Raw genomic sequence first — 57,671 nt, 5'->3', positions numbered from 1 at the left:
TATCCTGAGCTTGGCACTTCGTGCCCTATTGTTCAACTTTATTTCCTCCTTGGAAGGGACTACCAAGCCACCAACCTTTTTCATAGGAACTTCTATGTTCCCGTAAAAATCCTTTTCCGGCTCCCCTTCAAACTGGCCGGCCCTAATAAACCTTTTTACCAGTCTATCTTCCAAGGAATGATAACTTATAACACTTAGCCTACCTCCATCATTTAACAATTCCGGCACTTGCAACAAAAACTCTTTTATCACTTGTATTTCTTGGTTCACTTCTATCCTTATCGCCTGGTAGATCTGAGCCAAAATCTTATGCTCTCTGTGTTTTGGAAGAAACTGCCCAAGGACCTCCTTTAACTGATCGGTAGTTTTTATTGGTGCATTTTCCCGCCGCTCTACAATGGTTTTTGCCATGGCATTTGCATTCCGCAGGTCTCCATATTCAAAAAGCACCCTCCTCAACTCATCATAGTCATATACATTTACCACATCAAAGGCTGAAATCTGGTTCTTTTTACTCATTCTCATATCCAGATCAGCATCAAAACGGGTAGAAAACCCTCTTTCGGCTTGATCGAATTGATGGGATGACACTCCAAAATCAGCCAAAATCCCGTCCACTTTCCTTATGCCATAGAACTTCAAAAATTGTCTTATATACCTAAAATTTTCATTGATCAACAGAAATCGATCATCATCAATAGCATTGGGCAAAGCATCCTCATCCTGATCAAAAGCCAACAACTTTCCATTCCCTCCCAGTCTTTTCAATATCTCCTTGGAATGTCCGCCGCCACCAAATGTTACATCTACATAAACTCCATCGGGTTTTATATTCAGCCCCTCAACGGACTCGGTCAACAATACAGGGTTATGATAAATCATCGTCGTCATCTCCCATTACTTCCTCGGCCAAACTTGCAAAGTCTTCGGCCGTTTCCTCCAACACCTTTTCATAGTTGTCCTTATCCCAAATTTCAACAATGTTAATTGCCGAACTCAACACCACCTCTTTCACTATTCCTGCCACATCCACCAAATTTTTTGGAATCAACAACCTACCAGTAGCATCTATTTCCACCACCTTTACTCCTGCAGAAAATCTTCTTATGAAATCGTTGTTCTTTTTCTTGAATCGGTTCTTTTTGTTCATTTTCTGCATCAACAGATTCCACTCCGCCATAGGATACAGTTCCAAACAAGGTTGAAAAACAGAACGTTTAACCACAAAACCATCATTGATTACCGGAGACATTTGATTTTTAAGCGCCACAGGAAGCATTACCCTTCCCTTAGAATCGGCCTTACAATCATATGTTCCAATGAAATTGATCACTTAAAGTAGCTGGTTTTTAATTTAATAACTCAAATATATAGAAATTATTACCACAATTTACCACAAAATACCACTTTGTTAATAAAATGCCTACTTTATCGACAAACGACACCTCAATTATGCCCGAAAAATTTTCTAGAACCAATACCATAAAAATTCTTTCAACAATATTTTGTCATTAAATATCAACGTTCCAAAAACTTATCTATGCCTGCATAATAATGAAATGCCTATATTTGCCAACTAAGATTAGAAGCTGTCCTTAATGGAAAAAAAGATAATTAAAGAGGGAAAATACCGATATATTGAAATGGGTGAAGGAACACCTATTATAATATTACACGGTCTTATGGGGGGATTGAGTAATTTTCATGGGGTTATGAATCATTTTCCACCCAAAGGTTACAAGGTATTGGTACCTGAGCTTCCTATTTACGATATGCCATTGCTCAAGACCAATGTAAAGAGCTTTGCTAAATTTTTGGAAGGGTTTATAGAGCATAAGGGGCTTAAAGACGTAATTCTTCTCGGCAATTCACTGGGCGGACATATTGGCCTGCTCCATACCAAATTATACCCAAAAAAGGTAAAGGCACTTGTAATTACAGGTAGTTCCGGACTATACGAAAGTGCCATGGGAGATGGTTATCCCAAGCGTGGTGACTATGAATTTATAAAGAAAAAAGCTCAGGACGTATTTTATGATCCCGAAGTGGCCACCAAAGAAATTGTAGACGAAGTCTTTGCTACTGTAAACGACCGAATTAAACTGGTAAAAACTCTGGCCATTGCAAAAAGTGCCATTAGACATAATATGTCCAAAGATTTGCCACATATGTTGACCCCTACCTGTATCATATGGGGTAAAAACGATAGTGTAACTCCACCCAATGTGGCAGAAGAATTCCATGCACTGCTTCCAGATTCCGACTTATTCTGGATCGAGAAGTGTGGACATGCCCCAATGATGGAACATCCACAGGAATTCAACACTGTCCTTGACGCCTGGTTGGAAAAAAGAAATTTATAAACGAGGGTCAAGACCTTTAACCTTTAAAAGCGAACAAATGAAAATTAAGTCGGCCGACTTTGTCATGAGTAATTCCAACGTAGCAAATTGCCCAAAGGACCATTTGCCGGAATACGCATTTATTGGTCGATCCAATGTTGGAAAGTCCTCCTTGATCAATATGCTCACCCAAAAAAAAAGTTTGGCCAAAACATCAGGCAGACCAGGAAAGACGCAACTTATTAATCACTTTAAAATAAACGAAAACTGGTTTTTGGTGGATTTACCCGGTTATGGCTATGCCCGCGTATCCAAAAAAGATAAAAAAACCTTTCAAAAATATATCACCGACTATTTTATAGAACGCCAGCAATTGGTATGTGCATTTGTTTTGATCGATATAAGACATGAACCCCAAAAAGTGGACATGGAATTTTTGGAATGGATGGGAGAAAACCAGATTCCGTTTTGCATGATTTTCACCAAAGCGGATAAATTGAAACCAAAAGCCATAGAAAACCACGTCAATGCCTATATCAAAGAGTTATTGGATGGAATTTGGGAAGAGGCTCCCAATTATTTTGTTACCTCTTCTACCAATGGTATGGGCCAGGAAGAATTGCTTGGCTTTATTGAAGATTTAAATACCAATTTCTTCAAAGCATTAACCTAAATTTACTTTCTGCTTACCTTAAATTTGATCTAGGATAACTTTTCCTGAATGGCCAAAATTAGATCTTCTTGGCTTTTCATGGCATTTATCTCCGCTTTCGGAAGAAACTCTTGAAGCTTACCCTCTTTTAAAATAAAGACCAGTGGAAAGGTTTCCTTCCCTTGTCTTTCGTTCGGATACCGTTTTTTAAACTCGTCCCGATGAAGAAATTCCATTTCCAGACCAGAACCCTGTCTAAATTTTTTCCATTTATTATTTTCAGAAAAAAAACCAAAGGTTATAGCACACAAATTACAATTGTAGGTTTTTGGGTCCAAAGTTTTATGGACGCTGTCCAAAAGCGCATTGCCAAAACCGGAATTGGCATTATACACAAACACAAGTCGCTCATCTTTAATACCGCCCAACATTATAAATTAAGAATTGCCATTGGCAACTTAGTCGGTAAACACCGAAAATACTTAAAAGAATAGTGCTACAAACAACGAGATCGTCAAGTAGCTTGGATGGGCCCTATTTTTTTAACTCCAATTTTTCCGCAAAATAATCGCAAAAATCCTTCATTGTGGCCGTCATTTTTTCATCTTGGGTAGCCTTCATAAATGTGTCGGACAAGGAAACAAGTGTTTGATGAAAAAATACTTTCATTTCATCTACCGGCATATCCTTGGTCCAGAGATCAATCTTTAAAGATTCCTGGTTTTTACTATCCCATACGGACAATAGCATTGCCTTGGCCTTTTCATTGTCTATGCCCCCATCCTGTGCAGACCACCATAGTTCTTCAGGGACCCTATTTTCGTCTAATCCAACCCGTAACGTAATTTCTGATGTATGTAGTTTTGCCATTGCTTTGTTTTTGATTTGTACTAATTTTACAGCTTTCTTGGCTTATACCCCGATCTCTTGAAAAGTTCTTCCTCAGGTAGGATCAACATTTCCTGTAAAGTAATATTATTGTTATCCATAAAGGCCTTGACTATTTCCCAACCTATATACCGCCCTATTTTACCCGGTGACTCGTTATCCAATTCCAATTCAAACTTGGAGAAAGGAGCAGGATCCAAAAATCTCGGTCCCAATTTACTATTGGTGCTGTACAACAATTCGCGTTCAATAAAATAGCGCCAAACCTGCTCTTCGTTGACCGTTGCCCAATCTAATTCCTCCGGCGCATAGCCTATAATAACAGCTTCATTTTTTAGAGGCATAAGCTGCTGCATTAAATACAGTTCTTTTCCGTAATAAATAAGTTGCGATAAAAAAGTACGGTCGCGCGGTGGTGCCACAACAGCCTTGGCAAATGCACTGGCCACATCGCGGGTCATGTATTGTTTATCCAAGTCGTTAGCGATATATTTGGAAATACCTTGATAAAATTTATGAGAACTTCCCAAATAGTTATCAAGACCAACAAGAAGCAAGCTATCCGTTAGGATAATTCTATTGTTATAATCTACCTCCGAGGTAACTGTAACAAGCTTTGGTACGGTATAATTAGGAAAGTAATATTTTATATACTTAAACAACCACTCCATGTCTTCCTTTTCACTTTCAAAGTCAGGGAAAGATTTTCCTACTTCCTCCATAACTTCCAATTGTAGGGTGTCCTGCAATTTGGACACCCAAATGCTATCCGGATAATTGGCAGGAAAAAGATAGGGGTACTTTTGTTTTAAAATGGGAATATCCACTGGTTTTGCCTCTACAAATTCCCTATCAAATCTGTAAACCTTTAAATCTACGTTTATTTTAGCGACCTCATCGGCCAATTTATCGCTGTTATCACAACTGCAAAAAATAATAATTGGGAATAATACAAGGAATATTGCCTTTCGCATTCTAAAGTAATTCGGTTAATGTTTTAAATATTAAACTCTAGGCTTTATTTTTACCGTGCAAAGTTAAGTTTTTAAACCTTATAAATTGTTCATATGCAGACCGAAAAAGTTATAGACCACATTGTAACATGGTTACAGGAATATGCCAACAAAGCAAATATAAATGGATTTGTAATCGGAATTTCCGGGGGTATAGATTCCGCGGTAACCTCTACCCTATGCGCTAGAACAGGACTACAACTTTTATGTTTGGAAATGCCCATCCACCAGGCCGAAAGTCAAGTTACCCGTGCATCCGAACATATAAAATGGCTAAAAAAGAACTATACCAATGTTGAAAGACTACAGGTAAACCTCACGCCCACTTTTGATAGTTTGGTGGATGCACTACCCGCTGTTGACAATGAAGAGGATAGGTTTATGTCATTGGCCAATACCAGGGCCAGATTAAGAATGACCACTTTGTATTATTTTGCTGCCTTAAATAAACTGCTTGTAGCCGGTACTGGGAACAAGGTGGAAGATTTCGGTGTAGGCTTCTACACTAAATATGGGGATGGAGGTGTAGACTTAAGTCCGATTGCCGATCTACTCAAAACCGAAGTATACGAAATTGCCAAGGTCCTTGGCATTAACGAGGACATTATTAAGGCCGCACCTACAGATGGACTATGGGGTGATGACAGAACGGATGAAGACCAAATAGGAGCATCCTATCCAGAATTGGAATGGGCCATGCAAATGGAGGAAGAAGGAAAAGTGGAGACGGATTTTTCTGATAGACAAAAAGAGGTTTTTCAGATATACAAAAAATTTAACCGCTCAAACAAACATAAGATGGTTCCTATTCCTGTTTGTGAAATACCAAATTCGTTAAAATGAACCTCTCACCTAAGAACCAAGTGATTAAATCGAAAAAACACGTGAAAATTTTCGGTTTTGGATAAAAAAATGAAGCTTTGCTTATCGAATTAGATATTTTAACCCTACATTGCATGTCAGTATTTTTAGACATGATTATTGATGTTGAAATCTAGAAAAATAACCTAAAATGATCAAAATTTTAATTGCTGATAATCATCCTATAGTACGGATGGGCGTAAAACAAGTCTTGGAATCGGTTTCTGATATTCAAGTTATCGCCGATGCATCTACCACCACGGAATTATTCAATAAGCTGGAACTTTTTACCCCGGACGTAATTCTTCTGGAAATGGACATCCCCGAAATTAATGGCATTGCAACCCTTAGAAAAATAAAAAAGGAATACCCAAACATACGGGTTTTGATCTATAGCGGTCAATCTGAAGATGTTTATGCTCTAAGTACCATCCGTGCAGGAGCTTTTGGTTACTTATCCAAAACATCGGAAATAGATTACATTATAAGTGCAATACGAAAAGTTAGCGAAGGTAATATGTTTATTACCAACGAATTGGCGCAACGACTAGCTTTTGATGAAGGCACACAAAAACCAAGAAGGTTCTTTAGAAAACTTTCCACAAGGGAAGTAGAAGTCCTTAAACTCTTGGCCAGTGGCAAGCGAAATAAGGAAGTAGCACAAGGCTTGGATCTCAACGAAAAAACGGTCAGCACCTATAAAGCGCGCTTAATGCGTAAATTAAATGTTGATAACTTAGTGGATTTATTGCAGCAGGCCAAAGCTTTGGAATTGTACTAGATATAATAACCAATCAAAAATAAAAAAGACTGATTTCCTGACAAATAGGACTTCAGTTTTTTTTATTTACCCTATTCAGCTGTCCTAAGAAAGAACCCTGTTGAGCTTTTTGTTCAACAACACATTGAGCTGTATATAGTTCATAATCTCTTCCATGGTTTCTATATTTCCATCATGATTATTTAAAGTGTTCTCCTGAAGGGATCCAATCCTCTTTTTAATCAAGTAGCATCTCAGCGTTAAAATTGTTTCGCTCACCAACTGGGAAATCCCCACTTTTTTGTCCTTCGGATATATATCCTTTTCTTCCCACCGGTGTAGAACATACTTTTCTTCCTCCATTAAGATAGAAGAAATTTCCGAGGCCAATTCTTGGTCCAAATCTGCTATAAAGGTGGTAATGGAAAAAATTTCCTTCTCATTAAGGTCTTCCATCAATCTATAATAAATATTTCTGAACTGCTCATTGGCAAGCTCAATTTCATCGTCTTGTAAATCTAGATATATCTTTTCGTAAACTTTGGTCTCCAAAGATTCCGGCTCCAGTTCCAAATCGCCCTTTTCATTTTCCTTTAAAACCAGATCCTCGAATTGTTGTTCCATATCCCCATAAAGCAGCAACATCTCTATAATCTTACGCTCCAGTTCGTATTGCACATCTACCTTCTGACTTAATGGTTCGTTCTTGACCACATCAAAGGCCTGCTGCTTCTGTTTTATCTGTTTATTGGCATCCGATACATCCTTTTTCCCGATCTGCGCCAAGGTATTGAACAAAACCGCCTCGGAAATATTCATAATCTGTGCGCACTCCTGTATGTAGATTTCCTTCTGTATCCTATCTGGAATTTTAGAGATACTATTAACAATATCCCGAACCGTATCCGCTCTTTTAATAGGGTCGTTGGCAGCTTCCTCTACCAGCAAAGAAGCTTTGAACTGAATAAAGTCCTTGGAATTCTCCTGCAGATAGAGCACCACATCCTCGTAGTCATTGTTCTTGGAAAAACTATCCGGGTCTTCCCCTTCCGGAAAGGTACACACCTTTACGTTCATTCCCTGCTCCAGAATAAGGTCTATTCCCCTTAGGGACGCCCGTAATCCGGCCGCATCCCCATCGAACAAAACGGTTATATTCTTGGTGAGCCTATTGATCAATCTGATCTGATCTGAGGTCAAAGCTGTACCACTGGAAGAAACTACATTGTGGATACCTCGTTGGTACATCTGAATAACATCTGTATACCCTTCTACCAGGTAACAATTGTCTTCCTTGGCAATGGCCTGTTTTGCAAAGTAGATACCATACAGCACCTTGCTTTTGTGGTAAATATCGCTTTCCGGGGAGTTTAAGTATTTGGCCGCCTTTTTATCATTCGTCAATATTCTGCCTCCAAAACCGAGTACCCTGCCGCTCATGCTATGTATAGGAAACATAACACGACCTTTAAACCGATCGAAGGTCTTTTTGTTATCCATGTCGGCCGCATCGTCCTTGACAATAGTAAGGCCCGTTTTCTCCAAATAATCTAATTGATACCCCTTGTTGAGGGCCGCTTTGGTAAAACCATCCCACTGATCCAAACAATAGCCCAAATCAAACTTCTTGATGGTATCATCTGTAAATCCGCGTTCCTTAAAATAACTTAAACCAATGGCCTTACCCTGTTCCCTTTCCCACAAGACCTCCGAGAAATATTTTTGGGCAAATTCGGAAACCAGATACATACTCTCCCGTTCATTGGTCTGCTCTTTTTGTTCGGTGCTCAGCTCTGTTTCCTCAATTTCGATATTATACTTTCTCGCCAAATATTTAATGGCCTCAGGATAGGAAAAATGTTCGTGTTCCATTAAAAAGGCTACAACATTCCCTCCCTTTCCACTACTAAAATCCTTCCATATCTGTTTTACCGGGGAGACCATGAAGCTAGGGCTGCGCTCATCGGTAAAAGGACTTAGGCCCTTAAAGTTGGAACCGGATTTTTTCAATTGTACAAAATCCCCGATTACCTCCTCCAAACGGGCAGCCTCATATACTTTGTCTATGGTAGATTTTGAAATCAATCTTTACATTTTTTAGCAGGCTAAAGATAGTACTTTAAGACCTCTTGGAAAAAGGAAAAGCCATGCTTGTAAAATAAATATTGGCTAAATTGCGATTTTCATTTAGTAGTTTAAACAAATAGGAAATGATATTATTTCTAGGAACCAAACCGGGAAAAACCACTTCAAAATTACTTCAAAATGTGGCTTGTCCCTACTGCGAAAACAAGGGCACCTTAACAGCAGTAACAAGTACCACATATTTTCACCTTTTCTGGATTTCCCTTTTTAGAGTGGGCACTAACTCCACCATAAGCTGCTCTCACTGTAAAAGAACTTATTACGAGGATGAATTTACAGAAGAAATGCAACACAGTATTGAAATTGGAAAAAGCTTAAAGCAAAAAACCTAAATTACTTCGATTATCACAAACCGAAGCGCCGTCCTAAACCGATTTTATACTGATTTAAAGAAGTACAGATTTACTTTTTACGATCTACCACGTAGTTTACCATTAGCACCAGTGAACTCTTGTATTCTGAATCCGGATAAGTATCCAACAAGGCCAAGGCTTCTTCCTTGTAGGCCAGCATCTTTTTAACGGCATATTCAAGACCACCGTTATCTTTCACAAAGGAGATAACTTCCTTGACCCGTTTTTTATCCTTGTTGTAATTCTTAATAGAATTGATCAACCATTTTTTTTCGGTCTTGGAACATTTATTAAGTACGTATATCAACGGTAAGGTCATTTTCTGCTCCTTAATATCTATCCCCGTAGGTTTGCCAATTCTTTCCTCCCCGTAATCGAACAGATCATCCTTTATTTGAAAGGCCATACCAATTAGCTCGCCAAATTTCCTAAAAGTTTCCACATCCGGGGAATCCGGCTTAACGGAACAGGCTCCCAAGCTGCAGCAAGCAGCAATCAAAGTTGCCGTCTTCTGCCTAATAATATCATAATACACCTCCTCAGTAATATCCAAGCGCCTCGCCTTCTCAATTTGTAACAATTCCCCCTCACTCATTTCACGCACGGCGACAGAAATAATCCTAAGAAGATCAAAATCCCCATTATCGATGGACAACAAAAGGCCTTTTGAAAGTAGATAATCTCCTACCAAAACGGCAATTTTGTTTTTCCATAAAGCATTTACAGAGAAGAAACCGCGACGTTTATTACTGTCGTCTACCACGTCGTCGTGGACCAGGGTAGCAGTATGTATCAATTCTATAACCGATGCTCCCCTATATGTCCTTTCGTTTACCTCCCCGTTATTCAACAGTTTAGCAGTAAGAAAGACGAACATTGGGCGCATCTGTTTCCCTTTTCGATTAACGATATAGTAAGTTATCCTATTTAATAAGGCAACCTTGGAAGACATGGATTCATAGAACTTTTTTTCAAAAAGTTCCATTTCCTGATTAATCGGTTCCTTTATTTGGGATACAATTTTCAAGGGATAATTTAGGCTGTTTTGGATTGCTAGTTCAGTTGCGTAAAATTAGGTAAAAAAACATAGTAATTAACAGCCAAAAATGGTAATGTAACCCTAAATTATAGATTTCAGCGAATTTGCAACAGGAATCGATACAAGACAAAGTTGCCTTTCCCCGGACCAAGAATCTCTAAGATTTATTGGCCAACTGTCCGCAGGCCGCATCAATATCCTTGCCCCTGGAACGCCTTACGGTCACCGTAATGCCATTTTGCTCTAAAGTCCTGACATACATTTCAATGGCGGCATTATTCGCTTGTTGAAAATCCCCATCGTCTATTGGGTTATACTCGATAAGGTTAACCTTGGAGGGGGCAAACCTGCAGAAATCCACCAAGGCATTCGCATCCCTTTGGGTGTCATTAATACCTTCCCAAACCACGTATTCATAGGTAATCCTACTTTTTGTCTTTTGGTACCAATATTCAAGTGCCTCCCGTAAGTCGGCCAGGGTAAAGGTTGCATTAAAGGGCATTATGGAAGTCCTTATTTCATCTATCGCAGAATGCAAGGAAACCGCCAATTTAAATTTCACTTCCTCGTCCGCCATTTTCCGTATCATTTTGGGCACGCCTGAAGTAGATACCGTAATGCGCTTGGGAGACATCCCCAATCCTTCCGGAGAGGTTATCTTATCAATAGCCTTAATCACATTGTTGTAATTCATCAACGGCTCTCCCATGCCCATAAAAACAATATTGCTCAAAGGGCGATCAAAATACAGCCTACTCTCATTGTCAATAGCCACCACTTGATCATAAATCTCGTCCGGATTTAGGTTTCTCATCCGCTTTAGTCGGGCAGTAGCACAAAATTTACAATCCAAACTACAGCCCACTTGACTGGACACACAGGCCGTAGTCCTTGTTTTGGTAGGAATTAAAACAGATTCCACAATAAGGTCATCGTGCAGGCGAACTGCATTTTTAATGGTTCCGTCACTACTGCGTTGCATTTGATCTACCTTTATATGGTTGATCACAAAATTATCCTCCAACATCTGCCTGGTCTCCTTGGAAATATTGGTCATATCCTCAAAGGTATGGGCCGATTTTTGCCACAACCATTCATAGACCTGGTTACCCCTAAAGGCCTTGTCTCCCTGGCTTTCAAAGAACAACCTAAGTTGTTCCTTGGTATATGCCCTTATATCCTTTTTGTTTTTTGCAACTTCCACTTCTTAAAGATAAATGATTCTATAAAAAAATCCCGTCAATCAACAATTATCTGCTATACTGACGGGATCTTAGTATTATTTTGGATACTTATATTATCAACATGGCATCCCCGTAAGAATAAAACTTATATCCTTCCAAAATTGCCTCCTTGTAGGCCTTCTTCATCAAATCGTGCCCCATAAAAGCCGAAACCATCATCAAGAGTGTAGATTTTGGCAAGTGAAAATTGGTCACCATGGCTGTGGCAATACTAAATTCGTATGGAGGAAAAACAAACTTGTTCGTCCAACCATCAAATGTATTTAAGGTCTGCTGTGAAGATACCGCACTTTCCAAGGCCCTCATAGCAGTAGTACCTACAGCACATATCCTACGCTTCTTAAGTTTGGCGGAATTCACAATTTCAGTTGCCTTTTCATCAATGATCAATTCCTCACTATCCATCTTGTGTTTGGAAAGATCCTCTACTTCAACAGGATTAAAAGTCCCCAGACCTACGTGTAGGGTAACCTCGGCAAAGTCGATTCCCTTTATTTCCAATCTTTTCAACAAATGCTTGGAAAAATGCAAACCAGCGGTAGGTGCTGCTACTGCACCTTCGTGCTTTGCATATATGGTTTGATATCTTTTTTCGTCTTCGGCCTCTACCTTTCTCTTGATGTATTTTGGCAAAGGAGTTTCACCCAATTCCTTTAATTTTCTTCTAAAATCGGTATAGGAACCATCATAAAGGAATCTCAAGGTTCTTCCTCGAGAAGTGGTATTGTCTATTACCTCGGCCACTAGAGTTTCATCATCACCAAAATAAAGTTTGTTACCAATTCTTATTTTACGTGCTGGATCTACCAACACATCCCAAAGACGTTGCTCCTCATTTAATTCCCGCAATAAAAATACCTCGATTCTGGCACCGGTCTTTTCCTTATTACCATATAATCTAGCAGGAAAAACCTTGGTATTATTAAGCACCATTACATCGCCCTCATCAAAATAGTCAATAAGATCCTTGAACATTTTGTGCTCTATTTTACCTGTATCCCTATGAATTACCATTAATTTGGACTCATCTCTGTTCTCTGCCGGATACTCTGCCAATAATTCATTTGGAAGTTCAAAATTGAAGTGCGATAATTTCATTTAGTATATTCCTTAAATTTTAGATTAATGTTTAGCGGCTGCAAATATACGACGATGCAGGGGGCGATGTCAAGTAAAACCCTATTTAAATAAAAATCAAACGGTCTGCACCCTGAATTTCAGATTTTTCATATCCTCCCAAAAGTCTGGATATGATTTGGATACCACTTCCGCATCATTGACATACAGTGAAGTTTTCAGCGCCAAGGGAGCAAAAGCCATGGCCATTCTGTGATCGTTATAGGTATCAATAGCAATTTCCTTTTTTATTTCCTTGGACGGTTCCAGAGTCAAAGTTTTGTCGGTTACGGAAATGGATGCACCCAACTTGGTCAATTCCGTCTTTAATGCTTCCAATCTATCGGTTTCCTTAATTTTAAGGGTATGTAGACCAGTCATATGACATCCCACGCCCAAACCTAAACAAGTTACTGCAATAGTCTGTGCTATATCCGGTGCATTTGCCAAGTCTAAATTGAAGTTGGTATTATTAGGAGCAGCAATTTTTTTCAAAACAACATCATGGCCCTGAAAGTTGGTTTCTACGCCAAAAGCCTTGTAGATTTCCTTAAGGACACTATCCCCTTGAAGGCTATTCTTATTATAGGCGGACAATGATATTTCCGTACCTATATCACAAAGTGCAACTATACTATAAAAATAGGAAGCGGAACTCCAATCCGATTCCACTACTTGGGTGGAAGGTTCAACTGTCTTTTTTGGCGATACCTTGATAGTATTCCCTTGAAAGGAACTCGTTACCCCAATTTGGGAAAGCAGACCCAAGGTCATTTTTATATACGGTACCGATGTTATTTTACCAACCAGTTCCAACTCTATCCCATTTTCCAGACTTGGCGCTATTAATAACAAAGCCGAAATATACTGACTACTAATATCGGCAGGCAGACTAACTTTATGCTTTGTCAACTTTTTACCTTTTATGGCAATAGGCGGATACCCTTCATCCTTTATATAACTTATTTCCGCACCCAGACTCCTCAATGCCTCTACCAATACTTTTATAGGCCTTTCCGTCATTCTTTTGGATCCTGTAAGGGTAACCTCTTTATTCTCCTGTGACGCAAAATAAGCGGTTAAAAAACGCATGGCAGTACCTGCATGGTGAATATCTACTACACCATTGCTAATCTGCAACCCCTTTTGCATAACCTCCGCATCATCGGAATTGGAAAGGTTATCAATTTTTATAGAGGGAAATAAGGCCTGTAGCAACAACAACCTATTGGATTCACTTTTGGATCCTGTAATTTTTATATCTGATTTAATAAGGGTTTCAGAAGGGGCGGATAAATATAGCTTCAATTTATATGGAATTTTTAAGACGTATTTACAATATTTTTTGTTTCGGTTTGAAGAAACAAAAACAAGCTACAAATATAGCACTATTTCAGCTTTTTATTATTGTGGTGGCGATTATGATCACGTTTGGCCTTCAGGTTCAATTTTTTATCAAAAGACTCCTGTAAATTTATTCCCGTCTGATTGGCCAGACACAGCACTACAAAAAGAACATCTGCCAATTCTTCCCCTAGATCCTTATCCTTGTCCGACTCCTTTTCGCTTTGCTCCCCATAACGCCTGGCAATAATTCTAGCTACCTCCCCTACTTCCTCTGTAAGTTGGGCCATATTGGTAAGTTCGTTGAAATAGCGAACCCCATGGGTCTTTATCCATTCGTCTACGGCTTCCTGTGCGTTTTCTATGTTCATTATTCTTTATTTTTTGTATCTATTTGTATCGTTACCGGTCCATCATTAAGTAGCGCCACTTTCATGTCTGCTCCAAAAATTCCAGTAGCAACCTTTTTTCCAAGATCTTTTTCCAATTGGACCACAAAACTTTCATACAAGGGAATAGCAATCTCCGGCTTTGCGGCTTTTATATAACTCGGCCTATTTCCTTTTTTTGTGGATGCATGTAAGGTAAATTGACTAATTACCATGGCCTCTCCTTCCTCCTGAAGCAGGGACAAATTCATGACCCCATCCCCATCATTAAAAATCCTGAGGTTTGTAATTTTATTGGAAAGCCACTTAATATCCTCCAGCGTATCCGCATCCTCTATTCCCAAGAATATAAGTAGTCCTTTCGAAATTTTTGAAATTAATTCTTCATCCACCGTTACACTGGCAATGGTTACCCTTTGTATTGTTGCACGCATTACTTTTCCCCGTAAATATCCATTCTATAATTCTCTTGTTCCCCGCTCAACATTTGCACATAACTTTTATACCTGCTCCAAGCCACTTCGTTATTGTCCAACGCCTTCTTTACTGCACAATGGGGTTCATCCAAATGCAGACAATTATTAAACTTGCACTCGCCTTTCAATTTAAAAAATTCAGGAAAATAATCCCCTATTTCCTCCCTTGCCATATCTACTATCCCAAATCCTTTTATTCCCGGGGTGTCGATAATCTTGGCCCCACATTCCAAATCGAACATTTCCGCGAAAGTGGTAGTGTGCTGCCCCTGCATATGCTGGGAAGATATTTTTTTGGTCTTCAAGTCCAATTGAGGCTCAATAGCATTTACCAAGGTTGATTTACCTACACCGGAATGTCCGGAAAACATACTTGTCTTTCCAATCATCAATTCCTTTACCTTCTCAACATTTTTACCAGTTTTGGCAGAAATCCCGATACAGGTATATCCGATTTCCCTGTAAAGGTTTGCTAGATACTTTATCTCATCAAGTTCCTCTTCATTATAGGTATCTATCTTATTAAAAAGTAAAATAGCCGGAATGTGGTATGCCTCAGAGGTCACCAAAAACCGATCTATAAAGTTTGTAAAAGTGGGTGGGTTATTTAGGGTAACTATCAGGAAAACCTGATCCAAATTAGCAGCAATAATATGGGTTTGTTTGGATAGGTTTACCGACTTTCTAATAATATAATTCTTCCTGTCCTTAATTTCATTGATGATACCCTGGGCATTTTCTATAGGCCCATCCACCTCAAATACCACCACATCCCCTACAGAGACGGGATTGGTGCTTTTTATTCCCTTGAGCCGAAACTTCCCTTTGATACGGCATTCGTAGAAAGCACCTTCCCCAGTTCTTACAGTGTACCAACTTCCAGTAGATTTATATACGGTTCCTTCCATTAAAGAGTTCTGACATATTTGTTTACAAAGAAACAACTTTAGTTTTATACTAGCTTTTAAAATTCATCGTTGTTAAACCATCATAAATCATAAAAAACACGAAAAATGAAAAAATTTATGCTCATTGCCTGTTTAGTAATTACGGCCGTTATGGACGTAAATGCACAACAATTTAAGGTAATCACCAGTGTCGAATCCATAGTTCCCAGCGGTATTGGAAGATCCCGCATCATTAGCGCTACAGAAGACAGGGATTACAAAGAATTCACTAGTGAACAAACCGAGGAAGACAATACAAGAAATAAATCGGACCGAGGGGACATAAGGGTTAAAAATTTTGAAGAAACCAAACTTCTAAATTTTTACAATATTGGAGGAATTAGATTCCAGAACATCGCTGCCAATGACGCTTTGATATCATCTAAAATAAATGCCATGGTGGCCGAAGGATGGGAATTGGCCTTTGTTACCAGCGCCGTAGAAAGTGATAGTGGTAAAGACGATGGACAGGGTATTTTTATTACCCGATACATATTTAAGAAGTAATCTTAAAAGTAAAAAAAAGAACCCGGCCTATTGGACCGGGTTTTTTTGTAGACCCATTTTAAGGAGATGCTTTACTAATCCATAATTTTTACCCTTCCACCTGCAAATGTATTCTTATTTACCATTTTAGGGTTTCCATAAACGTACACATCCCCACCAGCTTTGATATTGATATCTATCTCCTCAGAAGCAAACATTGCCGCCTCTCCGGCAGCCGTTATCTTAACACTGGCTTTCTCACTAAGAAGCGGTTTTCCTTCAAAAACTCCCCCCGTATTTAAAACAACCTCTTGATTTATAGTTTTTCCAGAAGCCTCAACAGTACCACCAGTAACGCATCGCACGATCAATTGGTGCACATCCAGTCCGACTTTTATTTTAGCCCCTTCCTGAGTCTTCAGTTCTATCTTTTCTTGGCTTAAGGTCTCGTTGACCGTAATTCTTGCGCCTTCATTACCGTCAATTAGGTCTATATTTTTAAAATACACCTCCACAAAGGTGTTTTCCCCGTGAAACTTTTTATCCAGTTCCATTTTTATTTTAAGGACTCCATTTTTATTTACAATCTGGATATCATCCACATTATCACCTTTTACCAAAACCTTATTCTCGTTAGATTTAATAAGATTCACCTCTATTAAATCATAAACCTTTACCTCTTTAAAATCACCGACGGCTTTATCAACTATTCGTTGGGAGAACCCTATGAACGATAGACATAGAAAACCAATTACCAAAACATTTTTCATTATCATGAATATTTTTATTAAACTTTTATTTAAACATTTGGGGAAACTTTGAACGATTAGTTCCATTCACTTGGTAAAGATGGTACAAAAGTAGATTTGTTACACTAAATTATACAAACAATTAACGTTATCAAATATTCGTGATAACATTATAACTTTATCCACACTTATTTCAAATAAGAGGCACAACAAATAATTCCCATTAGCGAACAGGAAACATTGAACATAAAAAAAACCACGCCTAATGGCGTGGTTTTAACGGTATACCAATAAAATAGTTTATGAGTTGATTATCTTCTCTTGGTGATTTATGGATTCTTGGTGAATTGCCTTAAACATCTTTAAAACAAATTCCTCACTTAATCCCTTTGCTTCCCCTTCCAGAATCATGGCACCTAAAATCTGATTCCATCTATTGGATTGCAAAACAGCAACATTTTTTTGTTTCTTTAATGACCCTATCCCATCAGAGATCTTCATTCTTTTACCAAGCATTTCTATCAACTGGCTATCAAGAACATCTATTTGAGCTCTTAGATTACTAAGTTGACTGGTGTACTCCGCTTCCGAATCGGACTCTTTTCTAATTTTCAAATCTCTCATAATCTGAATCAATTTGGCAGGAGTTACCTGTTGTGCGGCATCACTCCATGCGTTATCCGGATCGTAATGTGTCTCAATCATAAGACCATCAAAATTAAGATCCAAGGCAGTCTGCGAAACATCAAAAATCATTTCCCTGTTTCCTGTGATGTGCGAAGGATCATTGATTAATGGCAAATCAGGAAATTTATTTTGAAACTCAATAGCTAATTGCCATTCTGGGATATTTCTATATTTTGTTTTTTCATAAGTAGAGAAACCTCTATGTATAGCACCTAAATTTTTAACACCGGCCGTATATAATCTTTCAATTCCACCAAGCCATAAAGCCAAATCAGGATTTACGGGGTTCTTCACCAAAACAATTTTATCTGTTCCCTCAAGAGCATCCGCTATTTCTTGCATAATAAATGGACTAACGGTTGATCTTGCACCAATCCACAATAAATCAACGTCATGCTCCAATGCCAACTTCACATGGGCAGCATTGGCTACCTCTGTACAAGTTTTCATTCCGGTTTCAGCCTTAACTTTTTGCAACCACTTTAAACCTAAAGCTCCTACCCCTTCAAACATTCCAGGACGTGTTCTTGGTTTCCAGATACCAGCACGAAAGTAATTTACATCGGTATCTTTTAACTCATTGGCTATTCGAAGCACTTGCTCCTCTGTTTCCGCACTACAAGGCCCGGCAATTACTAACGGATGGTCCAATTTCATATCGTCCAACCATGATCTCATTTCTTTTAAATTTTCCATTTCTATACTCTATTTTTTGTTAAGTGGTATTCCGTTTAATATTTCCTTTATTTTATTTGTACTATTCATTTCATTATAGATGCCTTCATAATCATCGGCTATCAACATTGCTTTAAACTCTTTCAAATTTTGTATATATTCTCCCAAGGTTTCAACTACATTTTCCTTGTTTTGCCTAAAAATTGGGGTCCACATGGCCGGCGAACTCTTTGCCAATCGCACAGTGCTTTCGAAACCACTGCCCGCCATATCAAAAATATCACGTTCATTCCTTTCTTTCTCTATTACAGTCTTTCCCAGCATAAAGGAACTTATATGTGACAAATGTGAAACGTAGGCAATATGCTTATCATGTGCCTCTGGATTCATATAGCGTATACGCATCCCCAATTGCTGAAAAAGTTCCAAAGCTTTTTCCTGCAATTTAAAGGCGGTTTTTTCTATTTCACAAATGATATTGGTCTTTCCCATAAACAAACCTTCTATAGCCGCAGAGGGACCTGAAAACTCTGTTCCCGCAATAGGGTGGCAAGCCAGGAAATTTCTTCTCTTGGGATGATTTTCCACAACCTTGCAGATGAGGGACTTTGTAGATCCCGCGTCAATAACTACGGCATCGTCATCAATGGCATCCAATATTTTTGGCAGTTCCTGCACCATAACATCCACTGGAATCCCAACTATTACGAAGTCGGCCTGGTGCAATTGACTATAATCCGCCTTTTCATCGATCAAAGATAATGACAAAGCCTCATCCAGATGTCCCTCATTGACATCTATACCATAAATTTTGGAATCTGGCCTATTGCGTTTAATATCCTTGGCCAGAGACCCTCCGATTAATCCAATACCGATTACAAATACATTCATACTATCTTAACATTAGTTCCAAAATGCGGGAACACCTACAATAATCCAACTAAAAATTGGTAATTTCAATTATTATCGATTAACTTTAAAAAGACCTCGTCCCCTAACCAATATGTAGGACACAACTTGATCTTCATTTACATTATTTTTCAAAACCTATTGATCGCTTCTTTTATCTTATCTGCCGTAACACACAAGGAAAAACGAATATACCCCTCTCCGTTTGAACCAAAAATAGTTCCGGGAGTAATAAAAATATTCTTCTCATAGAGCACCTCATCAATAAACTTTTCAGAGGACGAAACCCCAGCAGGCAATTTCGCCCAAACGAACATTCCTACAGAATTTTTATCATAGGAACATTTTAGCTTATCTGCCAGCACAAACATTAACTCCCGACGCTCATGATACACCTTATTTAATTCACTAAACCATGATTCGCTACTATTTAAAGCAGCGATGGCTCCCTTTTGTATGCCATAAAACATACCCGAATCCATATTGCTCTTTACCTTTAAAACGGCGTTGATATGTTCGCTGTTTCCCAAAACCATCCCAACTCGCCAACCTGCCATATTAAAGGTCTTGCTCAACGAATTTAATTCCAAGGCCACATTCATGGCTCCCTCCATCTCCAAAATACTTATTGGATCTTGATTTAGAACAAAGCTATATGGATTATCGTTTACCAATAAAATATCATGTTCCCTTGCAAAAGCAACCAGCTTTTTTAACTGCTCTCTATTCGCCGTAGCACCGGTTGGCATATGTGGATAACTGGTCCACATCAACTTCACTTTTGCAAGGTCTTGCTTACTAAGTTCTTCCAAATCTGGAAACCAACCATTTTTTCCGGTCAAATCATAATACCGTGGCACTGCCCCGACCAAATTGGTTACCGAGGTATATGTAGGGTACCCAGGGTTTGGAATCAACACCTCATCTCCGGGATTTAAAAAAGCCAGACTAATATGCATAATCCCCTCTTTAGACCCCATTAATGGTAGTACTTCTGTTTGGGGGTCCACAGTTACACCAAATTTATTTTTATAAAATGATGCAAATGCCTGCCTTAGCTCGGGCAAGCCCTGATAACTCTGATATTGATGCGCCCCATCATGGCTCAGCGCATCTTTAATAGCGTCTTGTACCCCAATGGACGGCTCCAAATCAGGACTTCCGATACCCATATTTATAATAGGCCTTCCTTCTGCCATTAAACCCCTAACTTCCCTAAGCTTTTTAGAGAAGTAGTATTCTTCAACTGTATTTAATCTATTTGCAGCAATCATACTATTCTGGCATTTTTATATTCTCCCAAAACTTTAAATTCTTCGGCCATAATTTCCAATAAAGCCTTTGCCTTTTCAAAATGTTTGTACTTTTCAAAAGTTACATCCACAAAAAATGAATATTTCCAAGGCATCTCTATTACCGGTAAAGACTGAATCTTGGTAAGGTTCAAGTTACAATCGCTCATCACATTCAATATAGCAGCGAGACTTCCCCGTTTATGGTCCGTTATAAAACGTACAGAGGCTTTGTTTATTTCATTCTGAGGCAGCGCCTTGTTTTGTGTCTTGACAATTATAAACCTAGTGGAATTGTCTTTTATGGTCTGTATTTCCGAGTGTATAATTTCCAAATCATACAATTCGGCAGCAACTTTTGGTGCAATAGCCGCTATTCCCTTTAATTGATTTTCCTGAATTCTTTTTGCTGTCTCGGCAGTATCCACATCTTCCACCAGTTTAATGTGTTTATAATTTTTAAAAAATTCATTACACTGCAGCAGTGCCATGGGATGGGAGCGGACTTCCTTTATATCATCTATGGTCTGACCTTTTAAAGCCATCAGGTTATGATGTATATTTAAATACTGTTCGCCTATAATATGCAGGTTTTTATGAAAGACCAGGGCATAGTTGGGTATAATGGACCCAGCGATGGAATTCTCTATGGCCATTACCCCCTTATCCGCTGTTTTATTTAGCAAATGGTCTACCAAAATATCGAAGGATGAACATTCCACGAAAGTAACATCATCGCCAAAATAATCCTTTGCCACTTGATGATGGTTAGAACCCTTAATACCTTGTATTGCAATTTTTAATTTCACCCTTTTTTATATTATCTTCCGGCCTGTCAAAGACTTACCGCTAAACTCTTTTGTAACTCCACTTCCTTTTCGAAACTTATATCCAAAAAAAAAGTCCTGGTTTTCACAGGACTTTAATCTATATATATTTTAAAATATGCTAGAACAGTCCCATACCTCCCTTAAAAAAGAAGTAAAAACTAAAACCGTTCCAGAAATATTGCTTTGTCATTTTTCTTATAAAACTCCGGCTAAATTAATAATTAAATTTATATATCAGCATTTACGCCCACATTTTTTTATTTAAATCAGTTTAAAGCAAAAAAAATTCCGATTAAAACCCTTTAACTGTCAATTTTTACGAATTACGAAGAACAAATGATTTTATCGACACCAACAATCCGCCATTCGCGGTCAACATTCTATCCAGAAGATAATTAAAACTAGGTTTCACTAATTTGCATTATTTTTGATAAAAAAAGTAAACGCATGTCCATCATAGCTAAAAACATTACCAAATCTTTTGGGAAACAAAAAGCATTGAACAATGTTTCCTTCACCATAGAAAAAGGGGAAATAGTAGGCTTTCTAGGCCCAAATGGCGCAGGTAAATCCACTATGATGAAAATATTGACCACTTATTACACCGCAGATGACGGACAAGCCGAAGTAAATTCATTTGATGTGCAAGATGAGAAAAAAAATGTTCAAAAGAGCATTGGTTACCTACCCGAACACAACCCGCTGTACTTGGATATGTACGTAAAGGAATATCTGGCATTTAACGCGGATGTCTACAAAGTAAATAAAGACAGGATCAACACTGTAATAGATCAAACCGGTCTTGGCCCGGAGGCGAACAAAAAGATAGGGCAACTTTCCAAAGGCTATAGACAAAGGGTTGGATTGGCCGCGGCCCTTCTGCACGATCCAGAGGTTTTGATCCTTGACGAGCCCACTACAGGCCTAGACCCCAATCAATTATTGGAAATTAGAAAATTGATCCGGGAAATTGGAAAAGAAAAAACCATTTTACTATCTACACATATCATGAAAGAGGTAGAAGCTGTGTGTGACAGGGTATTGATCATAAATAAAGGAACACTAGTGGCGGATAAAAAACTTTCAGAATTGCGAGACGGACAAGATCAAGTTTTGGTGGTCGAATTTGATTTTAGGGTGGAAGAAGCATTTTTAAATAAATTGCCCTATGTAATATTGGTTAAAAATATTGGTGGGTTTGTTTATGAGATCACCTTTAACACTTCTAATGATATGCGACCTGTGGTGTTCGACTTTGCTCATGACAACCAATTAAAAACCTTACAATTAAGTAGGAAAAACAAGAATTTGGAGAGCCTGTTTAGCGAATTGACCCTTTAAACCCAAATACCTTGTTAGCCCGCCATTCCAGGCCTATATTTTTTGAATTATAGGATTAAAGGCTTTTGAAGCTACTAAAACCTGATCTCCTATCTTAAAATTATTGGCCTCGGTCCGATCCGCAACCACCTTGATAATATCGTTACCGATCAGTACGGAAATTACATATAAAACATCTTCCCTTTGTATCTTTAACACCTCTCCCGAGAATCTAAATTTAGCACTGGTCTTGTTTAGTCCAAAAAAATCGGTAGTAGTACCTTTTTTGATTACGCTACCATTTTGAAGCTCATAGACTCTATCCGATAGTTTAACTATTTCCCCAATATCATGACTTACCAATATAGTGGTCAGATTATATTTCTTATGAACCTGCAAAAGATATTCCTGTAACTTTATCCGCATCTTTAAATCCAAGGCCGATAAAGGTTCGTCCAATATTAATATTTCAGGCCGTTGGACCAATGCCCTGACCAATGCCACTCGTTGTTTTTGCCCCCCGGATAGGGTTTCTGGTTTTCTTTGTTCCAATTCGCCAAGCTCGGCAAATTCCAACAACTCCCCTATTATGGTTCTATCCTGATTTTTCTGAAGGGCGTATTCCAAATTTTGACGAACGCTCATGTTGGGAAAGAGGGCATAATCCTGAAATACGTATCCCACTTTGCGCTGTTGGGGTTTAAGATCAATATTTTTGTGACTGTCAAACCATATTGTTTCACCCACTTTTATGGTTCCACTATCTGGCCTTAACAAACCACTAAGCATTCTTAAAGTAGATGTTTTCCCTGCACCGGATTCCCCAAATAAAGTAACAAATTGCCCCTTTTCGATGGTCAATTGCAAATTCAGGTCTATTTTTCCTCCCGCAGATTTAAGTGTCTTTTTTAGGTTTAAACTTATCATTGGGAGTAGCGTTTAAAATATCCTCCATTGGTTAGATAAACCAGTAGCAGAATAAAAAAAGTTATTGTAAACAAAATCAATGAATAGCTATTGGCAGCAACATAATTAAGCGCTTCCACTTCATCATATATGGCAATAGAGGCCACTTTGGTCTTTCCGGGCATATTCCCCCCAATCATAAGCACTACGCCAAACTCCCCAACTGTATGGGCAAAGGAAAGTACAATGCCTGTTAGAAGGGAAGGTTTAATATTGGGCAACAAAACTTTTAGCAGTGTTGTCATTTTTGATTTCCCCATAGTATAGGAAGCTTCTTTTAATGTGGAAGGCAAGGAGGAAAGTCCTGCCTGAATGGGTTGCACCATAAACGGCAAGCTATAAATGACCGATGCCACTACCAAACCCCCAAACGAAAATATAAGCTTGATCCCCAGCCATTCATTTAACCAATTTCCAAAGGCATTTTCCGGGCTAAAGACCACCAGCATATAAAAACCCAAAACGGTAGGCGGAAGCACCAATGGCATACTCACCAAGGTTTCCAAGACAGGCCTTATTTTGGATTTGGTACTTGACAGCCAACGGGCTATGGGAATAGAAACCACAAACAATATCGCCGTAGTAACCACCGCAAGTTTAAAGGTAAGCACTAAAGGTTGCCAATCCATTATGGCGCAAGTATTATCTCGTTCAATTTAACCATAATCATTACGTTCATCTTTTCAACCAATCCCATCTGCCTTAAACTCTTAGTACTTATAATAGCGATGACCTCCCCCATTTTTGTTTCCAAAACCAATCTACTCAATAAAACTCCCTCTTCCATACTGCTAATGCTTCCAGCAATCCTATTCTCAATACTAATATCCAATTCCTTTTGGGTTGTGACTGCAACCTCCATTTCCTTAAACAAGACATTCACCTTGTTGCCCTTTTTCAAATAAGGGGCAGTATCAGGGCTATCTATAACCACGGACATTAATTCCTCACCACTTTCTACCTCAACACCTACAATGGACATGGTTCCATTGGTTTTAACTTCTGTAATATGACCCGGAAAACTATTCATCTACCAAATATCCAAATTCTTTTAATATCTCCTTGGCTTCAACTGAAAAAAGAAAGTCATAAAAGCCCTGTGAACCTTGGTTAGTCTCTTCTTTCCGATTTACCAGTACCACACCTTGACTAATATTAGAGTATAGCGATGGATTTATAAGAATCCAACTTCCTTTCCCTTTCATTTCTGGGGATAAAACTGTTGATAAGGCCGTAAAACCAATTTGCGCTGCTCGGGAAATAATGAATTGATCTGTTTGGCCAATACTTTCCCCGAAGACTAATTTAGACCCTAAGATTTCGTTCAGGCCGTAGTGTTGCAAAACTTCTTGGGCGGCAACGCCATACGGGGCAGTTTTGGGATTTGCCAAAGCAATGTGTTCTATAACGGGATCGGACAATGCAGCAATTGAAATGGGGGTATTTTCAATCATTGACCATAGTACCAATTTTCCTTTGGCATAGACTTTAGGCTTATTCTTAGCTTTTCCCCCTGCATAAACAGCTTCAGGATATTTCATATTTGCGGCAACAAAAATATCATAAGGTGCACCTTCCATAATCTGTGCTGTCAACTTGCCCGATGACCCAACAATTAACTCGAATTTCACTCCAGTTTTGTGGGCATAGGCATTTGTCAAAGCCAGCATGGCAGACTCAATATTGGCCGCAGTGGCTATTATAATTTTTTTATCGTTATTATTCTGACACCCAACAAATACGATGGTAAGCAGCACTAACCACAGCCATTGCCATTTGCATCCCTTAATTGTTCTTTCGCTGTTAAACATTTTTTATTGGATAAATTTTAATCGTCAAAAGAGAGGGATCAAGGTCAAATTAGATTAGCTCCTTCCATATAAATTTACGCACTCTTATTCAAAACAAATATAATGCAGCAGTGCAATACGCGAACAGTTCTGACAACACCTATGACCTTGTAACGCTCACGGGACTTTGCCAAAATGCCCCTAATATCTTCTTCAGAAATATCTTGGGTTGTTCTGGAATAATAAGACAGTTGTTACATTAAGCAATTTAGGAGCAAAATACAAAAATCCTTTAATTCCTTTAGCCAGTGCTACAGCTTAAAAGATCTATTAGGCCCTGGAATAATTATTTTTGCCAAATGTGGACAAATTAATCCGCTACTTGCGCATATTCGGTCCATGAACCATCATAAACCTTATTTTCGTTTTGCAGGCTCATTTCGCTTGCCATTAGAACAATACATGCTGTAACGCCAGATCCACAACTAAACACCAACGGCCGCCTTTCCGTTTCTAACTCAAGAAAAACTTCCTTCAACTCGTTTGGGGATTTAAACTTTCCATCTTTAAGAACAGTTTCATAAGGGATATTAATGGAGTTCGGAATATTTCCCCTTCTCAATTCCTTCCTCGGTTCTGGAACAAGGCTATGAAAACGATCGGAGGAACGGGCATCTATGACCAGAGCTTTTCTGCTTTTCAAATTTTCGCTTATCCCCTCAAAGTTCACCACCATATCAGGATTGAAATCTGCTTTAAAATTGCCTGTTTCGTACTTTATTCCAACTACTTTTTCCGTTATATATCCCGCTTTCTTCCATTCCGGAAAACCACCATCCAAAACTCTAACATTCCGATGCCCCATAACTTTAAACATCCACCAGACCCTGGGACTCACATAAATACCAGGATGATCGTAGACCACTATGATACTGGATTTATTAATACCTAATTTTCTACAGGAATTTTCAAATTGCCCGGGACTGGGAAGTGTATTGGGAAACTGGCTATTTTTATCACTAAAATCGTTTTCCAGGTCAAAAATTCGAGCTCCTTTTATCCTAAGGTCATCTAATTCGGAAGATGTCGGATCATAGCGTAAACGGACATCCAAAATTATGATTTCGGGCTTTTCCAAATTTTGGTTAAGCCAATCCACAGACACTATATTACTATTCATTTCCATACATTTTAATCTACTTTTATATTCAAATAGGCCATAACGGCCTCATCACCTTCTAGGGCATTCTTGGGCCTTGGACTATCCTTGCCAAAAACCATCAAATCTTCTGGGGGCAAAATAGTAACAAAATCTTCCTTGTAGCCCTCAGAATAAGGTATATTTCCGGCGTTCAGATCAAGATGGTGGTCAAAGAAATTGTAGAGTGCCGTTCTTTTATTGTATCCGTAATCATGCCTTTCGGCCGGTAGATGAACATTTTCCACTTTGTGTTCCGCATTATACAGCGCATATACCTTTTGTATGTAAGGATACTCTATTCTTGGGGTGTTTCTTGTCCAGTCGGAACCATCTGACACCAACAATAAAGGTCTTGGGGCGCAAAGGGCGGCTATCTCCACATTATTGGTTTGGTGATCGGCACTTTTGTGTATCGGCATTCCGCTCTCACAAACACATCCTCCAAAAAAGTGGGCAGAAACCTGTACTACTGGTGCAGCTACTTTTATTCGATCATCTATGGCCGTTAAAACAAAGGTTTGGGTACCGCCTCCTGAGGCGCCTGTCATCCCTACTCGTTCGGAATCCACATCTGGTCTGGACAGTAAATATTCCAAGACCCGTTTACTGTTCCAAGTCTGTAAAAGCAAGGCTATTGGCATCTTGTGGTTTACTTGGGTGCTCTCCGCGTAACCCACCATATCGTAAGCAAAAACCACAGCTCCCATTCTAGCCAATGCCGCACACCGCCATTGAATGTAATCTGTATACCTTTTATCCTTCATATGACCATGCGGACTAAGAATGGCCGCATACTTGCCCTTTTCTTCCATAGGCCTATACAGGTTGCCAGTGACAAAGAAACCCGGAAAACTCTCGATAGCAATATTTTCCACAATATAACCGTCCATAACCCTGGTATTTCTAACAATGGGATTGAAATTGCCCGTTATTTTAGGCATTTTATCCAGTTGCATACCATCTGTAATACCCTTCTTAATTCTTAAAGCCCTTTGTTCCCAGGATTCCAAGTCGTTCCATTCAGAGGAAAATTTTTTCATGACAATATTTGCCTCATCCTCGGTCCAATAACTTCCAACACACAACATATTATCCTGACCATAAACGGCTAAACAAAAAAATGAAATTGCAAAAAGTCCGAGTAATTTTTTCATATAAATCAAAAGTTAATAGTTGCTATTATAATTTATGAATTTTGAAATAACTAATAGTCAAGAATACGGTCCATATCATCCAGCTAAAAAACCTGCTACTTTTAGGTGCATTCCCTCAAATTATCCTGCTAACTAAAATACTGCTTTTCCTCCATTGTTTTCATTATTTTGATGTCAAGTTCAATTATGCCGATTCCAAACATCAAAAAGCAACATCTTTAATAAAGTAAATTTTAAGGAGTCAACTTATGGCCATTACCCGCCGAAACACTATATCATTATTTTTAAAATGATGCTGGTTTTTTTGGTAAATTGTGGGACGACAACCAAAAACGTTCATATGTTTCAAAACCAAATTGCCACCAAAACTTTAGTAATTATTATGGCCTTGGGCTCCCTTGCCTCCTGCAAGGACAAACCAAAAGTCAATATCGATTTCCTATCGCTTTCAGAACAGGATAAAAGAAATCCCGAGAATGCCCTGTCCTCAATGGAGGTAGAGGAGGGATTAAATCTTGGGCTATTTGCTTCCGAACCTATGGTCACAAATCCTACCAATATGGCTATAGATGCCAAAGGTAGAATATGGGTCTGTGAGGCTAGGAATTACAGATTGTTCGCCAATCCTGATAATACCTATGACGACAGCGGAGATCGCATCCTAATACTGGAAGACACCAATGGAGATGGCAAAGCCGACACTTCCAAGGTTTTCTACCAAGGAGAGGACATCAATGCTGCCTTGGGCATAACCGTGTTGGGAAATAAGGTTATAATATCCGTAAGCCCCAACGTTTTCATCTTTACAGACGAGGACGGGGATGATGTGCCGGATTCCAAAGAAATCCTCTTCCAGGGCATAGAAGGCGTAGACCACGACCACGGGGTACACGCTTTTGTCTTTGGTCCCGATGGCCGATTTTATTTCAACTTCGGTAATAATGGAAAGCAATTATTGGACAAAAATGGCGAAGCCGTTATGGACATGCACGGCGAAGAAATTGTGGCCAATGGCCAGCCTTACAGGGAAGGGATGGCCTTTAGAATGAATATAGACGGAACCAATCTGGAAGTTTTAGGGCATAATTTTAGGAACCCATATGAAATTACCATTGATTCCTATGGCGGTTTATGGCAATCTGATAATGACGATGACGGCAATCGGGGGACACGGATAAATTATGTTATGGAATATGGCAATTATGGCTATCGGGATTTATTATCCGGTGCAAACTGGCGAGAGAGAAGAACAGGATGGGATAACGACATCCCCAAAAGGCATTGGCATTTAAACGACCCGGGAACAGTCCCCAATTTGCTACAGACAGGATCCGGATCCCCATGTGGCATCCTTTTTTATGAGGACAAAATGTTGCCTCAAAAATTTCAAAATCAGCCCATACATGCAGAACCCGGCCATAATGTAGTCCGTGCTTATATTATAGGCGAGGCAGAGGCGGGTTATACAGCAAAAATTGAAAATCTGGTAAAAAGTAAAGATGATTGGTTTAGACCGGACGATGTTACCATTGCACCTGACGGCTCCCTTTTTATTTCGGATTGGTATGATGGCGGCGTTGGCGGGCACAAAGCAGAAGACATTGCACGGGGAAGAATTTACCGATTGTCCACTTTCCCGGAATATAGTTCAGTTGCTATAGACCCCAAGACTGAAAATGGTGCCGTTAAAGGACTACTTTCCGGAAACATGGACATCTTTTATCAATCGTGGCAAAAATTGAATTCAATGGGCGAAGCAGCCCAACCCCTATTAAAGGAATTAATGGCCAAAGGAGGTATAGCCAAAGCCCGGGCCTTATGGATTGGATCGTATATCCCTACAAAAAGCAACGCCTATATAGAAATGGCATTACAGGATGAGGACCCCAAATTTAGAATGCAGGGCATCCGAATGGCAAGATTTAAAGGCACAGAAAATCTGGAGAAATACTTATCCCTTTTAGCAAACGATAAATCGCCACAAGTCCGTAGGGAAGCAGCCATTGCACTAAGGTTTCTAGGCACTGAGGCAGCAGCCGAACAATGGGCCGATTTGGCCACTCAACATACTGCTGGCGATAGATGGTATTTGGAAGCCTTGGGTATAGGCGCGGATAAATTCCCTGAGCTGTATTTCAAGGCATGGAGAAACAAGGTTGGGGAAAACTGGCAAAGTGAAGCCGGAAAAGAAATAGTCTGGCGCATTCGGGCCAAAGAATCAGTTCCTATGTTGGTTTCCCTTATCAAAGACCAAACTGTTCCATCTACCAAATTGGCTTCCTATTTTAGGGCCCTCGATTTTAAGGATCATCCCGGCAAAGACAACTACCTAATGGACATGCTTACTTGGAACCACCCCCTTAAAAACCAAATTCAGGCATACGCTATAGGGCAAATGGATTCCAAATTTGTGTATAGTTCACCCAAAAATATTAAAATGGTCAAAGAAGTACTTCCCAAAATTGAAGGAACACCGGAATGGATCTTGGCAATCAAAAACTTGGAGTTAAAGAACCAGAACGAGGCCCTGTTTCGAGTATTGGCCAATGGGTCCAACTCCGATATTGGCAAGGAAGCCGCCAACCTTTTGCTCGATAATGAGGGAGCCACATTGATCGACACCTTCCTTCATTCCCAGGCACCGGAATCTTCGAAGATGGCTGTATTGGAAAGATTAAGCGGAATATCCAATCCAACTGCCATTGCACTTTTAAAGGAGAACATAACCTCCCAGGAATTGGGCCATGCACTTACCAGAAAAATGATAGAAACACTTGGTAATACGGGATCCGGACAGGAAGAATTATACCAAATGCTTAAGGAGGACAGATTGGCGGAAGAATATAAAACAACTACTGTATTAAAACTCATGACCAGTTGGAACAATGAGATAAGAACCAATGCCCCAAAATTCCTAACCGCGCAAGGCGATGGATCGCTGGACATTTCCAAATTGGTAGAACTTACGGGCAATGCCGCCCACGGGAAGGAAGTTTACGGCACCTATTGCAGTTCCTGTCATTTGGCTGCAGGTACAGGAATTGAATTTGGACCGGAATTGTCGGATATAGGCAATAAACTTTCGAAGCAATTTTTATACTCCAATATTATATATCCCAGTGCCGGGATCAATTTTGGTTTTGAAGGTTACTCTTTTAAAATGAAAGATGGGAAAACCTATACAGGATACATCTTAAGCAGGACAGAGGATGAGATAACCATAAAGATGATGGGAGGCACCCAAAAGACTGTGGAATTAGAGGATATAACCGAACAGAAGGCTTTGGAACAATCATTAATGACACAAGGCTTGGCCAATATAATGCCGGAGACGGACTTAGTGGATTTGGTAGCCTATTTAGAGACCCTAAAGATAGCAACGGAGGAGCAATAAACCTCCTTATATGGAGTATTGCAAAGAGATGTGGTCGTAGGTTTTTATTTAATCTATGAATTAACCGACCTTTGATCTGTATGTATTGTTAGTTTTAAGGAACTTATACCCGTTTTAATAATTTCTTAAAACCATTTCTTTATTTTAAAATAGATTAAAGGGATGATAAAACTTACTATCAATACTATAACGACAAATTGGTAACCAAAGACCCAATTTAATTCTGGCATATTCTTAAAATTCATTCCATAAACCCCCACTATTAAAGTAGGCAACGAAATACAAACAGTTATGATAGTCAGGATTTTAAAAATATGATTCTGTTCCAGTTCTATCTTACTATTAATATTCCCATTAAGGTCATCCAACCTACTAAAATTATATTGCAAATAATCTTCTATTACGGCAAGGTCGTCTATTTCTTCCCGAACCTTAGATGATGTATTATCTTTGTTTTTATCGCTCTTGTTCAACAGCAGAAGAATCCTTTGAAACTCCGAAAGAGATTCTCTAATAAGTAAATTGTTATACCTTAATTCCGCAATATAATCCAAGTCCTTTTCCTTGAATTTTTTGGATTTTAGCGTCTCTTGGAAAAGGTCTTTTATTTTCTTTGAAATCAATTCGACAATATCTGCATAATAGTCCGAGATTACCCCAATTTGAAATAGGAAAAGCTCAGAGTAGGTTTCAAATTTCGTATTCTCAATATCATAAATAAAATGCGTCAATTGATTTAAATTAGCTTCAATTTCCGACGAAAGAAATGTAAATACAATATCATTTTTAATCAAGATATAAATATCCCTTTCCTCAAAAATAGTATTGGGAGCATAACTTGGAATCGTAAAGTTTAAGGATAGCTGGTCTGCAGAATCAATATAATGTGAACTAATTTCAATATCCTCTCCCTTACCAAAGGAAGATAATTCAAGATTAAATTTTTCGGCTATTGTTTTTAAATCTAAATTAGTGAAATCAATAAACCGAATGCTAAATATATTGTTTGGCACATATTCTATTTCATCAATAGTTGTATATTTATTTATATTACCATTCTTATAATAGATTTCAATCATTTTTTCACTTGGATATATTATAGTTTTCACTTTTGACAAACGACCGGTTCATTGGTGTTTATTGCTTGTTGGTAATGGTCTTATCATTTAATTTCTTGCCGTAATATTTATTAAAAATTACACATGCGGTAAGGTCTCCGGTCACATTAACAGCTGTCCTAAACATTCCTAGAATACGATCCATACCAATAATAACGATCAAACCATCTATTGGAATTCCCGTACTTTGTAGTACCGAAGCAAGAATAATGACCCCTCCTCCAGGAATTGCGGGTGTTCCAATAGAGGCTGCAACAACCGTTGCTGTGATCAATACCAAATTAATTATCGACAATTCTATACCATATGCCTGAGCCATAAACAATGTGGTCACACATTGAAATAAAGCGGTCCCGTCCATATTGATTGTGGCCCCTATGGGAATAACAAAATCACTAATGTTCGAGGATACCCCTAATTTTTCGTCGGCCGTTTTCATGGATACAGGCATAACCGCTGCAGAGCTGGCAGTTGAAAAAGCAAGTAGTTGGGGTTCGCGAATAAGGTTAAAAAATTTAAAGGGGTTCTTTTGTGCCACAGCGAACACAAGTATTAAATAAAAAACCATTAACAGAATCAAACCTAGAATAACGACGCCCATGTAAAAGCCCAGACCCAGAAATATTTCAAGGCCGATTCTGGATAACAAGGCCGCCATTAGGCCAAATACCGCATACGGAACGAGTCTCATAGCCCATGAGACCACAATCATGCAGATTTTCTGAATGGCCTCTATAAAACGAATAACAGGCCTTGCAGTGTCCTTATTAAGTTGGGTTACTGCGACCCCGATTATTAATGTAAATATTACAACCCCTAACATCTCCCCTGTCAAAATTGACTCCAATGGGTTATTAGGGATAAGGTTGGAAATTGCATTTGGAATGTTCTCAAGGAGATTATTGGGTGCATCAGGTTTTATTTGTTCTGCCCCACTATTCGGAAATCCCCCCATATCAAAAATATATTGGCCTGGTTTCATGATGAGCGTTATGGCCAGCCCAATAATGATTGCAACGGCAGTTGTAAATACGAAATATAACAATAGCCGTAATCCGAAGGTTTTAAGGTTCTCGGAGGTGTTACTTACGATTCCTGAAATAATGGATGCAAATATCAATGGGATCATGATCATTTGAACCAATCTCATAAATATTTGACCTGGTAAGTCGAGCCAATTGGCAAGGGACAGGCTAAAATTCTCCGGCACAAGCCCAGCTGATGGATTAATAAGAATTCCAAGTCCAGCTCCTAAAATCAATCCAATAATTACCTTAAGCCATAAACGCCCTTTGATAAGGTGATCCAAATGAACTGATAAATTATTAAGTGGTCTAATTTCTAACATTACTTCATTTAATTTGCTTTACCCGTTTTGGCAAGCGGTCCAGTTGGATTTATAAACATCATCTCCCGAAGCAACCTTCTCCATGTTAATAGCTCAACCCTTTAATTGGAATTGGAAATATCAAATCGACCAGCACATTATGGTGTGCATGAGACACATGATCCTTAAATGACCTCATACTTTTATGCATGATGCTTGTGTATTCATCACCCAACTTAAGCATAATCTTTTCGATATCAGCAAGTTCAGCTGTGATAGCGGCAAATCTGCCGTCTTTTCCAATGGGCAGCGATTTATCGAGATCAACTAAAGTAGTCTCAAAATTAAGGGTCACTTCCTTATAAAAGTCTTCCAGCAAAAGATGACATGAAAAGTTTTTAATTCCTGCCAATTCATTGGCGACTAATAATTCATCCTTATCGAGTGCGCCATCCGCATTGGCCGCCAATAATGAGATATAGGCTGGAAATTTCAGAAGTAAGTCATGTTCCTGATCGGAAAGTTCTTTTCTATAATCTGTAGTATTCATTGATTAAAACGTTTAGTGTTGATTGAAAGTTAAGGCCTACAAGTTTTGCTCCTTTATTTTTTCCTCTTATGGGATTAGCTTAATATCCTGTGCTGACAAACCGAATCACAGTAATGATTTCTATACCTATCAGGAATCTTTTATTTTGTTTGTCTATTGTAATCTATTGCAGTTCGAAAGGATTACTTTCAGAACTTTCCCCAATTAAGTGTTAGGGTGATCCTTTGACCGGCCATATATTGTTTCCATTGAAGTCTTTAATTTGTCTAGAGCGTCGTTCACAGCTTTCTCCACAGAGTTTGCATGGCTAGTAACGGCAATAGGCTGCCTATTTTTGAGCCTGGCTTCAAGCATACACCGCTTGTCGTCCTCTCCTTTTTTATGACTATTTTCATCTGCCAGATGAATTTCGACCCTCGTTATATCATCACTAAAAAGAGAGAGCTCATCTTCTATTACCGAACTCAAATAACTTTCAAGCCTTTCGTCTCCCGATATATTTTTATCAGTGTTTAATTGAATTTTGAACATATTTTTATTTTTTATTAATTATACAATTAGGCAGGAACATCCAAATTAGTTTTAAGTTCCTGCTCATTTAAAGTTTTTTTCTTCTATACTTTTTATTCCATCATACAAAAACAATAATTAATTATTGCCCAATATCAACGGTAATCCAGAATCGCCACTACCAATGATGACTACCTTTGAGTTTGATGACTGAGCTAATTCCAATGTTGCGTCGATTCCCTTGTCCTGCAATATCTTATCTGTCAAAGAAGCACTTAGAATTCTATTCGCATCAGCCTTTCCTTGTGCTTCAATGGTCACCTTTTCAGCTTCCTTTTTAGCCGTAACCAATCGAAACTGGTATTCCAATGACTCCTGCTCTTGCTTTAGTTTACGTTCTATAGCTTCTTTGATGGTGCCTGGCAAAGTGACATCCCTTACCAATATCTCATTTAGCTGAATGTACTGTCCGTCAACTATTTTTTTGGTTTCTTCATAAATCTCGGCCTGTATAGCATCGCGCTTACTGGAATACAATTGCTCTGGAGTATAACGCCCCACAACGCTTCTTGCCGCCGATCTAATCGTAGGCAAAAGCACCCTTTGAATGTATTCCGACCCTTTTTCTTGGTGAAGCTTTCCTAAAAATTCCCGCTTAGGCTCAAACCAAGCAGAGGCGTCCAATTTAATTTCTAATCCGTTGGAAGAAAGCACCTGCATTTTTTCAAATACTTCCTGTTGTCTAACCTCATATATAAAAACCTTGTTCCAAGGTGCCACGATATGAAAACCTTCCCCTAAGGGCGGTTCGTCTGTTACAACACCTCCACTAAAAGTTTTATACAACACGCCGGCTTGCCCAGAATCGATCGTTACGGCGGATTTTATTATTAAAACAACCAGTACAATAAGTATGATTACCCCTGGTATCGCAATTTTTGGTAATTTGTTCATGAATTTTTGTTTATGAATGAGTATTATTTGTTTCGTTTTAAACGTCATCTAATGCCTAAATTCTTTAAGCTTAAGTTATGAGGCCAATAATATTTATATTATTTTTTTTAAGGATGTTTCTTCAGCATAATCGTCCAGTTTGCCATTACTCTCTTTGGCCATAAGAGCAATAAAGGCCTTTTTGAACCGTAGTCTCCTGTCAGGGTTGTTTCTTAAATTCTAATAGATGCAAACGTATTAAAGTGAGGAAGGAATAATATGGTACCCCGCACCAAAGCCTTTTAACATAGGGCGGCATAATAATTACAGCTGTATTTTATGACTTTATTACAAGACTATAGGATATCTTCTATTCATAGCCACTTTTAATAATGGTCGAAATCATTTTGAAGCGTTCCTTGGCATTGATGGTATTTTTGGTATTGGCCGGGATGATAATGGACTGGCCTGTTTCCAAAGTCTGTGAATGGCCGTCGATTAGGATTTCGGCACGCCCTTCAATAATTTGGATAAACGTATCGAATGGCGACATTTTTTCCGATAGGTTTTCGCCTGAATCAAAGGAAACGGCACTAACGTTACCAGTTGTTTTTTTTATGATGGTTTTTATAACCACTGCATTGGGAACATATTCAATGATTTCTACAATAATAAAAATTTTTGATTTTTCAACTTCCGTATTTTCCACAGGCATTTATTTATAGATTTGGGTACTTTACAATATTTATTTGTTTTAGTAAATCTGATTTTCAAGGTGAGGATTTATTTTCGATATTGCATTACATATGAAGGGCAAATAGTTATAATATTCTCACATTATCGATATTTGGAGGTTAAAAAAAACCCTATAGTTTTATAACAAGACTTTTGATGGGACATTTTAACAATGGACTATAAATCTTCTAAATTCCCAAAGCGTTTCTCCTTCAATTTTTTATAATACGATGGCGTAAGCCCAGTAATTTTTTTAAACTGATGGGATAAATGTGCAACGCTACTATAATGTAACTGATACGATATTTCCTTTAAACTCAACTCGTCATAAAGCAGCAGTTCCTTTACCCTTTCTATTTTATTTAGAATGATGAAGTGCTGAATAGTTATACCCTTTACTTCGCAAAATACATTGGCCAAATACGTATAGTCATAACCGAGTTTCTCACTGATGTAGTCAGAATAGTTAACTTTAGGCAATTCATCGGAATAATGGACCATTTCTATAATTACGGCCTTGATTTTTTCAATCATAATTTTCCGCTTGTCGTCCAACAATTCGAGTCCAAACCTTTTAAGGTTGGTACGTAGTTGTCCTTTTTGGAAATCTGTGATATTTTCCAAGATTTCTATTGTTCCAAGGTCTACGTTGACATAATTTAAGCCCAGCTTTTGCAGCTCCTGCTTTACTACCATTTTACAGCGCAAACTAACCATGTATTTCACGTAAATAAGCATGAGACATTGAATTAGTGATAGTTAAATTAACCGATGACCGAAAGCATGGAAGTGGGATTTATACAATTCTTTCTCAAAATCATGTAAAAAACTACAGAAATATATACTTAACTTATAATGTATAATAATGATATAAGGCCATGAGGAGTAAAAAAATCGAAAATCAGTTTAATAAGGAGATTTTTGACCTAACCCTTTCCTTTCAAAGGGAGTTTCCTGTAATATACAACAATTTAACCGAAACACCACTTTTTTTGAACTATGAACACAACGATATTTCAGATTCAGAATTTGAAGGGTATTGCAATTTTCTAAAGGCCCAACTTCAGGTATTAAAAAAAATTGAAATCTAAATAAATGTGATATATGCAATGTTATTGCAAAATAATGTAGTAATCTTTTCTTGTTCACTTTTCAACTTTGTGTGCTATAGAATTATTCAATAGCATTTTAATCAGAACATATGGACAGGTGGAAGAGGAATAATTTGCTTTCTAGAATTCTTGGAAAATTAAGACGTATACTTAGACTTCTATTTTATAATGGGAGTTCCGTTACTTCCCAGGAAAAGGATACTGCCAAAGCCTTACAGGCTGTTTTGCTCGAACTCAAAAACATTAAGCTAACAAGTAGCAAGGAGGACAGCGTCCCATCTTAAAAACAACATTTATTTAATTAGATGGTCAAGCATTCAATTTTTTTGATGGGCCAAAGTAGAAGAGTTACTATAAACCACCGATCTTTTTAAAACTTAGCATAAACCCAACTAGAATATAGCCTTTAAACACAAAAACTTTTAGGCACTTATTGGGAAGAACAATGCAACACTTATATACAAACCATTATGAGAAAATGTTTCATTCTTTTTGTCGTCTATATAATTATGTTGGTTAGTGTAGTTTGGTTGTGAGCATAAATAAGTCGATTTTGTGTCAACTTATTTTAGGACGGGACAAGGACATAATGAAAAAAGCCATGCGTTTGCATGGCTTTTTAAAACATTTTATTGTTGGATTAGAAACCTAATTGCTTCTTAACCTCTGGCAAAATATCCTTCCCTTTGGCTACGATAAGGCCACTACCTTGGGTTGCATCCATTACGTAGTCAATTCCTTGGGCAGCCGCCACAGACTCGATAGCTTTTTTGGCCTTTTCGGTGATAGGACCTAAAAGTTCACCTTGTTTCTTTTGTAATTCTTGTTGGGCAGTCTGTTGTGCCTCACCAATATTTTTTTCGAAACCTTGTAATTCCAAAGCTCTTTTCTGATTTTCCTCTTCAGACTTTGAAGATGACTCATTTTTATATTGGGTATATTTATTTTGAAGTTCGGTCATGGAACTTTCAATATCCGCCCTATACGTTTCCTGTAATTTCTTAAGTTCCGCTTCTGCGGCCTTCATCTCCGGCATTTCAGACAACAATTTTTGTACATCTATATGTGCAATTTTTGCCTGTGCATTAACAAAACTAGTAGCTGCTACGAACAAAACTATGGCTACTGCTATTTTTTTAATTTGTTTCATGATTTTAATTAATGTTTGAGTGTTAATTTAAAGATTTAGTTATATAAATGTAATTTGGTTTAAGCTTAATTTAATATTATTGATTGTCCTTTGAACTATCTTCTTCTGAGTCATTCTTGCCGCTTCTCTCCTCTAACTCCTGCTTTCTTTTGGCCTCACGTTCTTCTAATAATTTTTTCCTTCTTTCTTCATAAGCCTTTTTACGTTCTTCTCGAATCTTGAGCTGTTCTGCCCGGTTTTCTTCTGCCGTCTTGGTCCTTGCCTCTTCCGCCTGCTTTGCCCTCTCCTGACGTTCTAAAATAGCATCGCTAATTGTTTCTTCCGTTTCCTCATCCTCTATATCTTCGAAACTACTTCTGGCATTTTGCCTATTCTTAGGTGCGCTTATTTTTCTAGTCCTCGAAATCCCCCTCAAAACAAGATCGCTAATATCGTGTCTTTTCTCGGAATACAACATTACAACATCTGCCGATTTATCAAAAATAAAATCATATTTTTTATTTGCACCAATTTTCTGCACCTCATTGAAAACCTGATCTTGAATTGGCTGTATCAATCTTCTTTTCTGAAGCACTAGATCTCCTTCTGGGCCAAACCTGTCTTGTTGATAATCGAACATCTCCTTTTCCAAGATTTGGATTTCTTCCTGCCTCTCGGAAATCAATTCCTCCGTTAACAGCACTTTCTCTGCCATTAAATCCTTCTTCATCTGATCAATAATCCCCTTCTCCTTATCCAGCTCCAATTTCCATTTCTGGACTTTGGCCGCCAATTGCTCATTGGCCTCCCTGTACTCCTCTACATTCTCCAGGATATATTCCATATCCACATAACCTATCCTAATGGACCTTTGTGCCGAAATAGTAGCTACAAACATAGTTGCAACTAGAAACAAAAGTACTTTTGATTTAATTCCCATGCTATCTTCTTTTTATACTATAGAAAATATCGTGCCAAAATAACTAAATATTTTAGAATGAACCATTTAACATATAAAACAATTGCAAATTTCTATATATTAAAACTGTTGTCCAATGATGAAGTGGGTTTGCCAACCGCTAGGTCCTGATGAATTGGGGTTATAATCTTGATCAAATCCATATCCAAAATCAATTCCCAATAATCCAAATGCTGGCATAAAAATACGTAACCCCACTCCGGCAGATCTTTTTAACTCAAACGGATTAAAGTCTTGAAAATTGTTGAAGGCATTTCCTGCTTCTAAAAATACCTGCCCATAAATGGAAGCAGACGGTTTTAAGGTCAAGGGATATCTAAGTTCCAAGGAATATTTATTATACACAACTCCACCATCCTGTACTTGTCCTCCACTTAATGGATCCGTACTATAAGGTGTTAAGGATTGATTCTCATAACCCCTTAAGGAAATAACATCCCTACCGTCCAAAGTGTAGGAGCCCATACCGTCGCCCCCAACATAAAATCTTTCAAAAGGAACCTTTCCTACATCTTCGTTATAACTTCCCAAAAATCCGAATTCGGCATTGGTCCTCAAAACCAATTTATCTACCAAGGTAGTATACCAATCTCCCTTAAAGTTAACCTTATAGAATTCCAACCACCTAAAGCGTTCTTGATCTATGCGCTCTATTTCGTCACTATCCAACTCCTCAATGGCTACCTCCTGATCTTCATTGAGTTGCTTATAGTCTATATTATTGAACAACGAAAAAGGAGGGGTAAACTTGGCCGTAATGGCAAAATTGGATCCCGATCTTGGATAAATACGACCACCACCGGTAGCATCCCTTGAGATTCCGAGGGTATATGCTATTGAGTTGGATTTTCCATTCCCGAAATTGAAAAGTCCTAAATTATAATCCTGGAAATTATATAATTGATATCCCAAAGAGTGGGAAATGGTAAAGTAATCATCTGGCCATTGTACCCTTTTTGCCAAACCGGCCGTAATTCCAGTAATGGAAAATTGCTTGCTCTTATCCGGTTTACTACTTACATAGGGGTTGTAATAGAACTGTTGGGTTCTGGAAAGGGACATATTGAACCTTACCGGTTTCTTACCTCCCAACCATGGCTCGGAGAAATTTAAGCTATATACCCTATAGGTCCTACTGGCCTGCAAACGCAGGGCAAAGGTTTGTCCATCTCCCATAGGTACCGGCTTATAAGCCTCCCCCTTAAATAAATTCTTCATGGAGAAGTTACTAAAAGACAGTCCCAAGGTTCCAATGAAACCACCACCACCATAACCACCCTGTAGCTCGATCTGGCTAGAGCCAGCTTCCACCAAGTTATAGGCAATATCCACTGTTCCTGCATTTGGATCAGGATTTTGTATATCCGGCTTTATCTGTTCAGCATCAAAGAATCCCAATTGTCCCAGTTCCCTGATACTTCTAATAATGTCCGATTTATTATATCGCTGACCAGGTCTTGTGCGCAACTCCCTAAAAATAACGTGGTCATTGGTCTTGTCATTACCAATTACGGTAACATGATCTAGAAAAGTCTCTTTACCTTCAATAATTCTAATTTCAAAATTGATGGTATCATTCTCCGCAGAAATCTCCACAGGGTTTATACTGGAAAAAAGATAACCGAAATTTTGGTACATGTTGGTAAGGTCCTCGGCATCCGGTTTTGTGTCATCCGCGATTCGTTTCCGCAACAACACCCCATTATAGGTATCCCCCTTTTTAATTCCAAGCATTTGAGCTAATTGACGATCCGAATAAACAGTGTTTCCAACGAAATCTATATCCCCAAAATAATACTTGTTCCCTTCCTCTACCTTGATCTTCAAATCGATGAGATCATCAGAAACCTTTACAAAGGTATCCGAAATAATACGGGCATCCCTAAAACCTTTTTCGGCATATTTGTCCACTAGGGAAACCAAATCATTTTTGTAATCCTCCTGTATATATTTGGATTTCTTCCAAAAGCGGTAAAATTTCCTTTGCTTGGTCTTTTTCAAGGCCTTACTAAGTTGTTTGTCTGATAACTGCTCGTTACCCTCAAAAACAATATCGTTGATCTTAACCTTATCGCCCTGCTTCACATTTATGACCATTGCCTGTGTATTGGCATCTGTAGTATCCTTTGTAGTGGCAATGGTAACCTTGGCATTAAGGTATCCTTTCTTTTTGTATTTGTTCTGGATATAATTCTTGGAATTGGCGATCAAACTCTCGGTTATCTTCTTCCCTTTTTTCAGATCGGTATCCTTTAAGATTTCATCTACCTTTCTTTTCTTAACCCCATAAACGGTTACATTGGAAAGTGTTGGCCGTTCTATAATATTTAATTCAAGAAATACATTCTCACCTTCAATATTGGTGATGTAGAAGCTTATATCCGTAAACAGCTCCAAGCCCCATAGTTTATTGATGACAGCGCTTATCTCATCCCCTGGAACGGTAATGGGCTGCCCTATCCTTAAACCCGTGTAGGTCTTTACAGTCTGTTCGTTGTAACTTTGTAATCCAGTAACTTCCAATCCCCCAAGAATATACCGTTTACCATCTTCATAGGAAGTATCCTGTGCAGAGATAGCTGTAGTAAAAATTAATAATAAAAGTGTAATAAAAAGTTCAAGGGACATGAACCTATTCATGTCGCTAGGTGAGTTGTTCGCTAGTTTTTCCAAATCTTCGTTCTCTGTTCTGGTAATTTTTAATGGCTTCCAATAAATGCTGTTCCGAAAAATCCGGCCAAAATACATCAATAAAATATAGTTCCGCATATGCAATTTGCCATAGTAAGAAATTACTGATCCTATGCTCTCCACTGGTACGGATCAATAAGTCTACGTCTGGTAAATTTTGCGTGTAAAGATGGTTATTAATAATGGTTTCGTCAATATTTTCGGGAGAAATTATATTATTTTTAACTTTGACACATATCTGTTGTACGGCATTTTTTATCTCTTCCCGAGACCCATAACTCAGGGCAAGCGTCAGAGTCATACCGGTATTGGCACTTGTTTTCTCCATTACATCCAACAATTCCTTGTGCGCACTATTTGGCAAGGAAGCTATATTGCCAATAGTATTTAACTTAATATTATTATTGTTCAAGGTTTTCAATTCCTTTTTAAGGGAAGAGACCAATAACCTCATTAAAGTATCCACTTCCAATTTGGGTCTGTTCCAATTCTCGGTAGAAAAAGTGTACAAAGTAAGAAACTCCAATCCAATTCTGGCACAGTCCTCCACTGTTCTCCTAACGGTCTTCACCCCTTGTTCATGGCCAAAAACCCTTAATTTTCCTTTTTCTTTTGCCCATCTCCCATTACCATCCATAATTATGGCTAAGTGTCTTGGCAATGATTTGATCTTTAATTCTTCCAAACTATTATTTTTAACACTACTGAAAGCAATCCTGACAAGGTTTTCTCCCAAAGGTATACGTTAGCGTAACCCCGGAAAACACATACCAATCATCACTAAAAATATTTCCAAATCTAAATTCTTCATAATTGGAACCTTCCGGGTTACTGGCATCCAAATTATCCGTAAAGGTATATCTGGCCCCTATTTCTGCTCCGACAATAAAAAACTGACTAATCCTTAATTTGGCTCCAACTGTCATTGGCACCGCAAAAGAGCCATCTTTCTGTCCAATATCCTGCAATTGCGCTGCATCAAAATAATGGTATCCATATCTAAAATAGGTAACACCCGTATATAGATAAGGTGTAAATGCCGGCCCCAACCGGTGCAAATTATACTCTACAAAATTAAACTCCAAACCTGCGGACGCCTCCAGAACACTATTGTCCATAATAAAATTCCGTTGTTGTCGGGACGGTATGTCCGATTTGGAATCATCCGCTGTAAATTCTCCATAAATAATACTGGCCCGCCAAGCATAGCGTTTACTCTTGTTCCATTTAAACAGACCACCAAAAGCAGGACCTGAAGGTAAAATAAAATTAGACCTTCCAACATCCCCAATATTATTGGCACCACCTGCAAATAGGCCAATCTCGTATGTTTGTCCCTTTATTTCATTAAAAATGAAAAGAAGAATTGCCGCAAAAAATAACCTCATTATTTATAAAAGTTTGCAAATATAACAATTTCAGTAGTTTAGACCAGTAAATTATTACATTCATGTTCTCACTTGATAAACAGATTTTGTTCCTTTTTATTGTCGCCCAAAAACAATCAATTACGCTTGTCTTCGCCCCACAATAATTTATTTCGTAGTGTTTTTAGAAAACTTTCGGAGGTATATTCGATCATCTTAATGGTAAATGGTGCTTTTTTGATAAAAATCTCCTTGCCACTGACTACGGTAGCTATCCTGGAGTCCAAAGACACCAAATGACTTTCTTCCCTCCCGGAAACCTTGAGCCTTATAACGGTATCATCCGAAATCACCAAAGGTCTTGCATTTAGGTTATGTGGTGCAATAGGAGTAAGTATTAAGGATTTGGCCGTAGGGGCAATTACAGGGCCACCACAGCTAAGTGAATACCCGGTAGAACCTGTGGGCGTTGCCACTATCAATCCATCTGCCCAATAGGATGTTAGATATTCATCGTTCAAATGCGTTTCTACCGTAATCATGGAAGTGGTATCTTTCCTGCTCACGGTTATCTCATTCAAAGCGAAATTTAATGTCTTAAATTCGGGAATATCGGATTGCGCACTTACCTCCACTAGACTGCGCTCCACAATGGTATATGCTCCCGAAACGAATTCCTTTACCACCTTGCGTACATCTTCTTTTCTAAATGTGGATAAAAATCCCAGTCTACCTGTGTTTACACCTACAATAGGTATTCCTAGGTCACGAACATAGGTTGTAGCGCGTAAAATGGTGCCATCGCCACCAAAACTCACAAACATATCGAAACTGGCATCAAGGCCTTTAGAGTCCGTAAATATGGGAAATTCACCCACATTACGTTTGGCCATAATTAAGTTGTAAAACTCTTTTTCAAAGTAGATCTCAGCATTTTCATTATGAAGTTCGTCCAACAACTCCACAATGCAATCCAAAACGTTATTCTGGCAGGTAAGTCCGTAAATGGCAACTTTCATCTGTTTAAATTTATCTTTTATTATTTGTCAGATGTAATTCGCCAATGCCAGTAAACATAAACCCCAAAATTTATCGGGAGGTATTGCCCTTCTGCAAGCTGGCTCATTTCATAAGAGTTAAACATTTAGATATTTATCCAAATAATCAGACCTCTGTTTTAAATCCTCAATAAATTGATCGTCGTTATTACCGTAGAGTATAGTGTAGTTATACCTTCTAAAAGACTGTATAATTTCATTTAAATGTGTAGTCCCAATTTTAATGGTGATCTGAATAACGTCATTTCGAATATCCGTAATAAACCCGCCAATCAATTTAACATTGTTACTTTCCACTATTTGGGCAATTTCGCTAAAGGAGTAATCCTTTATACCCTTTGCCAAAACCAGGATCCCACCAGGCTCTGTAAAAAATGGCGTATCTATAAACTCATCAACAATATCTATCAGGTCATAATATCCTAAAACAAGGCCATTATCATCCAAGACAGGCAAAAGGTTCGCCTCGTTCTTCGAAAATACCTCCAAGACATCCAGCCAAGAAGTTTCCTTTCGAACAAAAAAGGTTTCCAAGTTATATCGATAATCTTCTATCTTCTTATCCTTCTCATAATTATCGAGATCATTTTCATCCAAAACTCCAATAAAAACATTCTCTTCGGTTACTGCAACATGGGAATAGGTCGATTCATTAAAGAACTTGATCACTTTCTTCAAGGAATCACCCACTTTAAAAATCGGCAATGTGGCAATTATGTTGTTTTGAATGTTCATAACTTCATATTATAACGCAAAATACTAATAAAAATTTCTAAGAACCCGAATCTACTCAAGTATTATTTCCAAATGACTCAGCTTTTGCGAGCTGTTAAAAAACAATCCCGATAAATTAGCAATACTCCAAAACCAATCCCATCCAATAGGTCTTAAAAGCCACCTAAACCTAGTTGCCTATAATTTTCCTTCATGGAGCTGACCGAGCTTGGAAAACGAATTCTTAATAATAAACCAGCAAAAGGTATGCCTAATTTGTATTTTTGCTTTTTAAACATACCAAAATCCTATGACAAAGCTTAGCGTTAATGTAAATAAAATTGCAACATTAAGAAATTCTCGTGGTGGAAACGTGCCCGACCTGTTAAAAGTAGCCAAAGATATTGAAGATTTTGGGGCACAAGGCATAACAATACATCCGAGACCCGATGAAAGACATATAAAATACCAGGATGCACGGGACCTAAAGAAATTGGTTCGCACCGAATTTAACATAGAAGGAAATCCCGTACAATCATTTATGGATTTGGTTTTGGAAGTAAAACCCACACAAGTCACCCTAGTCCCCGATGCCGTTGACGCTATTACGTCGAACGCCGGATGGGACACTGTAAAAAACAGGAACTTTCTAAAAGAAGTGATATCAACATTTAAAAGCCACGGGATCAGAACTTCTATTTTTGTGGACGCTAATATTGAAATGGTCCAAGGTGCCGCATTGACAGGTACCGACCGCATTGAACTATATACCGAAAGCTATGCCAACGAATATGCTAAAGGAAACAAGAAAGGGGTTTTAGCCTTTACCGAAGCTGCAAAAGCAGCCCATGAATTGGGCTTGGGCATAAATGCAGGACATGACCTAAGCCTTGACAATATAAAATATTTTAAAGAAAACGTACCTAATCTGTTGGAAGTTTCCATTGGGCATGCCCTGATATGCGAATCCCTGTATCTAGGCCTGGAAAATGTAATTAATATGTACCTAAACAAATTAAAGTAATGCCGGTATTGCATTCCAATATTTTAGGAGAAGGACAACCTATTATTATCCTACATGGTTTTTTGGGCATGTCCGACAATTGGAAATCCATGGGGTCCAAATATGCCGAAGAGGGCTTTGAAGTGCACCTTCTAGATTTGCGCAACCATGGAAAAAGTTTTCATTCCGCAGAGTTTAACTATGATTTACTGGCAGAGGATGTAAAACAATACATGGACTACCATCATTTGGGAGAGGCCATTATACTTGGCCATTCCATGGGAGGAAAAACGGCCATGCTGTTTGCCTGCCGCTATCCCCAATTAACAAAAAAGCTAATTGTGGCCGATATTGCTCCCAAATTTTATCCGCCCCATCATCAAGATATAATAAACGGACTCAATGCATTGAATATTAAAAATATAAGCTCTAGAAATGACGCAGATGAACAGTTGTCCAAATACATCAAAAATGTAGGGATACGACAGTTTTTGTTGAAGAATTTGTATTGGGAAGAAAAGGGAGTATTGGGATTTCGCTTCAATCTTGAAGTTTTAAGTGGAAAAATGGAGGAAATTGGCGAAAATATTGGGTCTACCGATACCTATACAGGCCCAACACTTTTTTTAAGGGGAGACAGATCAGAGTACATAACCCCAGATGATTTAGCTGTGATAAAAAGGCATTTTCCATTGGCCACGGTTGAAACAATAGAAAAGTCCGGACATTGGCTTCATGCGGAGAATCCAACCCAGTTTTTTGAAAAATCCATTCAATTTATCAAATAGCCAATTCCTTTTTCAGTTCATAAAATTTTCAGGTCAATTCAATGTCCGTTCTTAAAACCAAGAAAATTATCCCCTTGACAGATAAAATAAATGTTTACTTTTAATGGTATTATATCATTCACAAAACATTCCATAAACCAAAAAAAAAGTAAACCATGAACCTGATTTTAAGAATTCTCCTGAGTGCCGTAGCAGTTGTTATTTTAGCAAAAATATTGCCTGGGATAGGTGTGGACTCCTATACCACGGCCATTATCGTAGCCATTGTGTTAAGTTTGCTGAATTTTATTGTAAAACCCATTTTGGTCATACTAACCTTGCCCGTCACCATACTTACCTTAGGGTTGTTCCTACTCATAATCAACGCTATAATTATCCTTTTGGCCGACTACTTTATTGATGGCTTTCAGGTAAATAATATTTGGTGGGCATTACTTTTTAGCCTTTTGCTTTCCTTTCTGCAATCTATATTTTATTCATTTCTAAATGACGACAAAAATATCTAGGGTACCTTTTTGACATTCAGTAATTTAAAAACTTGTTGGAGATTAGAAAATGTACTACTTTTGCATCCCATTTTATTTTAGTAAAATTAGATATAGAAATGAACATCACTAAAGAGCAGATTGACGAATTAAATGCAGTAGTAAAAGTTGCGGTAACCAAAGACGATTACTTCGATAAGGTAGAAACAATCTTAAAGGACTACAGAAAACAGGCAAACATACCAGGTTTCAGAAAAGGTCAGGTGCCTATGGGATTGATCAAGAAACAATACGGAAAGGCCGTTTTGGTAGATGAGGTAAACAAACTGTTACAAGACAATCTTAACAAATATCTTACAGAAGAAAAGCTGGATGTTCTAGGAAATCCACTTCCAAAACAACAGGATAACTTTAACTGGGATTCTGAAGAGTTTGCATTTGAATTTGAATTGGGTCTTGCCCCTAATTTCAATGTAGACCTTAAATCTAAAAAAGCCATAACGCACTACAAAATTGTTGCCGACAAAAAAATGATCGACGAGCAAGTGGAGCGTATTCAAAAGCAATACGGTAAATTGATCAGCAAGAAGGAAATTGGGAAGAAGGATGATGTAAATGGTGTTTTCAAGAACGAGGCAGAGGAAATAGACAATAAGACCGTAATCGAGATAGAAAAAATAAAAAGCAAAAAAGCACTTGAGAGCCTTTTGGGCAAAAAAGTGGGCGATGTGGTTACCTTAAAAACAAAGGGATTGTTCAAAGAGGATTATTTATTGGGCAGTTCTTTGGGTATCGATGGTGAAAAATCCGAAAAATTGGATATCGAAGTTACTTTCACTATAGAGGAAATTAACGAAAAGGAGCCGGCAAAATTAGATCAGGAGCTTTTCGACAAGTTGTTCGGGAAGGATGTTGTTACCTCCGAAAAAGAGCTTAAAGAAAGAATCAAGGAAGATTCGGAAAAGCAATTTGAGCAACAGTCCGATCAGAAATTATTAAATGATGTTACCGAACATTTTATAGACAACATCAAATTTGACCTTCCTACGGAATTTTTGACCAAGTGGATTCAGATGACCGGGGAAAAACAATTGTCCGAGGAAGAAGCGAACGAAGAATTTGAAAAATCGGAAAAAGGCCTGCGCTATCAACTAATAGAAGGCAAGATTATTCAAGAAAACGGAATTCAGATACAGTTTGATGAGCTAAAAGAATTTGCAAAAGGCTTTATTAAGCAGCAAATGGCACAATTTGGCCAGTTGAACCCCAAAGAGGAGGAGTTGGACAATATTGCTGCAAGGGTACTTTCCAACCAAGAGGAGGTAAAACGCCTTTCAGAACAATTGATGAGCCAAAAGCTTTTGACCCTTTATAAAGAAAAGGCAAATTTAAAAACGAAAGAAGTTACTTACGAAGACTTTGTTAAGGAAGTATACGGGTAATTTAAATAAGTTGAACCTTACATTTTAAATACGCTTCTATAGGAGCCAATAAAATAAAGTTTCACTAAAAATAAGTATATTTACAGTGTCGAAGAGTTGATTTTCGACACTTTTTTTATCTTATAAAACTATTGATTAAAATATGGATTACGGGAAAGAATTCAAAAACTACGCTATTAAACATCAGGGAATAAATAGCATGTATTACGATACTATTTTAAGTAGTATGTACCCCACCAACCTTACTCCAAACATTATTGAAGAAAGACAGCTAAATGCAGTGGCAATGGATGTTTTTTCGCGATTAATGATGGACCGGATCATTTTTCTCGGAACAGGGATCAATGACCAAGTTGCCAACATTGTACAAGCACAGTTATTATTTTTGGAAAGCACGGATGCTTCCAAGGACATACAGATATATATCAATTCCCCTGGCGGAAGTGTTTATGCCGGTTTGGGAATCTATGACACCATGCAGTTCATAAAACCGGATGTGGCTACTATTTGCACAGGAATGGCCGCCTCTATGGGAGCAGTACTCCTATGTGCCGGAGCAAAAGGGAAACGCAGCGGATTGACCCATTCCAGGGTAATGATACATCAACCTCTTGGCGGAGCACAAGGACAGGCCAGTGATATTGAAATTACGGCCAGGGAGATTCTAAAACTTAAAGATGAATTGTACCAAATCATTGCACAACATTCCGGACAATCTCTTGAAAAAGTAAGTGACGATAGTGATAGGGATTACTGGATGAAAGCAAACGAAGCCAAGGATTATGGCATGATCGATGAGATCTTGGTAAGGGATAAAGACTAGAGACGACTAAAAGATTCGAAAAATCCGGGTTACATTCTACACGGATGCACCAAAGTGTGGATTATTTCGTTACTATTATTGAAAGTGATAAAATGATATGGCAAAAGAAAATTTAGAATGCTCTTTTTGTGGTAGAAAGAAACCGGAAACCAATTTATTGATTGCAGGTCTTGATGCACATATATGTGATCGTTGTATAGAGCAGGCACACGGTATTGTCGCAGAAGAATCCAAGCAGACCAAAAACAATGACCTTTCCTCCGAATTAACCTTGAAAAAACCTTTGGAAATAAAGGAATTTTTGGACACGTATATAATTGGTCAAGATCGCACTAAAAAAGTAATGTCCGTTGCCGTGTACAACCATTACAAAAGACTTCTACAACCAAAAAGCAAGGAAGACGATATAGAAATCCAAAAGAGTAATATTGTAATGGTGGGCCAAACCGGGACAGGTAAGACCCTTATGGCCAAAACCATTGCCAAAATGCTCAATGTTCCTTTGGCCATCGTTGACGCCACCGTACTTACTGAAGCCGGTTATGTTGGGGAAGATGTGGAAAGTATACTTACCCGTTTACTACAAGCGGCAGATTACAATTTGGAAAAGGCAGAACGCGGTATCGTCTTTATAGATGAAATTGATAAAATTGCACGTAAGAGCGACAATCCTTCAATTACTCGGGATGTATCCGGGGAAGGTGTTCAGCAAGGACTTCTTAAACTATTGGAGGGAACCGTGGTAAACGTACCGCCCAAAGGAGGTAGAAAGCACCCTGATCAAAAATTTATTGAAGTAAACACAGAAAATATTTTGTTCATTGCCGGAGGTGCCTTTGACGGTATTGAAAGGCACATTACCAAAAGGCTGAATATGCAGGCCGTAGGCTATAGCGCGTCAAAAGCTGAAGAAAAAGTAGACAACGAAAATATTTTACAATACATTGTACCTAAGGATTTAAAGGATTTTGGATTAATACCTGAGATTATTGGTAGATTACCGGTACTCACCCACATGAATCCATTGGACAAGGAAACCTTAAGGGCCATTTTAACAGAGCCCAAGAACGCCATAATTAAACAATATGAAAAATTGTTTAAGATGGATGGTATTTCCTTTAAGATTACGGAACAAGCGTTGGATTATATTGTGGACAAGGCCATAGAATATAAATTGGGAGCAAGGGGTTTAAGATCACTTTGCGAAGCAATTTTCACCGATGCCATGTTCGAATTCCCGAGTACGAACGAAACGGAATTTAAGGTAACAAGACCTTATGCCGAAGAGAAATTATCCTTCGAAACTATTAAAAAGTTAAAAGCAGTCTCTTAAGAGACTGCTTTTAACTTTTATAATACCTATTAATTGTTTGCCATAAATATTATGGAAACTTAGGCTTTAAGCCACATATTGTTTTTGCATAACCTTGGCCAGTAAATCTTGACAAACCTTACTGATTATTTTCTCATCGGTATAGAGTTCATGCCCAAAACCCTTCACAACTTCAAGCTCTACACCAATTTGGTCAGACCAGGTATTTGAAGGCCTAAACTCATCATTTTGACCATAAAGCAGTTGAATATTCGCTGCTGCCGGCCTCTCGCTCTCAAAACGCAATCTTGTACTGGAAATGGTATATAAGGATTTTATGGGCAAGCCTTGAAGAGCTGCTTTCCAGGCTATACAACCACCAATACCAAAAGTTAAATAATGACTGGGCTCCGTTTCCTTTTTAAGCAGATGGGCAACCGCAGTTTCCACTCCGCCATCAATAAATTCCTTGTGGATATTTTCTGGAGAATTTACCTCCAAACTTATATTTGCCAAGTGCTGACAATCATAAAATGTAATATCATAATACTGTTGCAAGTAACCCAAATAAGAGGTTATCCATAGCCCTTTTTTAGAACCCCACATATCGGACAATATTACTAGTCTATTTGCCATAATAAAAAGTATAAATAGTTAAAGGGAAACATTTAATACCTCTAAATTGAACATTATGACAGTTAATATCACATTTAATTGTTCATCTGAAGCAATTCCTCGATATAATCCCTTTTATTGGACAATCTTGGAATTTTATGCTGCCCTCCCAACTTATCTTTTGATTTTAGCCAGTCATAGAATAGGTTTTCCCTGGCAATATGTACTTTGGGAAGTTTTAAAGTAATGTTGTTATAACGCTTGGCCTCATAGTCCGAGTTCAAGGATTTAAGTGCATTGTCAAGGATTTCGGTAAAATAAGCCAGTTCTTCGGGGGGCTTCCTAAACTCTATAATCCACTCATGGGCACCCTTTTCCTTACCTTCCATAAATATCGGCGCCACCGTATAGTCCTTTATTTCGGACCCTGTTTTTATACAAATAGTTTTTAAGGCTTCTTCCGCATTTTCTATGATCAACTCCTCCCCGAATACATTGATATGATGTTTCGTTCTTCCAGTAATCTTGATCCTATAGGGATTGGTAGAGGTAAACCTCACCGTATCCCCTATTTTATACCTCCACAGACCCGCATTGGTAGTAATTATTACCGCATAGTTCCTATCTACTTTCACATTCCATAATGGAAGGGTAATCTGATCGCTGGTACCATAAGTTTCCATAGGAATAAATTCATAGAAAATTCCATAATCCAACATCAATAAAAGATCATCCGCATTATTTCTATCCTGAATGGCAAAAAATCCTTCGGAGGCATTGTAAATTTCATAGTAATTGAAGTTTTTCCGCGGTAAGAGTCTGGAATATTGATCCTTATAGGGGCTAAAGCTTACCCCTCCATGAAAATATACTTCCAAATTTTCCCAAACTGTAAAAAGGTTCTCTTTTCCAGTTTGCTCCAGGACATTATTTAAGAGCACCAACATCCACGAAGGCACTCCGGCCAAGCTGGTCACATTTTCTTGAACACTTTCCCTAATAATGGCCTGTAACTTAGTCTCCCATTCGCTCATCAGGGATACCTTGTTACTAGGAGTACTACTCAGTTCTGCCCAGAATGGCATATTATCTATAAGAATGGCCGAGAGATCTCCAAAAACGGTACCATTATCCTGATACAGTTCCTTACTCCCGCCCAATCTCAAGCTCTTGCCCGTAAACAACTGCGAGTTCTCATTGTTGTTTAAATATAGGCAAAGCAGATCTTTACTGGATTTATAATGGCAGTCCTCCAAAGCCTCCGAACTTACAGGTATAAACTTGCTCTTGGCATTAGTAGTACCACTACTCTTCGCAAACCACTTAATGGTTGTTGGCCAAAAGATATTTTGCTCCCCCTTTCTAGAACGCTCTATCATAGGCTCCACCTCCTCATAGGAGACTATGGGGACCCGCTCTGCAAAAGTTTCATAACTGGCAATAGATTCAAAATCGTACTTCCTTCCAATTTCCGTATCCTCAGCAAAGGACAATAACTGGTGCAACACCTCATCCTGTACCTCTTCAGGGTACTTTAAAAAAAGTTCAATCTGATGATATCGCTTTTTCAACAGCCAAGAAGCAATGGAATTGAATAATGTTATTGGCATTTTTAGGTATCTTTATCGCTGTTTAAAGCAGGGTTTTGAGCTAAGGGCCCGTTAAATTATTCATCTGTTGTTTTTTATGTCTGTTTTTGTACCAAATCTTATAAAGTCTAAACCCCAGCCATCGCTAGGATTATAAATTTACCCTAAAAAAGTATCAAAAATGGCATATAAAAATTATAACAAAAAATTACTAAACAAGCTCTTAATTAAATCGGCTAAAAATAGCTTTAATTGAATTCATATTCAAATTGATTTTACGTTAAGCAGAAAAAATATGCAGTATCAAGGAGTTTTAAGAAAAATGCAAACCGAATTGGCAGATCCCATACAATATTACTTAATATTTGATGGTGACTTTTTAAACCTGAACCAGGTATTGAACAAGGAACTTACAATTTCCTTTATAAAATATCAATGTCTTAATTGTGGGGAAGATCGGCCCATTTTCAGACAGGGTTTCTGCAGGACCTGCTTTTATGAAATTCCTACCGCCGGGGACTGGATCATGCGACCCGAATTAAGTACAGCTCATCTGGAAAAGGAAGACCGTGATCTGGAATATGAAAAAAAGGTTCAGTTGCAGCCGCACGTCGTATATCTTGCCAATTCCAGCAATATCAAAGTAGGCGTAACACGAAAATCGCAGGTACCCACTAGATGGATAGACCAAGGTGCCCATGAGGCCATAGAGATTGTTGAAGTCCCCAATCGGTATTTGGCCGGTGTTACCGAGGTTGCTTTAAAGGAACACATCGGCGACAAGACCAACTGGCGTAAAATGTTGACCAATGAGATTGACGACGAGGATTTGGTGGAATATAGAAATAAGTTAAAAAAATATATTCCGGAAGAGGCCTCCGCATATTATATAGAAAGCAATACGGAAACCCATCTAGAGTTTCCCGTGCTACAATATCCCAAAAAGGTAAAAAGTCTTAATCTGGACAAAACTCCAATCTATAGTGGGGTCTTAAAAGGTATTAAAGGGCAATATCTAATCTTTGAAGACAGTACGGTCTTTAATGTCAGGGGAAGTGAAGGATATGTTGTTAGTTTGGAAGTGAAGTAGATTATACAAGTAGAAAACATTGATTTTCATTCAATTTATCATTAAATTGTCCTTATAGTTGGAATACTCCAAAATTACCAATCAGGATAAGAAGCTGGCTTATTCTATCCCTAATATTTTTCGGTCTACATTCTGAAACCTATAATCATAATAATTTTTTCCCATCAAAACTATGGTGCCAAATACGAGTAATGAACACAATTCCGCCTTATCCAAGGACAAAACCCCAATTGCTGTTTTTTGGTTCAGACGCGACCTTAGAATAGAAGACAACACGGCATTGGCAGAAGCATTAAATAATGATGTTCCCGTGTTACCCATATTTATCTATGACCGACTAATTTTAAATGAGCTGCCTGAAAATGACGCCAGAGTTAATTTCATCAATCAAACAATTCTTAAAATAAAAAACACCCTAAAGAGCCATGGCTCGGATATTTTATGCTTGGATGGTGAACCGGCAACCATTTGGAAGGAATTAATTTCCAACTTTGATATTGCTGCCGTATACACCAATCGTGACTACGAACCTTATGCCATAGGCAGGGATAAAGAAATTGCCCAATTGCTTGCAAAAAAAGATATTCCCTTTTTTAGTTTTAAGGATCAAGTAATTTTCGAGAAAAGTGAAATTGTAAAAAACGATGAAGACCCCTATACCGTTTTTACGCCCTATAAGAATAAATGGCTTGCAAAATTCGAGGAGGAAAATCCCATACAACTTAAGAATCCTAAGCTGAACAAGTTTCACAAAGGGGATTACCCCTCCATATCTTTGGAAGATATTGGTTTTAAAAAGTCCGATATTCAGGTGCAGGATTTTGACTTGACCCAGCTACATCGATACGGAGATCAAAGAGATTTTCCATATGAGGACAGCACCAGTTATCTAAGTCCCCATTTAAGATTTGGAACTATAAGTATCAGACAAGTAATTGCCCAGATCGATAAAAAATATGAAGTTTTTTTGAGTGAATTGATTTGGAGGGAATTCTTCATGCAAATTCTCTTTCATTACCCCAAGGTGGTCACCCAAAATTTTAGGTCTAAATACGATAATATCCAATGGAGGAATAACAAAGAGGAGTTTCATCTCTGGTGCCAAGGAAAAACCGGATACCCGATGGTGGATGCCGGAATGAGACAGCTGAACAAAACCGGTTTTATGCACAACCGGGTAAGAATGATTACGGCTGGCTTTCTTTGCAAACATTTATTGATCGACTGGAGGTGGGGAGAAAGTTATTTTGCGGAGAAATTATTGGATTATGAATTATCCTCCAACAATGGAAACTGGCAATGGGCGGCCGGAACAGGCTGTGATGCCGCTCCCTACTTTAGAATTTTCAACCCACAATCGCAACAGAAAAAGTTCGACAAAGATTACAAATATGTAAGAAAGTGGATTCCTGAATTTGATTCCTTTGAATACCCGGACCCAATAGTTGAGCACAAATTTGCCAGGGAAAGAGCTTTGAAAGCGTATAAAATTGGAATTGAGTCTTAATAATAAAGGGGCTTCGGGATATTTTACAAATGCGCGGTCAATTACATAAAACTTCTAACTTCTTAAAAGAGCCCTAAGATATTTTTAACTGTCCAAAACGGAAATTCTATATTTAATTCCGCCTGAAGTATTTGTTGGGAACCAGTAACATACCAAAACATTCCCCATCTTCCTTGCCCAGATTTTTATGATGAATTTTATGGGCTTTCCTTAAAGCTAGCAAATATTTGTTCTTAATGTTCTTAAACCAATTGAACCTTTGGTGAATAAGCACATCATGAACCAAAAAGTAAGCAATGCCATAAAATAGGATACCCAAACCAATAAAGAATAAATAGTTAAGGGTTGGGGTTACGCCAAAATAAAAAAGCGCAATACTGGGAATGGCAAAAATCACAAAAAAGGCATCGTTTTTTTCAAAAACATGGGGGTACTTAGGTTCGTGGTGGTCGGCATGCAAAACCCACAAAAAACCGTGCATCACAAATTTATGGGTACACCAGGTAACCACTTCCATCACTATAAAAGTCAATAGTGTTATTAGAACATACCATACTATTTCCATTTATTATTTTTTTTATAGTTCATTCCATTTAAGGATTAAGTTTCAACCGGAGATACAGGCAAAACTACTTTCCTAATTACTTGAGCTACTTTTGCCTTGAAATACATTACTTAAATAGCATTTAACTTAAATCTTACATAGCCCTTGGCCAATATCACCATTTTCATAGGGTTGGAAATATGGATTCTAGCCGTAAGTATTTTTTCGGATTTGGTGTGCTTAAGTTTTTTTAAAAGTTTAGAATAGTATTTATAAGCTATATAAACCCCAAGTCTACTTTCTATGGGCAATTGAACCAATCCTTGATAGGCTTTCTCAAAATCTGCCTCGATATCTAAAATGATCTCTTTTTTCACTTCATCCGTCAATTCTTTTTGATGTACATTGGGAAAATAGGATCTACCTAAACTTTCAAGATCTTGTTTTATATCCCTCAAAAAATTTACTTTTTGAAATGCGGAACCCAGATACTTGGCTGAAGATTTTAGGTGGTTGAACTTTTTGTTATCGTTATCCACAAATACCCTTAAGCACATTAGACCAACCACATCGGCCGATCCATAGATGTAATTTTCGTAAGCCTCCTTGGTCGTATATTCAGAAACTTCAAGATCATACTGCATACGTTCCAAAAAGACATCGGCGTATTCATAAAGTTCATACTTATGTACTACCTCCTGAAAAGAATTTATAATAGGATTTAAACTAATTTTTCTTTTTAGGGAAAGTTTATATTCTTTTATAAATTCGGTCAGTAATTCTTCTTGATCGTAATCGTGAAAAGAATCCACAATCTCATCAGCATACCTAACAAAACCATAAATTGCATAAATAGCTGGTCGTATTTTGGGCGAAAACAATCTAATGCCCAAAGAAAAGGAAGTACTATAGGTATGGGTTACCAATTTACTGCATTTTATACTGGAAGAATCGAAGAGCGCTTTCACAATTTAAGATGTTTAATTTTTAAATAATACCAATAGTGTAGAGAATAAAGTGAGACTGACGCCCATTGCTGGTCGTCAGTCTCGGTAACCAAAATAAAGCACTAACCCTAACCTTAATGCAATAGGGCATCTATTGCCTCTTGTGGTAACAATACTTTATCAATTACATGTACTACTCCATTACTAGCGGCGATATCGGCTGCTGAAACGGCTGCGTCCACATCGGTTTTATCCTGAATAAATACTCCACCTGTCAAATT

61 protein-coding genes (1 of these 61 only partly in view) are annotated in these 57,671 nt (G+C 38.2%); 18 read left to right on the top strand and 43 right to left on the bottom strand.

Features of this window, described 5'->3' with window-relative positions; all coding sequences use genetic code 11:
• Together rsmH and mraZ are read right to left on the bottom strand one after the other, a co-directional pair.
• Positions 1–882: the 5' portion of a 16S rRNA (cytosine(1402)-N(4))-methyltransferase RsmH gene (rsmH, locus tag LV92_RS00415; RefSeq protein ID WP_111621722.1), read on the bottom strand. Its footprint begins 15 nt before the window's first position; the window shows 882 of its 897 coding nt (coding positions 1–882); it begins with the start codon at positions 880–882; its stop codon lies beyond the left edge, outside the window.
• On the bottom strand, positions 869–1,333 hold the full coding sequence (gene mraZ / locus LV92_RS00410) for a division/cell wall cluster transcriptional repressor MraZ (RefSeq protein ID WP_111621721.1): 465 nt from the start codon (positions 1,331–1,333) through the stop codon (positions 869–871). Before mraZ ends, rsmH begins: the two co-directional genes overlap by 14 nt.
• 265 nt (positions 1,334–1,598) lie before the next feature.
• On the opposite strand from mraZ, the gene LV92_RS00405 reads away from it, so the two are divergent.
• Together LV92_RS00405 and yihA are read left to right on the top strand one after the other, a co-directional pair.
• Positions 1,599–2,363, top strand: coding sequence for an alpha/beta fold hydrolase (locus LV92_RS00405; RefSeq protein ID WP_111621720.1), 765 nt, complete (start codon positions 1,599–1,601; stop codon positions 2,361–2,363).
• Between the two features lie 37 nt (positions 2,364–2,400).
• Positions 2,401–3,015 (top strand): ribosome biogenesis GTP-binding protein YihA/YsxC, encoded by a 615-nt coding sequence (gene yihA, locus LV92_RS00400; RefSeq protein ID WP_111621719.1) that lies wholly within the window; start codon positions 2,401–2,403, stop codon positions 3,013–3,015.
• 29 nt (positions 3,016–3,044) lie between these two features.
• Here yihA and LV92_RS00395 read toward each other — a convergent pair whose 3' ends face one another.
• The 3 genes from LV92_RS00395 to gldB all read right to left on the bottom strand — a co-directional run bounded on the left by LV92_RS00395 (position 3,045) and on the right by gldB (position 4,856).
• The gene (locus LV92_RS00395) at positions 3,045–3,425 is read right to left on the bottom strand and encodes a GTPase (RefSeq protein ID WP_111621718.1); all 381 of its coding nucleotides are present in this window, start codon (positions 3,423–3,425) and stop codon (positions 3,045–3,047) included.
• A 103-nt stretch (positions 3,426–3,528) separates the two neighbouring features.
• The gene (gene gldC, locus LV92_RS00390) at positions 3,529–3,864 is read right to left on the bottom strand and encodes a gliding motility protein GldC (RefSeq protein WP_031442628.1); all 336 of its coding nucleotides are present in this window, start codon (positions 3,862–3,864) and stop codon (positions 3,529–3,531) included.
• A 26-nt stretch (positions 3,865–3,890) separates the two neighbouring features.
• Complete coding sequence (gldB, locus tag LV92_RS00385) at positions 3,891–4,856, bottom strand: gliding motility lipoprotein GldB (RefSeq protein WP_111621717.1); 966 nt, start codon at positions 4,854–4,856, stop codon at positions 3,891–3,893.
• A gap of 93 nt (positions 4,857–4,949) precedes the next feature.
• Here gldB and nadE point away from each other — a divergent pair, with 93 nt between their 5' ends.
• Both nadE and LV92_RS00375 read left to right on the top strand, forming a co-directional pair.
• On the top strand, positions 4,950–5,738 hold the full coding sequence (nadE, locus tag LV92_RS00380; RefSeq protein ID WP_111621716.1) for an NAD(+) synthase: 789 nt from the start codon (positions 4,950–4,952) through the stop codon (positions 5,736–5,738).
• Positions 5,739–5,907: 169 nt separating this feature from the next.
• Positions 5,908–6,537 carry a response regulator gene (locus tag LV92_RS00375; protein ID WP_111621715.1) on the top strand — a complete coding sequence of 210 codons (630 nt, stop codon included), beginning with the start codon at positions 5,908–5,910 and terminating at the stop codon, positions 6,535–6,537.
• An 84-nt stretch (positions 6,538–6,621) separates the two neighbouring features.
• On the opposite strand, the gene dnaG is transcribed toward LV92_RS00375, so the two are convergent.
• Positions 6,622–8,601 (bottom strand): DNA primase, encoded by a 1,980-nt coding sequence (gene dnaG, locus LV92_RS00370; RefSeq protein WP_111621714.1) that lies wholly within the window; start codon positions 8,599–8,601, stop codon positions 6,622–6,624.
• A 125-nt stretch (positions 8,602–8,726) separates the two neighbouring features.
• Here dnaG and LV92_RS00365 point away from each other — a divergent pair, with 125 nt between their 5' ends.
• Entirely contained in the window at positions 8,727–8,993 is a 267-nt protein-coding gene (locus tag LV92_RS00365) for a zinc-ribbon domain-containing protein (protein ID WP_111621713.1), read from the top strand.
• A 70-nt stretch (positions 8,994–9,063) separates the two neighbouring features.
• On the opposite strand, the gene LV92_RS00360 is transcribed toward LV92_RS00365, so the two are convergent.
• The 7 genes from LV92_RS00360 to rsgA form a co-directional block, all read right to left on the bottom strand.
• Entirely contained in the window at positions 9,064–10,041 is a 978-nt protein-coding gene (locus LV92_RS00360; protein WP_111621712.1) for a polyprenyl synthetase family protein, read from the bottom strand.
• A gap of 169 nt (positions 10,042–10,210) precedes the next feature.
• Positions 10,211–11,257, bottom strand: a complete 1,047-nt coding sequence (gene rlmN, locus LV92_RS00355; RefSeq protein WP_111621711.1) for a 23S rRNA (adenine(2503)-C(2))-methyltransferase RlmN — start codon at positions 11,255–11,257, stop codon at positions 10,211–10,213.
• Between the two features lie 88 nt (positions 11,258–11,345).
• Positions 11,346–12,395: a tRNA preQ1(34) S-adenosylmethionine ribosyltransferase-isomerase QueA gene (gene queA / locus LV92_RS00350; protein ID WP_111621710.1), complete on the bottom strand. Its 1,050-nt coding sequence runs from the start codon at positions 12,393–12,395 to the stop codon at positions 11,346–11,348.
• A 96-nt stretch (positions 12,396–12,491) separates the two neighbouring features.
• Positions 12,492–13,721 (bottom strand): 3-phosphoshikimate 1-carboxyvinyltransferase, encoded by a 1,230-nt coding sequence (locus tag LV92_RS00345; protein ID WP_111621709.1) that lies wholly within the window; start codon positions 13,719–13,721, stop codon positions 12,492–12,494.
• An 80-nt stretch (positions 13,722–13,801) separates the two neighbouring features.
• Entirely contained in the window at positions 13,802–14,128 is a 327-nt protein-coding gene (locus LV92_RS00340; RefSeq protein ID WP_031442618.1) for a nucleotide pyrophosphohydrolase, read from the bottom strand.
• Entirely contained in the window at positions 14,128–14,580 is a 453-nt protein-coding gene (gene dtd, locus LV92_RS00335; protein ID WP_111621708.1) for a D-aminoacyl-tRNA deacylase, read from the bottom strand. Before dtd ends, LV92_RS00340 begins: the two co-directional genes overlap by 1 nt.
• Entirely contained in the window at positions 14,580–15,530 is a 951-nt protein-coding gene (rsgA, locus tag LV92_RS00330; protein ID WP_111621707.1) for a ribosome small subunit-dependent GTPase A, read from the bottom strand. The genes dtd and rsgA overlap by 1 nt, the downstream gene beginning before the upstream one ends.
• A gap of 105 nt (positions 15,531–15,635) precedes the next feature.
• Here rsgA and LV92_RS00325 point away from each other — a divergent pair, with 105 nt between their 5' ends.
• Complete coding sequence (locus tag LV92_RS00325) at positions 15,636–16,076, top strand: hypothetical protein (protein WP_111621706.1); 441 nt, start codon at positions 15,636–15,638, stop codon at positions 16,074–16,076.
• 74 nt (positions 16,077–16,150) lie between these two features.
• Here LV92_RS00325 and LV92_RS00320 read toward each other — a convergent pair whose 3' ends face one another.
• From LV92_RS00320 to LV92_RS00300, 5 genes are all read right to left on the bottom strand, one after another.
• On the bottom strand, positions 16,151–16,825 hold the full coding sequence (locus LV92_RS00320; protein ID WP_111622302.1) for a head GIN domain-containing protein: 675 nt from the start codon (positions 16,823–16,825) through the stop codon (positions 16,151–16,153).
• Between the two features lie 279 nt (positions 16,826–17,104).
• Positions 17,105–18,187 carry a bifunctional 3-deoxy-7-phosphoheptulonate synthase/chorismate mutase type II gene (locus tag LV92_RS00315; RefSeq protein WP_111621705.1) on the bottom strand — a complete coding sequence of 361 codons (1,083 nt, stop codon included), beginning with the start codon at positions 18,185–18,187 and terminating at the stop codon, positions 17,105–17,107.
• Positions 18,188–18,196: 9 nt separating this feature from the next.
• Positions 18,197–19,057, bottom strand: coding sequence for a prephenate dehydrogenase (locus LV92_RS00310; protein WP_111621704.1), 861 nt, complete (start codon positions 19,055–19,057; stop codon positions 18,197–18,199).
• A 149-nt stretch (positions 19,058–19,206) separates the two neighbouring features.
• Positions 19,207–20,349 carry a pyridoxal phosphate-dependent aminotransferase gene (locus tag LV92_RS00305; RefSeq protein ID WP_111621703.1) on the bottom strand — a complete coding sequence of 381 codons (1,143 nt, stop codon included), beginning with the start codon at positions 20,347–20,349 and terminating at the stop codon, positions 19,207–19,209.
• Positions 20,346–21,176 carry a prephenate dehydratase gene (locus LV92_RS00300; RefSeq protein WP_111621702.1) on the bottom strand — a complete coding sequence of 277 codons (831 nt, stop codon included), beginning with the start codon at positions 21,174–21,176 and terminating at the stop codon, positions 20,346–20,348. The genes LV92_RS00305 and LV92_RS00300 overlap by 4 nt, the downstream gene beginning before the upstream one ends.
• Positions 21,177–21,644: 468 nt before the next feature.
• Here LV92_RS00300 and gldA point away from each other — a divergent pair, with 468 nt between their 5' ends.
• Positions 21,645–22,538 (top strand): gliding motility-associated ABC transporter ATP-binding subunit GldA, encoded by an 894-nt coding sequence (gene gldA / locus LV92_RS00295; RefSeq protein WP_111621701.1) that lies wholly within the window; start codon positions 21,645–21,647, stop codon positions 22,536–22,538.
• A 33-nt stretch (positions 22,539–22,571) separates the two neighbouring features.
• On the opposite strand, the gene LV92_RS00290 is transcribed toward gldA, so the two are convergent.
• The 6 genes from LV92_RS00290 to LV92_RS00265 all read right to left on the bottom strand — a co-directional run bounded on the left by LV92_RS00290 (position 22,572) and on the right by LV92_RS00265 (position 27,628).
• Entirely contained in the window at positions 22,572–23,444 is an 873-nt protein-coding gene (locus LV92_RS00290) for an ABC transporter ATP-binding protein (RefSeq protein ID WP_111621700.1), read from the bottom strand.
• The gene (gene modB, locus LV92_RS00285; protein WP_111621699.1) at positions 23,441–24,112 is read right to left on the bottom strand and encodes a molybdate ABC transporter permease subunit; all 672 of its coding nucleotides are present in this window, start codon (positions 24,110–24,112) and stop codon (positions 23,441–23,443) included. The genes LV92_RS00290 and modB overlap by 4 nt, the downstream gene beginning before the upstream one ends.
• Positions 24,112–24,513, bottom strand: coding sequence for a TOBE domain-containing protein (locus tag LV92_RS00280; protein ID WP_111621698.1), 402 nt, complete (start codon positions 24,511–24,513; stop codon positions 24,112–24,114). The genes modB and LV92_RS00280 overlap by 1 nt, the downstream gene beginning before the upstream one ends.
• The gene (gene modA / locus LV92_RS00275; RefSeq protein WP_111621697.1) at positions 24,506–25,294 is read right to left on the bottom strand and encodes a molybdate ABC transporter substrate-binding protein; all 789 of its coding nucleotides are present in this window, start codon (positions 25,292–25,294) and stop codon (positions 24,506–24,508) included. The genes LV92_RS00280 and modA overlap by 8 nt, the downstream gene beginning before the upstream one ends.
• 349 nt (positions 25,295–25,643) lie before the next feature.
• Positions 25,644–26,453, bottom strand: coding sequence for a sulfurtransferase (locus tag LV92_RS00270; protein WP_111622301.1), 810 nt, complete (start codon positions 26,451–26,453; stop codon positions 25,644–25,646).
• Positions 26,454–26,464: 11 nt separating this feature from the next.
• Positions 26,465–27,628: an alpha/beta hydrolase family protein gene (locus tag LV92_RS00265; protein ID WP_111621696.1), complete on the bottom strand. Its 1,164-nt coding sequence runs from the start codon at positions 27,626–27,628 to the stop codon at positions 26,465–26,467.
• Between the two features lie 340 nt (positions 27,629–27,968).
• Here LV92_RS00265 and LV92_RS00260 point away from each other — a divergent pair, with 340 nt between their 5' ends.
• Complete coding sequence (locus LV92_RS00260; protein WP_170126262.1) at positions 27,969–31,022, top strand: PVC-type heme-binding CxxCH protein; 3,054 nt, start codon at positions 27,969–27,971, stop codon at positions 31,020–31,022.
• Positions 31,023–31,147: 125 nt separating this feature from the next.
• Here the strand turns inward: LV92_RS00260 and LV92_RS00255 are convergent, their stop codons facing one another.
• The 7 genes from LV92_RS00255 to LV92_RS00225 form a co-directional block, all read right to left on the bottom strand.
• Positions 31,148–32,131, bottom strand: coding sequence for a CorA family divalent cation transporter (locus LV92_RS00255; protein ID WP_245946192.1), 984 nt, complete (start codon positions 32,129–32,131; stop codon positions 31,148–31,150).
• Positions 32,132–32,159: 28 nt separating this feature from the next.
• On the bottom strand, positions 32,160–33,488 hold the full coding sequence (locus tag LV92_RS00250; RefSeq protein ID WP_111621693.1) for a dicarboxylate/amino acid:cation symporter: 1,329 nt from the start codon (positions 33,486–33,488) through the stop codon (positions 32,160–32,162).
• 85 nt (positions 33,489–33,573) lie between these two features.
• Positions 33,574–34,017 (bottom strand): hypothetical protein, encoded by a 444-nt coding sequence (locus LV92_RS00245; protein WP_111621692.1) that lies wholly within the window; start codon positions 34,015–34,017, stop codon positions 33,574–33,576.
• Positions 34,018–34,221: 204 nt separating this feature from the next.
• Positions 34,222–34,548, bottom strand: a complete 327-nt coding sequence (locus LV92_RS00240) for an HPF/RaiA family ribosome-associated protein (RefSeq protein ID WP_111621691.1) — start codon at positions 34,546–34,548, stop codon at positions 34,222–34,224.
• Between the two features lie 117 nt (positions 34,549–34,665).
• The gene (locus tag LV92_RS00235) at positions 34,666–35,481 is read right to left on the bottom strand and encodes a prohibitin family protein (RefSeq protein ID WP_111622300.1); all 816 of its coding nucleotides are present in this window, start codon (positions 35,479–35,481) and stop codon (positions 34,666–34,668) included.
• A gap of 349 nt (positions 35,482–35,830) precedes the next feature.
• Entirely contained in the window at positions 35,831–36,175 is a 345-nt protein-coding gene (locus LV92_RS00230; RefSeq protein ID WP_170126261.1) for a cupin domain-containing protein, read from the bottom strand.
• Between the two features lie 197 nt (positions 36,176–36,372).
• Positions 36,373–36,933, bottom strand: coding sequence for a helix-turn-helix domain-containing protein (locus LV92_RS00225; protein WP_170126260.1), 561 nt, complete (start codon positions 36,931–36,933; stop codon positions 36,373–36,375).
• A gap of 140 nt (positions 36,934–37,073) precedes the next feature.
• Here LV92_RS00225 and LV92_RS00220 point away from each other — a divergent pair, with 140 nt between their 5' ends.
• Positions 37,074–37,286, top strand: a complete 213-nt coding sequence (locus LV92_RS00220) for a hypothetical protein (protein WP_111621690.1) — start codon at positions 37,074–37,076, stop codon at positions 37,284–37,286.
• A 110-nt stretch (positions 37,287–37,396) separates the two neighbouring features.
• Positions 37,397–37,591 carry a hypothetical protein gene (locus tag LV92_RS00215; RefSeq protein ID WP_111621689.1) on the top strand — a complete coding sequence of 65 codons (195 nt, stop codon included), beginning with the start codon at positions 37,397–37,399 and terminating at the stop codon, positions 37,589–37,591.
• Positions 37,592–37,947: 356 nt separating this feature from the next.
• Here LV92_RS00215 and LV92_RS00210 read toward each other — a convergent pair whose 3' ends face one another.
• From LV92_RS00210 to LV92_RS00180, 7 genes are all read right to left on the bottom strand, one after another.
• A complete protein-coding gene (locus tag LV92_RS00210; RefSeq protein ID WP_031442598.1) occupies positions 37,948–38,457 on the bottom strand; it encodes an OmpH family outer membrane protein in 510 nt (169 codons plus the stop codon).
• Positions 38,458–38,533: 76 nt separating this feature from the next.
• Positions 38,534–39,370 (bottom strand): OmpH family outer membrane protein, encoded by an 837-nt coding sequence (locus tag LV92_RS00205; RefSeq protein WP_245946233.1) that lies wholly within the window; start codon positions 39,368–39,370, stop codon positions 38,534–38,536.
• Positions 39,371–39,475: 105 nt separating this feature from the next.
• On the bottom strand, positions 39,476–42,055 hold the full coding sequence (locus LV92_RS00200; RefSeq protein WP_111621687.1) for a BamA/OMP85 family outer membrane protein: 2,580 nt from the start codon (positions 42,053–42,055) through the stop codon (positions 39,476–39,478).
• Between the two features lie 4 nt (positions 42,056–42,059).
• Entirely contained in the window at positions 42,060–42,743 is a 684-nt protein-coding gene (locus tag LV92_RS00195; RefSeq protein WP_245946231.1) for an isoprenyl transferase, read from the bottom strand.
• Between the two features lie 64 nt (positions 42,744–42,807).
• Positions 42,808–43,494, bottom strand: coding sequence for a type IX secretion system protein PorG (gene porG, locus LV92_RS00190; RefSeq protein WP_111621685.1), 687 nt, complete (start codon positions 43,492–43,494; stop codon positions 42,808–42,810).
• A gap of 116 nt (positions 43,495–43,610) precedes the next feature.
• Positions 43,611–44,492: an NAD kinase gene (locus LV92_RS00185; RefSeq protein ID WP_111621684.1), complete on the bottom strand. Its 882-nt coding sequence runs from the start codon at positions 44,490–44,492 to the stop codon at positions 43,611–43,613.
• Positions 44,493–44,609: 117 nt separating this feature from the next.
• On the bottom strand, positions 44,610–45,266 hold the full coding sequence (locus LV92_RS00180; protein WP_111621683.1) for a CBS domain-containing protein: 657 nt from the start codon (positions 45,264–45,266) through the stop codon (positions 44,610–44,612).
• Between the two features lie 289 nt (positions 45,267–45,555).
• Here LV92_RS00180 and LV92_RS00175 point away from each other — a divergent pair, with 289 nt between their 5' ends.
• The 6 genes from LV92_RS00175 to clpX all read left to right on the top strand — a co-directional run bounded on the left by LV92_RS00175 (position 45,556) and on the right by clpX (position 51,119).
• The gene (locus LV92_RS00175) at positions 45,556–46,269 is read left to right on the top strand and encodes a pyridoxine 5'-phosphate synthase (protein WP_111621682.1); all 714 of its coding nucleotides are present in this window, start codon (positions 45,556–45,558) and stop codon (positions 46,267–46,269) included.
• Positions 46,269–47,036: an alpha/beta fold hydrolase gene (locus LV92_RS00170; RefSeq protein WP_111621681.1), complete on the top strand. Its 768-nt coding sequence runs from the start codon at positions 46,269–46,271 to the stop codon at positions 47,034–47,036. The genes LV92_RS00175 and LV92_RS00170 overlap by 1 nt, the downstream gene beginning before the upstream one ends.
• Before the next feature lie 155 nt (positions 47,037–47,191).
• Positions 47,192–47,542, top strand: a complete 351-nt coding sequence (locus LV92_RS00165) for a phage holin family protein (protein WP_111621680.1) — start codon at positions 47,192–47,194, stop codon at positions 47,540–47,542.
• A gap of 98 nt (positions 47,543–47,640) precedes the next feature.
• Positions 47,641–48,963, top strand: a complete 1,323-nt coding sequence (gene tig / locus LV92_RS00160) for a trigger factor (RefSeq protein ID WP_111622297.1) — start codon at positions 47,641–47,643, stop codon at positions 48,961–48,963.
• Between the two features lie 142 nt (positions 48,964–49,105).
• Positions 49,106–49,786: an ATP-dependent Clp endopeptidase proteolytic subunit ClpP gene (gene clpP, locus LV92_RS00155; RefSeq protein ID WP_111621679.1), complete on the top strand. Its 681-nt coding sequence runs from the start codon at positions 49,106–49,108 to the stop codon at positions 49,784–49,786.
• Between the two features lie 97 nt (positions 49,787–49,883).
• Positions 49,884–51,119 carry an ATP-dependent Clp protease ATP-binding subunit ClpX gene (clpX, locus tag LV92_RS00150; RefSeq protein WP_111621678.1) on the top strand — a complete coding sequence of 412 codons (1,236 nt, stop codon included), beginning with the start codon at positions 49,884–49,886 and terminating at the stop codon, positions 51,117–51,119.
• A gap of 66 nt (positions 51,120–51,185) precedes the next feature.
• Here clpX and LV92_RS00145 read toward each other — a convergent pair whose 3' ends face one another.
• Positions 51,186–51,734, bottom strand: a complete 549-nt coding sequence (locus tag LV92_RS00145; protein WP_111621677.1) for a hypothetical protein — start codon at positions 51,732–51,734, stop codon at positions 51,186–51,188.
• A gap of 74 nt (positions 51,735–51,808) precedes the next feature.
• Complete coding sequence (locus LV92_RS00140) at positions 51,809–53,323, bottom strand: GH3 auxin-responsive promoter family protein (RefSeq protein ID WP_111621676.1); 1,515 nt, start codon at positions 53,321–53,323, stop codon at positions 51,809–51,811.
• Positions 53,324–53,597: 274 nt separating this feature from the next.
• Here LV92_RS00140 and LV92_RS00135 point away from each other — a divergent pair, with 274 nt between their 5' ends.
• Both LV92_RS00135 and LV92_RS00130 read left to right on the top strand, forming a co-directional pair.
• Positions 53,598–54,392, top strand: a complete 795-nt coding sequence (locus LV92_RS00135) for a DUF2797 domain-containing protein (protein ID WP_111621675.1) — start codon at positions 53,598–53,600, stop codon at positions 54,390–54,392.
• Positions 54,393–54,564: 172 nt separating this feature from the next.
• Positions 54,565–55,899 (top strand): cryptochrome/photolyase family protein, encoded by a 1,335-nt coding sequence (locus LV92_RS00130; protein WP_111621674.1) that lies wholly within the window; start codon positions 54,565–54,567, stop codon positions 55,897–55,899.
• 112 nt (positions 55,900–56,011) lie between these two features.
• Here LV92_RS00130 and LV92_RS00125 read toward each other — a convergent pair whose 3' ends face one another.
• The 3 genes from LV92_RS00125 to LV92_RS22140 all read right to left on the bottom strand — a co-directional run bounded on the left by LV92_RS00125 (position 56,012) and on the right by LV92_RS22140 (position 57,668).
• Positions 56,012–56,464: a sterol desaturase family protein gene (locus tag LV92_RS00125; RefSeq protein WP_111621673.1), complete on the bottom strand. Its 453-nt coding sequence runs from the start codon at positions 56,462–56,464 to the stop codon at positions 56,012–56,014.
• A 110-nt stretch (positions 56,465–56,574) separates the two neighbouring features.
• On the bottom strand, positions 56,575–57,411 hold the full coding sequence (locus tag LV92_RS00120) for a phytoene/squalene synthase family protein (RefSeq protein WP_111621672.1): 837 nt from the start codon (positions 57,409–57,411) through the stop codon (positions 56,575–56,577).
• A 113-nt stretch (positions 57,412–57,524) separates the two neighbouring features.
• Positions 57,525–57,668 carry a fasciclin domain-containing protein gene (locus tag LV92_RS22140; protein WP_211322924.1) on the bottom strand — a complete coding sequence of 48 codons (144 nt, stop codon included), beginning with the start codon at positions 57,666–57,668 and terminating at the stop codon, positions 57,525–57,527.
• Between the last annotated feature and the right edge of the window lie 3 nt (positions 57,669–57,671).

Origin of the sequence: Arenibacter echinorum, assembly GCF_003259375.1 — a bacterium.
In the GTDB taxonomy this organism is placed as follows: domain Bacteria; phylum Bacteroidota; class Bacteroidia; order Flavobacteriales; family Flavobacteriaceae; genus Arenibacter; species Arenibacter echinorum.
This window is presented reverse-complemented; position numbering and strand designations above follow the sequence as displayed.

Coding starts and splice junctions, on each gene's coding strand:
- LV92_RS00215 (WP_111621689.1), top strand. CDS start 37,397: ATGGACAGGTGGAAGAGGAATAATTTGCTTTCTAGAATTCTTGGAAAA.
- LV92_RS00220 (WP_111621690.1), top strand. CDS start 37,074: ATGAGGAGTAAAAAAATCGAAAATCAGTTTAATAAGGAGATTTTTGAC.
- LV92_RS00180 (WP_111621683.1), bottom strand. CDS start 45,266: ATGAACATTCAAAACAACATAATTGCCACATTGCCGATTTTTAAAGTG.
- rsgA (WP_111621707.1), bottom strand. CDS start 15,530: ATGGAAGGAACCGTATATAAATCTACTGGAAGTTGGTACACTGTAAGA.
- LV92_RS00375 (WP_111621715.1), top strand. CDS start 5,908: ATGATCAAAATTTTAATTGCTGATAATCATCCTATAGTACGGATGGGC.
- LV92_RS00260 (WP_170126262.1), top strand. CDS start 27,969: ATGTTTCAAAACCAAATTGCCACCAAAACTTTAGTAATTATTATGGCC.
- modA (WP_111621697.1), bottom strand. CDS start 25,294: ATGTTTAACAGCGAAAGAACAATTAAGGGATGCAAATGGCAATGGCTG.
- LV92_RS00145 (WP_111621677.1), bottom strand. CDS start 51,734: ATGGCAAATAGACTAGTAATATTGTCCGATATGTGGGGTTCTAAAAAA.
- LV92_RS00245 (WP_111621692.1), bottom strand. CDS start 34,017: ATGAATACTACAGATTATAGAAAAGAACTTTCCGATCAGGAACATGAC.
- LV92_RS00165 (WP_111621680.1), top strand. CDS start 47,192: ATGAACCTGATTTTAAGAATTCTCCTGAGTGCCGTAGCAGTTGTTATT.
- porG (WP_111621685.1), bottom strand. CDS start 43,494: ATGAGGTTATTTTTTGCGGCAATTCTTCTTTTCATTTTTAATGAAATA.
- LV92_RS00325 (WP_111621706.1), top strand. CDS start 15,636: ATGAAAAAATTTATGCTCATTGCCTGTTTAGTAATTACGGCCGTTATG.
- yihA (WP_111621719.1), top strand. CDS start 2,401: ATGAAAATTAAGTCGGCCGACTTTGTCATGAGTAATTCCAACGTAGCA.
- LV92_RS00320 (WP_111622302.1), bottom strand. CDS start 16,825: ATGAAAAATGTTTTGGTAATTGGTTTTCTATGTCTATCGTTCATAGGG.
- LV92_RS00125 (WP_111621673.1), bottom strand. CDS start 56,464: ATGGAAATAGTATGGTATGTTCTAATAACACTATTGACTTTTATAGTG.
- LV92_RS00140 (WP_111621676.1), bottom strand. CDS start 53,323: ATGCCAATAACATTATTCAATTCCATTGCTTCTTGGCTGTTGAAAAAG.
- LV92_RS00200 (WP_111621687.1), bottom strand. CDS start 42,055: ATGAATAGGTTCATGTCCCTTGAACTTTTTATTACACTTTTATTATTA.
- LV92_RS00305 (WP_111621703.1), bottom strand. CDS start 20,349: ATGATTGCTGCAAATAGATTAAATACAGTTGAAGAATACTACTTCTCT.
- gldA (WP_111621701.1), top strand. CDS start 21,645: ATGTCCATCATAGCTAAAAACATTACCAAATCTTTTGGGAAACAAAAA.
- gldC (WP_031442628.1), bottom strand. CDS start 3,864: ATGGCAAAACTACATACATCAGAAATTACGTTACGGGTTGGATTAGAC.
- dtd (WP_111621708.1), bottom strand. CDS start 14,580: ATGCGTGCAACAATACAAAGGGTAACCATTGCCAGTGTAACGGTGGAT.
- LV92_RS00365 (WP_111621713.1), top strand. CDS start 8,727: ATGATATTATTTCTAGGAACCAAACCGGGAAAAACCACTTCAAAATTA.
- modB (WP_111621699.1), bottom strand. CDS start 24,112: ATGGATTGGCAACCTTTAGTGCTTACCTTTAAACTTGCGGTGGTTACT.
- LV92_RS00315 (WP_111621705.1), bottom strand. CDS start 18,187: ATGGAAAATTTAAAAGAAATGAGATCATGGTTGGACGATATGAAATTG.
- LV92_RS00135 (WP_111621675.1), top strand. CDS start 53,598: ATGCAGTATCAAGGAGTTTTAAGAAAAATGCAAACCGAATTGGCAGAT.
- LV92_RS00310 (WP_111621704.1), bottom strand. CDS start 19,057: ATGAATGTATTTGTAATCGGTATTGGATTAATCGGAGGGTCTCTGGCC.
- clpP (WP_111621679.1), top strand. CDS start 49,106: ATGGATTACGGGAAAGAATTCAAAAACTACGCTATTAAACATCAGGGA.
- queA (WP_111621710.1), bottom strand. CDS start 12,395: ATGAAATTATCGCACTTCAATTTTGAACTTCCAAATGAATTATTGGCA.
- gldB (WP_111621717.1), bottom strand. CDS start 4,856: ATGCGAAAGGCAATATTCCTTGTATTATTCCCAATTATTATTTTTTGC.
- LV92_RS00290 (WP_111621700.1), bottom strand. CDS start 23,444: ATGATAAGTTTAAACCTAAAAAAGACACTTAAATCTGCGGGAGGAAAA.
- LV92_RS00270 (WP_111622301.1), bottom strand. CDS start 26,453: ATGAATAGTAATATAGTGTCTGTGGATTGGCTTAACCAAAATTTGGAA.
- LV92_RS00230 (WP_170126261.1), bottom strand. CDS start 36,175: ATGCCTGTGGAAAATACGGAAGTTGAAAAATCAAAAATTTTTATTATT.
- tig (WP_111622297.1), top strand. CDS start 47,641: ATGAACATCACTAAAGAGCAGATTGACGAATTAAATGCAGTAGTAAAA.
- LV92_RS00405 (WP_111621720.1), top strand. CDS start 1,599: ATGGAAAAAAAGATAATTAAAGAGGGAAAATACCGATATATTGAAATG.
- LV92_RS00170 (WP_111621681.1), top strand. CDS start 46,269: ATGCCGGTATTGCATTCCAATATTTTAGGAGAAGGACAACCTATTATT.
- LV92_RS00130 (WP_111621674.1), top strand. CDS start 54,565: ATGGTGCCAAATACGAGTAATGAACACAATTCCGCCTTATCCAAGGAC.
- LV92_RS00235 (WP_111622300.1), bottom strand. CDS start 35,481: ATGAACAAATTACCAAAAATTGCGATACCAGGGGTAATCATACTTATT.
- LV92_RS00240 (WP_111621691.1), bottom strand. CDS start 34,548: ATGTTCAAAATTCAATTAAACACTGATAAAAATATATCGGGAGACGAA.
- LV92_RS00175 (WP_111621682.1), top strand. CDS start 45,556: ATGACAAAGCTTAGCGTTAATGTAAATAAAATTGCAACATTAAGAAAT.
- LV92_RS00340 (WP_031442618.1), bottom strand. CDS start 14,128: ATGAACATAGAAAACGCACAGGAAGCCGTAGACGAATGGATAAAGACC.
- LV92_RS00280 (WP_111621698.1), bottom strand. CDS start 24,513: ATGAATAGTTTTCCGGGTCATATTACAGAAGTTAAAACCAATGGAACC.
- clpX (WP_111621678.1), top strand. CDS start 49,884: ATGGCAAAAGAAAATTTAGAATGCTCTTTTTGTGGTAGAAAGAAACCG.
- LV92_RS00395 (WP_111621718.1), bottom strand. CDS start 3,425: ATGTTGGGCGGTATTAAAGATGAGCGACTTGTGTTTGTGTATAATGCC.
- nadE (WP_111621716.1), top strand. CDS start 4,950: ATGCAGACCGAAAAAGTTATAGACCACATTGTAACATGGTTACAGGAA.
- LV92_RS00195 (WP_245946231.1), bottom strand. CDS start 42,743: ATGGATGGTAATGGGAGATGGGCAAAAGAAAAAGGAAAATTAAGGGTT.
- LV92_RS00250 (WP_111621693.1), bottom strand. CDS start 33,488: ATGTTAGAAATTAGACCACTTAATAATTTATCAGTTCATTTGGATCAC.
- LV92_RS00225 (WP_170126260.1), bottom strand. CDS start 36,933: ATGCTTATTTACGTGAAATACATGGTTAGTTTGCGCTGTAAAATGGTA.
- LV92_RS00185 (WP_111621684.1), bottom strand. CDS start 44,492: ATGAAAGTTGCCATTTACGGACTTACCTGCCAGAATAACGTTTTGGAT.
- LV92_RS00265 (WP_111621696.1), bottom strand. CDS start 27,628: ATGAAAAAATTACTCGGACTTTTTGCAATTTCATTTTTTTGTTTAGCC.
- LV92_RS00210 (WP_031442598.1), bottom strand. CDS start 38,457: ATGAAACAAATTAAAAAAATAGCAGTAGCCATAGTTTTGTTCGTAGCA.